This window comes from Pseudovibrio sp. Ad13 (assembly GCF_001623225.1).
GTDB lineage: Bacteria > Pseudomonadota > Alphaproteobacteria > Rhizobiales > Stappiaceae > Pseudovibrio.
In genome coordinates this window covers 230,687-285,908 of record NZ_LMCC01000006.1, presented here as the reverse complement: position 1 = coordinate 285,908, position 55,222 = coordinate 230,687, and the positions used below count along the sequence as shown (strand labels likewise).

General features: G+C 52.3%; 60 protein-coding genes (2 of these 60 cut by a window edge). 35 read left to right on the top strand and 25 right to left on the bottom strand.

Annotated features, from left to right (window positions below):
- A protein-coding gene (locus PsAD13_RS10630) for a hypothetical protein (protein WP_063292988.1) crosses the window boundary here: on the top strand, positions 1–329 show its 3' portion. 118 nt of this gene lie to the left of the window's left edge; 329 of the gene's 447 nt are visible here — the last part of the coding sequence; the start codon falls outside the window, past its left edge; the stop codon is at positions 327–329.
- A gap of 66 nt (positions 330–395) precedes the next feature.
- Here the strand turns inward: PsAD13_RS10630 and PsAD13_RS10625 are convergent, their stop codons facing one another.
- Entirely contained in the window at positions 396–941 is a 546-nt protein-coding gene (locus tag PsAD13_RS10625; protein ID WP_063292989.1) for a hypothetical protein, read from the bottom strand.
- A gap of 157 nt (positions 942–1,098) precedes the next feature.
- Between PsAD13_RS10625 and PsAD13_RS10620 the strand changes: the two genes are divergently transcribed.
- The 3 genes from PsAD13_RS10620 (at position 1,099) to PsAD13_RS10610 (ending at position 2,906) form a co-directional block, all read left to right on the top strand.
- Positions 1,099–1,476 (top strand): GFA family protein, encoded by a 378-nt coding sequence (locus PsAD13_RS10620; protein WP_063292990.1) that lies wholly within the window; start codon positions 1,099–1,101, stop codon positions 1,474–1,476.
- Positions 1,477–1,666: 190 nt separating this feature from the next.
- A complete protein-coding gene (locus PsAD13_RS10615) occupies positions 1,667–2,227 on the top strand; it encodes a hypothetical protein (RefSeq protein WP_063292991.1) in 561 nt (186 codons plus the stop codon).
- Between the two features lie 289 nt (positions 2,228–2,516).
- Complete coding sequence (locus PsAD13_RS10610; protein ID WP_063295888.1) at positions 2,517–2,906, top strand: MerR family transcriptional regulator; 390 nt, start codon at positions 2,517–2,519, stop codon at positions 2,904–2,906.
- Positions 2,907–3,016: 110 nt separating this feature from the next.
- On the opposite strand, the gene PsAD13_RS10605 is transcribed toward PsAD13_RS10610, so the two are convergent.
- Positions 3,017–3,652: a TetR/AcrR family transcriptional regulator gene (locus PsAD13_RS10605; protein WP_063318121.1), complete on the bottom strand. Its 636-nt coding sequence runs from the start codon at positions 3,650–3,652 to the stop codon at positions 3,017–3,019.
- A 254-nt stretch (positions 3,653–3,906) separates the two neighbouring features.
- Here PsAD13_RS10605 and PsAD13_RS10595 point away from each other — a divergent pair, with 254 nt between their 5' ends.
- From PsAD13_RS10595 to PsAD13_RS10560, 8 genes are all read left to right on the top strand, one after another.
- A complete protein-coding gene (locus PsAD13_RS10595) occupies positions 3,907–4,605 on the top strand; it encodes a putative metalloprotease CJM1_0395 family protein (protein WP_063318120.1) in 699 nt (232 codons plus the stop codon).
- A gap of 233 nt (positions 4,606–4,838) precedes the next feature.
- Positions 4,839–5,201, top strand: coding sequence for a DUF2946 family protein (locus PsAD13_RS10590; RefSeq protein WP_063295921.1), 363 nt, complete (start codon positions 4,839–4,841; stop codon positions 5,199–5,201).
- Positions 5,202–5,461: 260 nt separating this feature from the next.
- Positions 5,462–5,833, top strand: coding sequence for a DUF2946 family protein (locus PsAD13_RS10585; protein WP_153040872.1), 372 nt, complete (start codon positions 5,462–5,464; stop codon positions 5,831–5,833).
- 35 nt (positions 5,834–5,868) lie between these two features.
- Positions 5,869–7,425, top strand: coding sequence for an ABC transporter substrate-binding protein (locus tag PsAD13_RS10580; protein WP_063318186.1), 1,557 nt, complete (start codon positions 5,869–5,871; stop codon positions 7,423–7,425).
- Between the two features lie 65 nt (positions 7,426–7,490).
- On the top strand, positions 7,491–8,435 hold the full coding sequence (locus PsAD13_RS10575; protein WP_063318118.1) for an ABC transporter permease: 945 nt from the start codon (positions 7,491–7,493) through the stop codon (positions 8,433–8,435).
- Positions 8,422–9,291, top strand: a complete 870-nt coding sequence (locus tag PsAD13_RS10570; RefSeq protein WP_063318117.1) for an ABC transporter permease subunit — start codon at positions 8,422–8,424, stop codon at positions 9,289–9,291. The genes PsAD13_RS10575 and PsAD13_RS10570 overlap by 14 nt, the downstream gene beginning before the upstream one ends.
- Positions 9,285–10,070, top strand: a complete 786-nt coding sequence (locus tag PsAD13_RS10565) for an ABC transporter ATP-binding protein (protein ID WP_063318116.1) — start codon at positions 9,285–9,287, stop codon at positions 10,068–10,070. The genes PsAD13_RS10570 and PsAD13_RS10565 overlap by 7 nt, the downstream gene beginning before the upstream one ends.
- Positions 10,067–10,822 carry a dipeptide/oligopeptide/nickel ABC transporter ATP-binding protein gene (locus PsAD13_RS10560; RefSeq protein WP_063318115.1) on the top strand — a complete coding sequence of 252 codons (756 nt, stop codon included), beginning with the start codon at positions 10,067–10,069 and terminating at the stop codon, positions 10,820–10,822. The genes PsAD13_RS10565 and PsAD13_RS10560 overlap by 4 nt, the downstream gene beginning before the upstream one ends.
- A gap of 70 nt (positions 10,823–10,892) precedes the next feature.
- Here PsAD13_RS10560 and PsAD13_RS10555 read toward each other — a convergent pair whose 3' ends face one another.
- From PsAD13_RS10555 to PsAD13_RS10535, 5 genes are all read right to left on the bottom strand, one after another.
- Complete coding sequence (locus PsAD13_RS10555) at positions 10,893–11,318, bottom strand: GFA family protein (RefSeq protein ID WP_208986525.1); 426 nt, start codon at positions 11,316–11,318, stop codon at positions 10,893–10,895.
- A gap of 5 nt (positions 11,319–11,323) precedes the next feature.
- Positions 11,324–12,361, bottom strand: a complete 1,038-nt coding sequence (locus PsAD13_RS10550) for a phosphotransferase (protein WP_063318114.1) — start codon at positions 12,359–12,361, stop codon at positions 11,324–11,326.
- Positions 12,362–12,445: 84 nt separating this feature from the next.
- Positions 12,446–13,357, bottom strand: coding sequence for an SDR family NAD(P)-dependent oxidoreductase (locus PsAD13_RS10545; protein ID WP_063287846.1), 912 nt, complete (start codon positions 13,355–13,357; stop codon positions 12,446–12,448).
- Positions 13,354–13,824 carry a MaoC family dehydratase gene (locus tag PsAD13_RS10540; protein ID WP_057462147.1) on the bottom strand — a complete coding sequence of 157 codons (471 nt, stop codon included), beginning with the start codon at positions 13,822–13,824 and terminating at the stop codon, positions 13,354–13,356. Before PsAD13_RS10540 ends, PsAD13_RS10545 begins: the two co-directional genes overlap by 4 nt.
- Positions 13,825–13,831: 7 nt before the next feature.
- On the bottom strand, positions 13,832–14,665 hold the full coding sequence (locus PsAD13_RS10535; RefSeq protein ID WP_063293001.1) for an SDR family oxidoreductase: 834 nt from the start codon (positions 14,663–14,665) through the stop codon (positions 13,832–13,834).
- 347 nt (positions 14,666–15,012) lie between these two features.
- Between PsAD13_RS10535 and PsAD13_RS10530 the strand changes: the two genes are divergently transcribed.
- The 3 genes from PsAD13_RS10530 (at position 15,013) to PsAD13_RS10520 (ending at position 18,654) form a co-directional block, all read left to right on the top strand.
- Positions 15,013–16,272 (top strand): acyl-CoA dehydrogenase family protein, encoded by a 1,260-nt coding sequence (locus tag PsAD13_RS10530; protein WP_244275144.1) that lies wholly within the window; start codon positions 15,013–15,015, stop codon positions 16,270–16,272.
- A gap of 64 nt (positions 16,273–16,336) precedes the next feature.
- Positions 16,337–17,527, top strand: a complete 1,191-nt coding sequence (locus PsAD13_RS10525; RefSeq protein ID WP_063318112.1) for an acyl-CoA dehydrogenase family protein — start codon at positions 16,337–16,339, stop codon at positions 17,525–17,527.
- Positions 17,528–17,538: 11 nt separating this feature from the next.
- Complete coding sequence (locus PsAD13_RS10520; protein WP_063318111.1) at positions 17,539–18,654, top strand: acyl-CoA dehydrogenase family protein; 1,116 nt, start codon at positions 17,539–17,541, stop codon at positions 18,652–18,654.
- A 156-nt stretch (positions 18,655–18,810) separates the two neighbouring features.
- On the opposite strand, the gene PsAD13_RS10515 is transcribed toward PsAD13_RS10520, so the two are convergent.
- The gene (locus PsAD13_RS10515) at positions 18,811–19,602 is read right to left on the bottom strand and encodes an SDR family oxidoreductase (RefSeq protein WP_063318110.1); all 792 of its coding nucleotides are present in this window, start codon (positions 19,600–19,602) and stop codon (positions 18,811–18,813) included.
- 2 nt (positions 19,603–19,604) lie between these two features.
- On the bottom strand, positions 19,605–20,591 hold the full coding sequence (locus PsAD13_RS10510; protein WP_063318109.1) for an NADPH:quinone oxidoreductase family protein: 987 nt from the start codon (positions 20,589–20,591) through the stop codon (positions 19,605–19,607).
- A 233-nt stretch (positions 20,592–20,824) separates the two neighbouring features.
- On the opposite strand from PsAD13_RS10510, the gene PsAD13_RS10505 reads away from it, so the two are divergent.
- Positions 20,825–23,218: a plasma-membrane proton-efflux P-type ATPase gene (locus PsAD13_RS10505; protein ID WP_063318108.1), complete on the top strand. Its 2,394-nt coding sequence runs from the start codon at positions 20,825–20,827 to the stop codon at positions 23,216–23,218.
- Between the two features lie 78 nt (positions 23,219–23,296).
- Complete coding sequence (locus PsAD13_RS10500) at positions 23,297–24,340, top strand: AraC family transcriptional regulator (protein ID WP_063318185.1); 1,044 nt, start codon at positions 23,297–23,299, stop codon at positions 24,338–24,340.
- Here PsAD13_RS10500 and PsAD13_RS10495 read toward each other — a convergent pair.
- The 3 genes from PsAD13_RS10495 to PsAD13_RS10485 form a co-directional block, all read right to left on the bottom strand.
- Positions 24,337–24,945 carry a hypothetical protein gene (locus PsAD13_RS10495; RefSeq protein ID WP_063318107.1) on the bottom strand — a complete coding sequence of 203 codons (609 nt, stop codon included), beginning with the start codon at positions 24,943–24,945 and terminating at the stop codon, positions 24,337–24,339. The genes PsAD13_RS10500 and PsAD13_RS10495 overlap by 4 nt on opposite strands.
- A gap of 109 nt (positions 24,946–25,054) precedes the next feature.
- Complete coding sequence (locus tag PsAD13_RS10490) at positions 25,055–25,471, bottom strand: thioesterase family protein (RefSeq protein WP_063318106.1); 417 nt, start codon at positions 25,469–25,471, stop codon at positions 25,055–25,057.
- Positions 25,472–25,502: 31 nt separating this feature from the next.
- The gene (locus tag PsAD13_RS10485; RefSeq protein ID WP_057462154.1) at positions 25,503–25,868 is read right to left on the bottom strand and encodes an STAS/SEC14 domain-containing protein; all 366 of its coding nucleotides are present in this window, start codon (positions 25,866–25,868) and stop codon (positions 25,503–25,505) included.
- Between the two features lie 252 nt (positions 25,869–26,120).
- Between PsAD13_RS10485 and PsAD13_RS10480 the strand changes: the two genes are divergently transcribed.
- The 8 genes from PsAD13_RS10480 (at position 26,121) to PsAD13_RS10445 (ending at position 31,866) form a co-directional block, all read left to right on the top strand.
- On the top strand, positions 26,121–26,381 hold the full coding sequence (locus tag PsAD13_RS10480; protein ID WP_063306742.1) for an SHOCT domain-containing protein: 261 nt from the start codon (positions 26,121–26,123) through the stop codon (positions 26,379–26,381).
- A gap of 673 nt (positions 26,382–27,054) precedes the next feature.
- Positions 27,055–27,663, top strand: coding sequence for a ferric reductase-like transmembrane domain-containing protein (locus tag PsAD13_RS10475; protein WP_063306741.1), 609 nt, complete (start codon positions 27,055–27,057; stop codon positions 27,661–27,663).
- Positions 27,664–27,789: 126 nt separating this feature from the next.
- A complete protein-coding gene (locus tag PsAD13_RS10470; RefSeq protein WP_063293011.1) occupies positions 27,790–28,392 on the top strand; it encodes a peroxidase-related enzyme in 603 nt (200 codons plus the stop codon).
- 131 nt (positions 28,393–28,523) lie between these two features.
- The gene (locus tag PsAD13_RS10465; protein WP_063306740.1) at positions 28,524–28,850 is read left to right on the top strand and encodes a metalloregulator ArsR/SmtB family transcription factor; all 327 of its coding nucleotides are present in this window, start codon (positions 28,524–28,526) and stop codon (positions 28,848–28,850) included.
- Positions 28,851–28,895: 45 nt separating this feature from the next.
- A complete protein-coding gene (arsB, locus tag PsAD13_RS10460; RefSeq protein WP_063318104.1) occupies positions 28,896–29,945 on the top strand; it encodes an ACR3 family arsenite efflux transporter in 1,050 nt (349 codons plus the stop codon).
- A 105-nt stretch (positions 29,946–30,050) separates the two neighbouring features.
- Positions 30,051–30,560, top strand: a complete 510-nt coding sequence (locus PsAD13_RS10455) for an NUDIX domain-containing protein (RefSeq protein ID WP_063304618.1) — start codon at positions 30,051–30,053, stop codon at positions 30,558–30,560.
- Between the two features lie 49 nt (positions 30,561–30,609).
- The gene (locus PsAD13_RS10450) at positions 30,610–31,227 is read left to right on the top strand and encodes a histidine phosphatase family protein (RefSeq protein ID WP_063318103.1); all 618 of its coding nucleotides are present in this window, start codon (positions 30,610–30,612) and stop codon (positions 31,225–31,227) included.
- 126 nt (positions 31,228–31,353) lie between these two features.
- The gene (locus tag PsAD13_RS10445; RefSeq protein ID WP_063318102.1) at positions 31,354–31,866 is read left to right on the top strand and encodes an NUDIX domain-containing protein; all 513 of its coding nucleotides are present in this window, start codon (positions 31,354–31,356) and stop codon (positions 31,864–31,866) included.
- Here the strand turns inward: PsAD13_RS10445 and repC are convergent.
- The 3 genes from repC to repA form a co-directional block, all read right to left on the bottom strand.
- Positions 31,845–33,146 carry a plasmid replication protein RepC gene (repC, locus tag PsAD13_RS10440; RefSeq protein WP_063318101.1) on the bottom strand — a complete coding sequence of 434 codons (1,302 nt, stop codon included), beginning with the start codon at positions 33,144–33,146 and terminating at the stop codon, positions 31,845–31,847. The genes PsAD13_RS10445 and repC overlap by 22 nt on opposite strands.
- A 254-nt stretch (positions 33,147–33,400) precedes the next feature.
- Complete coding sequence (repB, locus tag PsAD13_RS10435; RefSeq protein WP_057462164.1) at positions 33,401–34,474, bottom strand: plasmid partitioning protein RepB; 1,074 nt, start codon at positions 34,472–34,474, stop codon at positions 33,401–33,403.
- A complete protein-coding gene (gene repA / locus PsAD13_RS10430; protein ID WP_063287827.1) occupies positions 34,471–35,691 on the bottom strand; it encodes a plasmid partitioning protein RepA in 1,221 nt (406 codons plus the stop codon). Before repA ends, repB begins: the two co-directional genes overlap by 4 nt.
- Before the next feature lie 845 nt (positions 35,692–36,536).
- Here repA and PsAD13_RS10425 point away from each other — a divergent pair.
- On the top strand, positions 36,537–37,244 hold the full coding sequence (locus PsAD13_RS10425; protein WP_208989126.1) for a GntR family transcriptional regulator: 708 nt from the start codon (positions 36,537–36,539) through the stop codon (positions 37,242–37,244).
- Between the two features lie 120 nt (positions 37,245–37,364).
- Here PsAD13_RS10425 and PsAD13_RS10420 read toward each other — a convergent pair whose 3' ends face one another.
- Together PsAD13_RS10420 and gshA are read right to left on the bottom strand one after the other, a co-directional pair.
- Complete coding sequence (locus tag PsAD13_RS10420) at positions 37,365–37,895, bottom strand: GNAT family N-acetyltransferase (protein WP_084404695.1); 531 nt, start codon at positions 37,893–37,895, stop codon at positions 37,365–37,367.
- On the bottom strand, positions 37,877–39,481 hold the full coding sequence (gshA, locus tag PsAD13_RS10415) for a glutamate--cysteine ligase (protein WP_063318099.1): 1,605 nt from the start codon (positions 39,479–39,481) through the stop codon (positions 37,877–37,879). Before gshA ends, PsAD13_RS10420 begins: the two co-directional genes overlap by 19 nt.
- A gap of 786 nt (positions 39,482–40,267) precedes the next feature.
- Between gshA and PsAD13_RS10410 the strand changes: the two genes are divergently transcribed.
- Positions 40,268–40,744 carry a hypothetical protein gene (locus PsAD13_RS10410; protein ID WP_153040871.1) on the top strand — a complete coding sequence of 159 codons (477 nt, stop codon included), beginning with the start codon at positions 40,268–40,270 and terminating at the stop codon, positions 40,742–40,744.
- On the opposite strand, the gene PsAD13_RS10405 is transcribed toward PsAD13_RS10410, so the two are convergent.
- Positions 40,741–41,640 carry a LysR family transcriptional regulator gene (locus PsAD13_RS10405; RefSeq protein ID WP_063318098.1) on the bottom strand — a complete coding sequence of 300 codons (900 nt, stop codon included), beginning with the start codon at positions 41,638–41,640 and terminating at the stop codon, positions 40,741–40,743. The two genes, PsAD13_RS10410 and PsAD13_RS10405, sit on opposite strands and share 4 nt — an antisense overlap.
- Positions 41,641–41,761: 121 nt before the next feature.
- On the opposite strand from PsAD13_RS10405, the gene PsAD13_RS10400 reads away from it, so the two are divergent.
- Positions 41,762–42,484, top strand: coding sequence for an SDR family oxidoreductase (locus tag PsAD13_RS10400; RefSeq protein WP_063318097.1), 723 nt, complete (start codon positions 41,762–41,764; stop codon positions 42,482–42,484).
- A gap of 88 nt (positions 42,485–42,572) precedes the next feature.
- Here the strand turns inward: PsAD13_RS10400 and PsAD13_RS10395 are convergent, their stop codons facing one another.
- Positions 42,573–43,811 (bottom strand): serine hydrolase, encoded by a 1,239-nt coding sequence (locus PsAD13_RS10395; RefSeq protein ID WP_063287822.1) that lies wholly within the window; start codon positions 43,809–43,811, stop codon positions 42,573–42,575.
- 214 nt (positions 43,812–44,025) lie between these two features.
- Between PsAD13_RS10395 and PsAD13_RS10390 the strand changes: the two genes are divergently transcribed.
- Positions 44,026–44,379 (top strand): hypothetical protein, encoded by a 354-nt coding sequence (locus PsAD13_RS10390; RefSeq protein ID WP_063318096.1) that lies wholly within the window; start codon positions 44,026–44,028, stop codon positions 44,377–44,379.
- A 29-nt stretch (positions 44,380–44,408) separates the two neighbouring features.
- Here the strand turns inward: PsAD13_RS10390 and PsAD13_RS10385 are convergent, their stop codons facing one another.
- On the bottom strand, positions 44,409–45,260 hold the full coding sequence (locus tag PsAD13_RS10385) for an AraC family transcriptional regulator (protein ID WP_063318095.1): 852 nt from the start codon (positions 45,258–45,260) through the stop codon (positions 44,409–44,411).
- 369 nt (positions 45,261–45,629) lie between these two features.
- Between PsAD13_RS10385 and PsAD13_RS10380 the strand changes: the two genes are divergently transcribed.
- Positions 45,630–46,466, top strand: coding sequence for a ferredoxin--NADP reductase (locus PsAD13_RS10380; protein ID WP_084404694.1), 837 nt, complete (start codon positions 45,630–45,632; stop codon positions 46,464–46,466).
- Between the two features lie 74 nt (positions 46,467–46,540).
- On the opposite strand, the gene PsAD13_RS10375 is transcribed toward PsAD13_RS10380, so the two are convergent.
- On the bottom strand, positions 46,541–47,701 hold the full coding sequence (locus PsAD13_RS10375; RefSeq protein WP_063318094.1) for an SRPBCC family protein: 1,161 nt from the start codon (positions 47,699–47,701) through the stop codon (positions 46,541–46,543).
- Between the two features lie 92 nt (positions 47,702–47,793).
- Here PsAD13_RS10375 and PsAD13_RS10370 point away from each other — a divergent pair, with 92 nt between their 5' ends.
- Complete coding sequence (locus PsAD13_RS10370; protein ID WP_063318093.1) at positions 47,794–48,387, top strand: TetR/AcrR family transcriptional regulator; 594 nt, start codon at positions 47,794–47,796, stop codon at positions 48,385–48,387.
- Here PsAD13_RS10370 and PsAD13_RS10365 read toward each other — a convergent pair.
- Positions 48,384–50,165, bottom strand: a complete 1,782-nt coding sequence (locus PsAD13_RS10365; protein ID WP_063318092.1) for an ABC-F family ATP-binding cassette domain-containing protein — start codon at positions 50,163–50,165, stop codon at positions 48,384–48,386. The genes PsAD13_RS10370 and PsAD13_RS10365 overlap by 4 nt on opposite strands.
- A 290-nt stretch (positions 50,166–50,455) precedes the next feature.
- Between PsAD13_RS10365 and PsAD13_RS10360 the strand changes: the two genes are divergently transcribed.
- Complete coding sequence (locus PsAD13_RS10360; RefSeq protein ID WP_063318091.1) at positions 50,456–50,689, top strand: hypothetical protein; 234 nt, start codon at positions 50,456–50,458, stop codon at positions 50,687–50,689.
- 8 nt (positions 50,690–50,697) lie between these two features.
- Here PsAD13_RS10360 and PsAD13_RS10355 read toward each other — a convergent pair whose 3' ends face one another.
- On the bottom strand, positions 50,698–51,264 hold the full coding sequence (locus tag PsAD13_RS10355; RefSeq protein WP_063318090.1) for an invasion associated locus B family protein: 567 nt from the start codon (positions 51,262–51,264) through the stop codon (positions 50,698–50,700).
- Positions 51,265–51,394: 130 nt separating this feature from the next.
- On the opposite strand from PsAD13_RS10355, the gene PsAD13_RS10350 reads away from it, so the two are divergent.
- Positions 51,395–51,748 carry a VOC family protein gene (locus PsAD13_RS10350; protein ID WP_063318089.1) on the top strand — a complete coding sequence of 118 codons (354 nt, stop codon included), beginning with the start codon at positions 51,395–51,397 and terminating at the stop codon, positions 51,746–51,748.
- A 112-nt stretch (positions 51,749–51,860) separates the two neighbouring features.
- Positions 51,861–52,247 (top strand): hypothetical protein, encoded by a 387-nt coding sequence (locus PsAD13_RS10345; RefSeq protein ID WP_063318088.1) that lies wholly within the window; start codon positions 51,861–51,863, stop codon positions 52,245–52,247.
- A gap of 29 nt (positions 52,248–52,276) precedes the next feature.
- Here the strand turns inward: PsAD13_RS10345 and PsAD13_RS10340 are convergent, their stop codons facing one another.
- Entirely contained in the window at positions 52,277–53,539 is a 1,263-nt protein-coding gene (locus tag PsAD13_RS10340) for a multidrug effflux MFS transporter (protein WP_063318087.1), read from the bottom strand.
- 303 nt (positions 53,540–53,842) lie between these two features.
- Here PsAD13_RS10340 and PsAD13_RS10335 point away from each other — a divergent pair, with 303 nt between their 5' ends.
- The gene (locus PsAD13_RS10335) at positions 53,843–55,084 is read left to right on the top strand and encodes a hypothetical protein (RefSeq protein WP_063318086.1); all 1,242 of its coding nucleotides are present in this window, start codon (positions 53,843–53,845) and stop codon (positions 55,082–55,084) included.
- Positions 55,085–55,092: 8 nt separating this feature from the next.
- On the opposite strand, the gene PsAD13_RS10330 is transcribed toward PsAD13_RS10335, so the two are convergent.
- Positions 55,093–55,222 carry the end of a GtrA family protein gene (locus PsAD13_RS10330; RefSeq protein WP_063310210.1) on the bottom strand. It continues 320 nt past the right edge of the window, so 130 of the gene's 450 nt are visible here — the last part of the coding sequence; its start codon lies beyond the right edge, outside the window; it ends in the stop codon at positions 55,093–55,095.

Below are 55,222 nucleotides of genomic sequence, written 5' to 3'. Positions count from 1 at the left end.
TGCGCAGCTCACTTCCGCAAATTCAGGACGTAGCCCCCATGAACCTGCCGGTGTTTATGATCTGGGGCGTGTGGGACACAGTGCTGGTGCTCGCAGCAACCGGCCTCAGCTGGGTGCTGCTGGAACGGTTCGGCCCAACCATCCGCAACGCGCTTTACGCAGGCAGCGTAATCTGGGCAACAATCTTCGTCATCCTCTGGCTTGGCCTTTGGAACATGAACCTGGCCACCACCCAAGTCGTCCTGACCACCTTGCCGCTGGCCTGGCTGGAAATGATCGTATCCGCCCTTATCGTGAGATGGATGATGGTGCGGGGCTGTTTGGATTGAGCCACTTCAAGGATGCTGGCAAAACTCTCGCCAACATCCAAAAGCAATTCCAATCGGGCACAAAGCCTAGTTTTTCATCTTGTCTGTCTGATGCAATACGACTTGCGCCAAGCCACCTGATTGCGAGCCAGAGACTTCAACCTCAACGCCTTTTTTGACATAGCGATATCTATACTTGCTGTCGCTTTTTACTTTTTTCCAACCACGCTTAACCAGCTCACTTCTTATCCAGCCGGCCAGCATATACACGCCACCACCAACACCGTTGCTGGTCACCATGCAACGGTCAATCCAAGAGTGGAAGACAAAGGTCACCCCCCTTGAACCCGGGAATCTGCTGCCTCCTTCGTCCTTCGGACGGAAGTAGGCAGGAAAGCCCAGACCAAAGGTTGGCTTGTATCCATACTTTGCAAACTTCGCTTTATCTGGTGCTTTGTTACTCGCCGCAAAATCGATACATTGGTCGATAGCTCCGCCGATTGAAGCAGAGAATGTTTTGTTGCTGCGATCAACAATCTCTTCAACGGTTGGGCGAGGGCCTTGTTGCGCGGTTGTGGTACAACCTGCAGCTAACAAAGATAAAGCCAGTACGGCACAAACATGTTTTTTCATTTTCTCACAAAGGGCTAGAGAATATTTTTATGCTAAATGCATATTTATACTCTGCGCTTGCCCCAACCTTATTAGTGTAAAGCGCTGCTCTAAACTTCCTTGCCCTCAATACATGTCACGCAGTACCCTGCCCGACGGATAACGGGGGAGTGTTGAGATGAAGCAAATCACGGGTGGGTGTTTGTGCGGGGCGGTTCGGCTTGTGGCATCTGGGGAGCCGGACAGGGTTGGCGTTTGCCATTGCATGGATTGCCGTAAACATCACGGCGCCGTTTTCCATGCCTCGGCGGTCTATCCTGAGGAGAAGGTCAGTATTGAGGGTAAAGTGAACGCCTATCAGGGCCGCTTCTTCTGCCCAAAATGCGGATCTTCCGTCTATTCAACCAGTGAAGGCGAAGTCGAGGTCCACTTGGGCGCTCTGGACGAACCCAACCAGATGACCCCAACCTATGAGCTCTGGACCACCCGCCGCGAAACCTGGCTACCAGAGTTCCCGGTTGCAAAAACCTATGAGAAGGATCGTGTTGAAGAGTGAAAAGGTTGCAGTCACGCTTCAGCAAGAGCGCTGTACCCCTCTAATCATTTCTTTCTATAAATCCCTCAAAAAACATCTAATCACGACCTTTAAGCCTAACAGAAATCAATCTCTTGATCGTGCTTCAAAACCCAATGACTATAGCCTTGAGCGTTTCACTTGAGGAATGTCTATAAAGAGGTTGCCGAGGATGCCAACTGCAATAAAAGCACCTGAACTCCCCAAGAAGTGGTCGAGTAGCAGTATTCCAAGCGAACATGAAGCAAAGCAAAGTATCAAGATCCTTCAGGCTCGCGCGAAACTGGCCGGAGATTCACAAGCCCGCAAGCTGGCTGATCTAACGCTGCAGAAACTTGGAAATTTTTTGTTATTTGAAGCGAAAAAAGGGGATCAGAACAAGCAAAAGCAAGCGGATGAAATCAAGCCAATGGTCATGAAGCTCTTTGAAAAGGCGCATGAACTAAGTGCTCGTTTAAAGTTGCCATCCGGGTCTTTTGTTGTGCGGGTTGCCAAGCAATCCAAGCCAAAATTTTATCACAACGCCTCAAGTGCCGGAAAAAAGGCCGTTTGGACTTTTAGATACGAAGATGTGGGATTACCATCAGTGAATGGGACATTCGATATCACCATGGACCGCAGCTATGCATCCTTAAAAGGGGATGAGAACAAACAGGCCAAGAAGATTGGTGATGAAGCTGTTGCTGAAACAAAGAAGATTACAAAATCAAGAGACGTAAAGCTGGTGAAGTAAAGCGCTCAGCTTGTAGCAGAGCCCCATTCATGAAGCATATCTTCAATGGCAGTCTGGTTTCGGCAATGCCAAATGCACTGGTTTGTGGCGCTTTCCAAACAGGTCCTGATATTGCGGCGAAGTCTTGAACCATTTTTGAGACTGCGAACTGCGAAGCGGTATTGCTGAAGCGGCCAGTCCGAGTTTCCTGCAGGCAGTTCCCGGCGTGTCTTGCCGATGTTGCGCCACGGACGCGCTATCAGGCGCCATGTCCTGACCAGCTCAAGTGGATCAAGGTAGGAGTGATCACATGTTCGCGATTGGCGAAGCGTCTAAGCGCAGTGGCGTTGCTATTGAAACGATCCGTTATTACGAGCGCGAAGGCATAGTTATCAAACCTGCCCGCGGGGATAACGGACGTCGTGCCTACTCCGAAAAGGAGATCGGGCAGTTACGCTTCATCAAACGCTGCCGGGATCTGGGGTTCACCATCAAAGATGCACAAGCGCTTCTCAGCCTCGGTGAGCAGCAAGACGAGAACTGCAAAATCGCCCATGACATGAGCAAGGCGCATTTGGAGTCTGTTCGGGAAAAAATCGAAAGCCTTCGACAGTTGGAAAAAGCGCTCGAAGAGCTCATGGGAAACTGCGCCAGCGGCAATCTGCAATGCCCTTTGCTGGATCGCCTGCACGCAGACTGAAACGCCTAACCGGCCCAACCAGCAAAAACATAACAACGCAGAAAAACGCTAAATCGCGCTAAGCAACGCAAATTCCAACGCAAACGAGATATTCCCTCTGTAAGCGGGGATTAAGTCTCTTCCAGCAGCGCTGGATCAGCCACCACGGCGCGCAGTACCAGATCAGAAACGCTGCGGGCGATTTCTTCCAGATCCTTGTCGGTTTGCTCGGCGCGCGGTGAGTACCAGAAGCATGGGCCGTTCATCAGGATGATGATGGAGTGCAGGGTGATGGAGACCGATTGCTTTGCAAACACGCCAGCCTCAATGCCTTCCGTCAGCACACCGCGATACAGATTCTCATAGGCACGGCGCATTTCGATGATTTGCTCGATCATCTGTGTTTCATGAGGCTTGGCCGCACCACGAAAAAACATGCGGGTGTCTTCGCTGACAACACGGTGATAGCTCAGGAACTTGAGGATGCGCAGCACATGGGCAATGGACATGGCGCGCAGCTTCTCGACGGGGGGGATGTCTTGCTCTGCAATGGGGCTAACCCGTTCCATAAGCAGGGAAACAGAGCGCAGGCGGACGGCATAAAGCAGCTCACCCTTGGAGCGAAAATGGTGGTAAACACGCCCCTTTGTAGACCCAAGCAGACCGGCAATATCATCAATGGAAGCCACATCCGGCCCCATCCTCATGAAGCACTCCGCAGCAGCGTCCAATATCTCCTGCTGAGACCGGCTCAAATCTTCGATCATTCCCGTATTCCCCTAAAGGCTCCCGCTGCCTTCCCTTTAACGCAGTTTACTTGCAATCTGAATCCGACAAACTGCTTTAAAGCATCTTTCTTGCGCCCAGTCCTACCCGAATACCAACAGGCACATTTCAGGAATGCGCTGTAAATACACAGGTTTACAGCCTCCATCTGAGCCAAAACCCTAGCATACCTAACGAAATTGTGTATCAGAAATTCCTTTACCTGAAGCACCAGTCCCTAGTATAAGTTCAACCTATGATAGATGGAATTGGATCCTCATTTACCGGACTGGCTCGCTCAGCGTCTTACAACGCAGTTCAGCCCGCCCGCATAAACCAGCACGAGTCCACGTCTTTTTCCGTTGAACATGCGGTTCCAAAAGACTCCGTCACCATCAGAAGCGACCTTTCTGCCAACCCGGTAGCGGCCTCCTCTTCCTCTGAAAAGTCCAAGAATGAAAACGGACAGCTTTCTGATGGAGAACAGGAGCAGGTTCAAGAACTTAAGACACGTGATACGGAAGTTCGCGCGCACGAGCAAGCGCATGCAGCAACAGGTGGTGCTTATACTGGAGCGCCGAGTTATACTGAGTCTCGCGGCCCGGATGGTCACAGCTATGCCATTGGCGGCGAAGTCTCAATCGACTCCGCCCCCATTTCCGGTGATCCGGAAGCCAGCATTGCCAAGCTAAACACGGTGATCGCAGCAGCCCTCGCGCCCGCTCAGCCATCCGGTCAGGATCAGGCTGTTGCAGCGCAAGCCCAGACGAATCTGGCACAGGCTTATACCGAGCTGCGCGAGAAGAACCTTGGTAGCAGCGAGGACGAGCAGGAAACCAGCGAAATCAGTGGCTTGCAGTCCCTGTTGCAGGTTCAGGAATACCCTGAAACCGCCTCTGATCCATCTGCACTGCTGCTCAATGCAACTCAGGCTTATCAAGCCGCAGCAGTTTAACGCTCACCTGAGCATTCTTCATCCAGCAGCAATCCTCAGCACCCCACAAGCGTGTACCAACACCATGAAATCATGATGTTTTTCGGAACTTCCAAGTAACTCTACGAGCCAATTACCTGACAGAACTTGCTAAAAAATTTTCATAGAGTCGCGGTGCATATAAGTAAAAATCATTGACTTGGTTTTTGTAGTGGCCTAAGGCGGAAATGTACTTAGCGTCACTCGAGTTTGCTGTGAAACTGACAAAAGCCAAAGCGACTGTATTTGCTGCACTGTTTGTGTTGATGCAGCTTGTTGCGCCTCCCGGCATGATGGTGTCCGGCGGTGAGGACGGCTTTGAGATTGTCATCTGCACCGCGCAAGGTATGCGAACAGTCCTTCTTGACGAGCAAGGCAACGAACTCCCGCAAGCTGAAGAACAGGAAGCCTACGACAACTGCGCATTTGGCAGTGTTGTTGCAAAGGCCCTCAGCACGTCTCCTCACACAGAGTTTGGCGGGTCACCCCTTCCTATCGATGTAGTTTCACTGCCAACAAGCGTTGCGCTTGCTGAAACAACAGTGCGCATCGCTGCACCCAGAGCACCTCCCGTCTGAGCATAAATTGGTTTGTCCCAGCCTTTCTTATTGTGGCTAATTTGCTGACATAAAAGGGCTATTTTCTCAAAGGACATTCCTGTTCCGTCATGCAAACCCATGGCAATTTCAGGTTTTCTGCAAGCTGCTTGCCAGAAAACCCACGCCACATTTGCATGCAACGGACCCCGCAGGGCACAGCCTCGCGTAAAGCTCATCCCTCAATCTCGGCAATGTCTGAGGTTGGCTCTGATTGCTCATCAAGTGCAAGGTGCATTCACTTGGCTTTGAAACCATCAACCGTACTGGCCTGCTGGCTCGCAACCTGGTTTGTGATCCTACAGCTTGTTGCGCCTCCCGGCATGATGCCGCGTGCGGGCGCGGATGGTTTTGAGATCACCATTTGCACCTCGCAGGGCTTACAGCAGATCTTCATAGAAACCTCTGATGAAGACGACGAGCAAAAGGACGTACAGAACAACGCGTTCTGCCTTTTCTCCCTTGCCATGCTGAAGTCACCAGCCCCTGCCTCCTTGGGCAGCTTCGCTATTGAAACCTCAAGACCACAGCATACCTTCGCCCTCAACGAGGTGGGGCATTACGCAATTCCGCGGCGAAGCCATGCTCCGCGGGCACCTCCTGTCTTTATCTGATTTTCGCTCGATTACAGATAATGATTGGAATTGAAATGAATAAATTCAAACAACTACTTGGCGTCAGCGGTGTGCTCGCAGCGTCTCTTCCTGCTCTGATTTCCGGCGTGCCAGCGGCACAGGCGGAAGACATTCAACAGCTGCGCATTGCGGTGAAAAAAGACCGCTACAGCGTAGACCCGAAGAAGTTCAACTTCACCACCCGCCGACCAGCCGGACAGATCGTTGAAACGGCTGTTAAACCAGACGAAAACTTCATTCCGCAAGGCGTGTTGTTTGAGACTTGGGACTACAAAGACGGCATTTACAGCATCAAACTGCGCGAGGGCATCAAGTTCCACGACGGTCAGACATTTGACGCCAAAGCCGCAATCGACGCACTGAAGCTGTACGATCAGGGCCGCTCTGACTTCCTGCAGATTGATCAGGAAAGCTTTGATCAGACCGGGCCTTACACCTTCACGTTCAAGTCCGAAATCAATTCCTCCCTTGTCATTGAAAACATGACCCACCGTGGGGCATCGCTGTTCTCCATCAACGGTGAGCGTGCAGAAAACCCAATTGGTACAGGCCCTTACCTGCTGGACAGCTACAAGCCAAAACAATCCATCAGCATGAAACGTAATGCGGATTACTGGGGGGATGCACCGAAGGTTGAGAACATCACCTACCACTTCATCGCGGATGATCAGGTGCGTTTGCTGGCACTGCAGAACAAAGAGGTCGACATCGTTGCTGAAGTCACCCCACAGATGTTGCTAAGCTTGCCAAAAGACGGCTCTGTGGTGGTGCACGAATCCCGCCCAATCCGTTACGTAGCCCTGCTGACCAACCTGCACGGCAAAGCACCATACGACACGCTGAAGGACAAACGGGTGCGCGAGGCACTGGCTTATGCCATCAACCGCGAGCAGCTGGCGCAAGTTCTGTTCAACGGCAAAGGTGTTGTTGCAAAAGGCATTTTGCCAGACTGGATGTTTGGCCTTGGTGACAAGCACGTGGACGGCTTTGACTACAACACCCAGAAGGCAGAAGCCCTGCTGGATGAAGCTGGCTGGACCAAAGGCAGCGACGGCATGCGCAGCAAAGACGGCAAGCCGCTGAAGCTGCGCCTTGTTGCGGCTTATCCGAACGTTTCCAGCGTGCGCCCAATGCCAGAGCTGCTGGAGCAGATGTTCCGCGGTATCGGCATCGACATTGAGCTGGTTCAGGTTGATGATTCAGGCGTTTACGACGACACCTATCTGGCAACCGGCGAAGCGGATCTGTACATGGAGTTCGCCTCCAACAACAACGCAGACCCAACCTACCTGCTGTACAACCTGTTCCACTCCAAAAACCCGTGGGGCTACCAGTATACCGCACCGGGTGGCAAGCTGGACACCATCCTCGACAATGCCCGTCAGGCGCAGAGCCGCGAAGAAGTCATTGAACTTGTTCGCGAAGCACACCGCGAAATCGTGCAGACCAAACTGGCTGCTATTCCAATCCTGATGGTGCCAAACTTCAACCTGTCCCGTCCGGGCCTGAACATCCCGATGTTCGAGCACGCTGACTGGATCGATTACGGTCAGGTTACCCAAACCAAATAAGAGATGCGCAGCACAGATCATTGCAACACGACGGTCTGTGCTGCCTTTTCACGAAAGATCAGCACATGAAGCAGTTTGTTTTCAAGCGCACGCTTTCGGGAATTCCAACTCTGTTTGGCATGACCCTGATTGGTTTTTTAATCATCGGCCTCACCCCCGGCGATCCTATTGAGATGGAGCTGCGCCGTCTCGGCGTGTCGTTCACCGCTGAGCAGGTGGAAGCGCTGCGGGTGGAATATGGCTTGGATAAGCCACTGATCCAGCGCTACTTTATCTGGCTGCTGGACCTGTTCCGGCTGGATCTGGGCACCTCCATCGCCTCAGGCCGTCCTGTGTTGGAGCTGTTTAAAGAGCACCTGCCCATCACGGCAACGCTGTCCGTTCTGGCATTCGTCAGCTCGCTGGCCCTGTCGTTGATGCTTGGCACAGTAACCGCTGTATCACAGCGCACATCGGTCTCTACCAGCCTCTATGTGCTGACCATGTTTCTGGTCTCCGTGCCCTCCTTCTGGTTGGCACTGTTTCTGCTGGCGGTGTTCGCGTTGGGTCTGGGGTGGTTCAAACTGCTGCAATTCGGTAATGCGCAGGACCTGATCCTGCCGGTGATCACGTTGACCCTCGGCAACGCGGCAGTGATGAGCCGCCTTGTGAGGGAACGGATTATCGCTGTGATGAGCGAGGATTACATCCGCCTTGCGATCACTAAAGGCCTGTCACGGCGCACTATTCTGGGCCGCCACGTGCTGAAGTCCATTCTGCCGCCACTCATCACCAACTGGGCCATCTCTTTTGGTTCCCTGCTGGGTGGGTCTGTGATTATCGAGAATATCTTCAACCTGCCCGGTCTGGGACAGCTCGCCCTGCAAGCCATTGCGGAGCGGGACTTTGCGATCCTGCAGGCGTATCTGCTGTTTATGGGGCTGGTGTTCTTTCTGGCGAACTTTGCGGCGGACCTGACGAACCATTGGCTCATGCCTCACCTCAAGGAGGATGACCATGGCGTACGTTGATAGTGCAAAATCTATCCCCCTCTCGCGGGCAACACAGCTCCTCAGAGGCAGAACCACATTTTTGCTGGGTGGGCTCTTCCTGTGCTTCTTCATCACTCTGGCACTCGGCGGCGAAGCCTTCGCCCCCAACCCGCCCAACCAGATCGACCTGCTGCACCGCCTCAGCGCTCCCAGTCTGACTTACCCACTCGGAACGGACCATCTGGGCCGGTGTATCCTCTCTCGCCTGATGGCAGGAACCGCACTCTCCCTTGGCGCAGCACTGACAACAGCCGGACTTATCCTCGCCATCGCCCTGCCCGTGGGCCTGCTCTCCGCCCTCTGCAAAGGTTGGGTTGATGCGGTTTTGATGCGGATTGCGGATATCTTCCTCGCGTTTCCCATGCTGGTGTTCGCCCTTGCCATCATCGGTTATCTGGGCGCCTCCCTCACCTCCGCCGTCATCGGCGTCGCCCTAGCCTGGTGGCCAAGCCTCGCCCGTTTAGTCCGCACATTAACGCTGGAAGCCGCTTCCAAAGAATACGTTTTGGCCTCCCGCCAATGCGGACAAAAGCCGCTTAGCATCATCGGGCGGCACATCCTTCCGCAAATCTTACCCCCGCTGCTGGTGGTTCTTTCCCTTGAAATGGCAGGGCTTTTGCTGGTGTTATCCTCCCTCAGTTTCCTCGGCCTTGGCGCACAGCCACCCGCCGCAGAATGGGGTGCCATGCTCAACGAGGCACGGCCCTTCTTCGCAGAGCGCCCAAGCGTCGTTCTGGCACCCGGCATCGTCATCATCCTCGCCGTTCTCAGTTTCAATCTGGTGGGCGAGGGCATCCGCTTTCAGCTGGACAAGAGGAAACCCTACAGATGGTAGAAATCCCCCTTCTTCAGGTGCATAACCTCACCATTTCCAACAGTGCGCAGAACAACGAGCCGCTGGTTGAAGGCGTCAGTTTTGATCTTGCAACCAACCAGAAACTGGGCCTGATTGGCAAATCCGGCTGCGGTAAGTCATTGACCTGCCACGCGATTACAGGCGCGTTGCGTGCACCTCTGGAAGCTTCAAGTGGGTCCGTCCGGTTTCAAGGCAAAGACCTTCTGGCAATGCCTTTTGCTGAAAAGCAGCGGATCCGAGGCACCGGCATTTTCTGTATCTTCCAAAGCCCCGGCAGCGCCTTGCACCCCAGCCTGACCATTGAAACACAACTGCTTGAAACAGCTGGAAACGTCTCACTGCACGGTCAAGCTGCACACCATGCTCTCCTTCAGGCGCTCGAAGCGGTTTCACTGCCCAAGCTCTGTTTGAAGCAGTATCCCAACGCTTTGAGTGGTGGTATGAAGCAGCGGGTGATGATGGCTATGGCGTTGATTTTAAAGCCAACTATTCTGATAGCTGATGAGCCGACCACTGGCCTTGATGTCATCACAGAGCACGAAACGCTAGAAGCTCTCAACGTGGTGCAGCAGGAAACTGGCTCCGCTCTGCTGTTCGTCAGCCACGATCTGCGCATTGTCCGCCAAACCTGCACCTCTGTGCTGGTGATGGACGCTGGCCAACTCGTTGATGCCTGCGATCTGAACCAGCCAATCGCCCCGGATTGCCACCGTGCGACTGCGGAAATTACAGGCGCTATGGAAAGACTTCAGCTATGACCATGCAAGCAAGACACCTCTCCATCGCCTACGGCTCTAATCAGGTGCTTTCCAAAGTCAGCCTAACCCTGCATCCTTCCCGCACAACCGGCCTGGTAGGCCGCTCCGGCTGCGGAAAATCAACGCTTGCCAAGGCCATGACAGGCATCATCCCCGCACCGCAGGAGACGCTGTTTCACAACGACCAGATCTTCTTCCCCGACCTAAGCAAAACCGGAGATATCATCCACTACATGTGGCAGGACCCTCTGGCTGCTTTAAGCCCGTTTTTGAGTGCATTAGACCTGATCTGCGAACCGCTCAAAGCCATCCATAAGCTGCCCAAGGCTGAACGCCGACGACAGGCACGAGACCTGTTAGATAGGGTTGGGTTGGATGCAACCTGCGCAGCCAAACGACCACATCAGCTTTCTGGTGGGCAGTGCCAACGTGTTGCTCTGGCACGCGCTTTGGCCGTGAAACCGCGGTTTCTTGTGTTAGATGAGCCGCTCTCCGCGCTGGATCTGGTGACGCAGGAGCAGATAACCTCCCTGCTGCGCGAGGTGCAGGCAGAGATGAACATGGGTCTCCTGATCATCTCACACGACCTGCAAACACTGGCAAAACTGGCCGATGACATCGCGGTGATGGATGGCGGAAGGATTGTAGAACACAAGGAAACACAAGAGTTTTTCGCAGCCCCTGAGCATCCGTTGTCACGCCGTTTTGTCGAGATCTCGAAGTACTCAGCCCCTGCAGCTGCCCTTAACTGAACTTCGCTATCATGCCCGCCTAACCCGATTTAGGCGGGCATTGTTGTTTGTGGAGCACTTCTTTTAGGCTTCACGCCTTCTCAGGCTTCCAGTCTGGCTGGGTTTCGAAGATCGCCGCTGTTTCTGGCAGGGCATCCCAATGCGGTTTGTCGCGGTCAAAGATGACGACCTCAATTTCCAGATCATCCGCGTTGTCCATGGAACCGAGCGGCAACGTCATGTGGTCAGGCGCGTTGGTGTTGCGGCCATAGATCGGACTTCCGCAACCTGGGCAGAAGGCTTTGGTGACTTTTGAGCCGTTGGCAGAGGTGTAAAGATATTCCCCCAGCTCGCCGGAGATATTCACCTGATCAGCCCGGAACATGGCACCAACCGTATGGCCGGTCCCACTCACCCTGCGGCATTCCTCACAATGACATTGAGCCGTAACCACCGGGTCGCCCTCAATTTTGTAGGACACCGCCCCGCACATACAACGCCCGGATCGCTTGTTCACTCTCGTTACTCCACCAGTTCGCCAACCACCTCACAGGCCATGTCGGCGATGAGAGGGACAGCTTTTCGCATCATTTCTGCGGCTTGCGGATTGGACGCGTTGCCCGCTTCCGCACGGGCCACAACCCCTTGAAGAATAGCGGCTAATCGGAACATGGAAAACGCGAGATAGAACTCCCAGTTCTCAATCTCGCTGAACCCACGACGCATACAGTACTGGCGTACATACTCCTCTTCAAGCGGAATACCAAGCGCCACACGATCCAGCCCCGCCAACCCGCGCAGGCCTTTGAAAGACGGCAAACGCCACTGCATGCACTGATAGGCAAGGTCCGCTAGCGGATGGCCAAGCGTGGAAAGTTCCCAGTCCAGCACAGCCACAATCCGCGGTTCTGTGGGATGGAAGATCAGGTTGTCGAGCCGGTAATCCCCGTGCACAAGCGAGGATGTTCCGTCGTCCTCCACCATATTGGCTTCCAACCACTCCATCAGGCGGTTCATCGCTGGAATCACTGTGGTTTCAGAGGCTTTGTACTGCTTGATCCAGCGCCCGGTTTGCCTCTCAAAATAGTTGCCGGGCTTACCATAGTGCATCAGGTCAACGGCATTGGGAGAGACATCATGCAGTGCCGCCAACACGCGGTTCATCTCCGCAAAGATCGCCATGCGCTCTGTGTTAGAGCATTCCGGCAATGAAGGATCCCAAAAGATCCGCCCTTCAACATACTCCATCACAAAGAACATGGTGCCGATTGGAGAGCTGTCCTCGGACAAATGATAGGTTTTGGGCACTGGCACATCGCTACCCGCCAGAGCCGTCATCACCTGATACTCGCGATCCACCATATGGGCGGATTTCAGCAAATTTCCCGGGGGCTTAGCCCGCATGACGTAGGTCTTGTCAGAGGTCACCAGCTTGTAGGTCGGGTTGGATTGCCCACCCGGAAACTTCTCAATCTCCAGAAGCTCACCAAACTCCGGTATGTGCTGCTTCAGATAGGCCTGTAGCACTGGTTTCTCTAATGTATGCAAGGCGTTCGTCATGGGCTCCCCTCCTCCATGAAACATCCGGTTGCCTGACGGTTCTTCCGTCCCGTGAACAGTCAGGCTCCTTATCGGCTTTTAGGCTCAGGCGTTGGCCATTGCCTTTACCAGCTTGGCGACACCTTCCATGGCGCTGTTCACCGGCTCCGCATCCGTGCGGTCAGCAATACGGCCCCAATTGGCAGAAATTGCCTCTGGTGTACGGTTGCCCTCAGCCAGATGAATGCCTTGTGTTTCAACCATTTCGGCTAGTGTGTAAGTGCCGGCAGCGGCCACAAGCACCTTACGGGTTGGCGCAGCCTCAGAGCACAGGAACACCACTGCAGGCGTGATGTTCTCTGGCGCAAGCATCTTCAGCGTGCCAGCATCCATAATAGTTTCTGTCATGCGTGTGCCGGCAGAAGGTGCGATGCAGTTGATGTGAATGTTGCTTTTTGCCCCTTCAAGGCCAAGCGTATTCATCATGCCCCAAAGGCCCGCTTTCGCAGCGCCGTAGTTCGCCTGCCCAAAGTTGCCATAGATGCCGGATGGAGATGTAGTCATGATGATGCGGCCATAGCCCTGCTCTTTCATCACGTTCCAGACGGCCTTGGTGCAGAGCGCTGCGCCATTGAGGTGCACGTCTACCACTTTGTTCCAGTTGGACATTTCCATCTTGGCAAAGGATTTATCGCGCAAAATGCCAGCGTTGTTGATGAGAATATCAACGCGCCCGAATGCTGCAACAGTGTCCGCCACCATAGCGTTGACAGCAGTCTCATCCGTCACATCCGCAGCATTGGCGATTGCTTTACCGCCTGCTGCTTTGATCTCCTCAACAACCGTTTCAGCAGCGGTTGCGGACGAACCGGAGCCATCAACAGAACCGCCCAGATCATTCACCACCACCGCAGCGCCGCGCGCAGCAAGGTCCAGCGCGTAAAGACGACCAAGCCCACCGCCTGCGCCCGTAACAATCGCTACCTGACCGGCAAAATTTATCGTGTCCTGCGTCATGCAGCTACCTCCTCAAAAAACGTCATTGTCAGCCATTGTGCGACCAACGCGGGGCTTTCGACACCCTCAATCTCAATTGAAAGACCAAACTCCTGAAGGATCTGACCATCTCCCTTGCGGGTCAGATTATCCAGAGTGAAACGTCCCCGAATGCGCTTACCACTGGCGACAGGATGTAAAAAGCGGATTTTATTGAAACCATAGTTGATGCCCATGGTCCGCCCCTTCACATCCGGCAGGGTTTCTATGGCGAATTTGCTGGCGAGTGAGAGTGTGAGAAACCCATGGGCGATGGTACCGCCAAACGGGGTTTCAGCCGCGGCGCGCTCAGGATCCATATGGATAAACTGCTCATCAAAGGTCAGTTTGCCAAAGGTGGAGATCATATACTGATCCACCTCCACCCAGTCAGACAAGCCGATCTGCTGGCCAACCCGGGCCTCAAGTTCTTCTATGGTCAGTTCCATAAGCCCCTCACTGTCCAAACAAATTGGTGCCTGTGGCGATATGAATGCCACCATCCAGCGGGATCACTTCTCCCGTGACATAAGACCCGCCTTTGCCACAAAGGAAGAGCGTCGCGCCCGCGATGTCATCAGGGTGCCCGATCCGGCCAAGTGGCACGCCTTTCCCGACATGCGCTGCTTTTTCGTCCGTTCCCGTTGCAAACGCTGTCATGTTGGATTGGAACGGTCCTGGCGCGAAACCGTTGAATGTAATGTGTTCTTTCGCCAGTTCTTTTGCGAGGATACGCGTCAGCTGGTGCACTGCGGCCTTTGAGGCTGAGTAAGAGTAAGCGCCATCCCCAATCGGCGTGGAGCCCATGACCGAGCCCAGATTGATAACCCGGGCCGGATCTTCCGGTCGTCCACTGGCTTTCAGCTCTGGCAATAGCGTCTGCGTCAAATGGAACAGGCCTGCCACGTTGACATCCATCACCTTCTTCCACGCAAAATACGGGAAGGTGCCCAGTGGCTCACCCCAGGTGATGCCAGCATTGTTGACCAGAATATCGAGCTTTGGACTGCGCTCACGCACAGTTTCAGCAAGAGCCAACACGCCCTCTTCAGAGCCAACATCTCCCTGAAACGCTTCAACAGATCCGGCAGCCGCCGGATTGTTGGCTTTCAGGTTCGCATTGATCTCCTGTGCTGTCTTCTCAACCACGTCCAGCTTGCGCGAGCAGATGAAGACGCGGGCGCCACCTTCTGCCAGTGCAGTGGCAACCATGCGGCCAATGCCGGTTCCACCACCTGTTACCAGCGCTGTTTTGCCAGCGACACCAAACAGTTCCTCAAGATATCCCATGAAGACACCCTACCTCCCATAGTGTTCTTCGATCTGCCACCGCCTCTCACGCGACTTGATTCAGGCGTTTCTTCATTCAGATACCGCCACCCACGTTTTGGGGAGGCCACCTTAAACCAATGGTCAAGCGTGCTCATCTTCGCGCGCAGTTGACAACATACTCAGTAGTATGTTTCCGTATATCAACAGTTGTAAAGCAAAATTTTTAGCTCGTTTCTTTTGTCTCTCCGGCCTGGGATTTTGATTTTGTGTGGGAGCTCATGATCACTTATCCCTCTGATAATAAGTGGAATTTCCCCACGGGTCTGTAAAGATAAAAGAGCTCAGATGTCTTGGGAGGGTCAATCATGAGCGACACTTTATTAGCCGAACGTCCAGTTATGGACCTTGGGGTAAGCCAGCGTGTAGCGCCACTCATGGAACAAGTGCGCAGCATGGTTCGCGATGAAATCATGCCTCTCGAGGACGAATTTCATGATGAGATTCCGGTGGGAGACCGCTGGCAACATACTCCGCGGCAAACAGAAATTCTGGAAAGCCTCAAGGCAAGCGCACGCGCCAAAGGCCTTTGGAATTTTTGGCTGACAGACTCCAAGCGCGGCTACGGCCTCAGCACCGTTGAATACGCCTATCTGGCTGAAGAGATGGGCAAATCTCCGCTTGCACCAGAAGTATTCAACTGCAACGCCCCTGACACCGGCAACATGGAGGTGTTTGAGCGCTACGGCTCCGAGGCGATGAAAGAAACCTGGCTGAAGCGCATGCTGGACGGCGAGATCCGCTCAGCCTACCTGATGACTGAGCCAGATCATGGGTCTTCTGATGCAACCAATATTCGTATGTCCTGCGTGCGTGATGGTGACCATTATGTGTTGAACGGTGAGAAGTGGTGGTCTTCTGGCGCTGGCGACCCGCGCTGTGCGGTCTACATCACCATGGTTCACACGCCAACGGACGGCACCAAGCATCAGCAGCATTCCATGATCGTGGTGGACGCGAACACACCGGGCATCACCAAGTTACGCCCGATGCAGGTGTTTGGTCATGACCACGCCCCTCACGGACACTTGCACTTGCGGTTTGAGGATGTACGTGTCCCTGTCGAGAATCTGCTTCTGGAAGAAGGGCGCGGTTTTGAAGTGGCACAAGGCCGCCTTGGACCGGGTCGTATCCACCATTGCATGCGAGCAATTGGACAAGCGGAACAAGCGCTTGAGTTGATGTGCAAGCGCTCCATCAACCGCGAAGCCTTTGGTAAGCAGCTCTACAAACTAGGTGCGAACTTCGACATCATCGCCGAATGCCGCATGGAGATTGAGCAGGCCCGCCTTCTCTGCCTGAAAGCTGCATGGATGATGGACAATGCCTCCTCCCGCGAAGCAGCATTCTGGATCAGCCAGATCAAGGTTGTTGCGCCGCGCATGGCCCTCAAGGTGACGGATGAAGCCATGCAGATGTTTGGTGGTCAGGGCATCTCTCAGGATACCCCGCTGGCAACCAACTGGATGAACCTGCGCACCTTGCGCTTTGCGGATGGCCCGGACGCGGTACACCGCAACTTCATTGGTCGCTCCGAGTTGCGTAAACACACTCAGGAAAAGATCTGATAGGGCGGGAGAGCCACCGCTCTCCTTATCCTTTGCATCTGCACTCCAAAACAGGGAGAACGCAATGACATCACTTGATGATTTCCGCATGGAAACAAGGGCTTGGTTGGAAGAGAACTGCCCGCGAGACATGCGCAAGACAGTCACCACAGAGAGCGATATCTGCTGGGGCGGTCGCAACTGGACGTTCAAGTCCGAAGCACAACAGCAATGGCTGGAGCGCATGGCCGAGCGTGGCTGGACAGTGCCAAGCTGGCCGAAGGAATACGGCGGCGGCGGCATCAATGGTGACGAAGCTAAGATCCTAAAAGAGGAGATGACGCGCATCAACGCCATGTCTCCGCTGGAAAGCTTTGGTATCTGGATGCTTGGTCCCGCTCTGCTGAAATACGGCTCTCACGAGCAAAAGCTGCAGCACCTGCCCAAAATCGCACGCGGTGAAATTCGCTGGTGTCAGGGCTACTCAGAACCGGGTTCCGGCTCCGACCTGGCGTCCGTCCAAACCAAAGGCGTGGACATGGGCGATCATTTCCTCGTCTCCGGCCAGAAAATCTGGACATCCTACGCTGATCAAGCCGACTGGATCTTTGCTCTGGTGCGTACAGAGCCGGATGCAAAGAAACACAAGGGCATCTCGTTCCTGCTGTTTGATATGACCAGCGAAGGCGTCTCCACCAAGCCAATCCGCCTCATTTCCGGCAGTTCTCCGTTCTGCGAAACCTTCTTCGATGACGTGAAGGTGCCTATGGAGAATGTGGTTGATGAGCGCGGCAACGGCTGGACAATCGCCAAGTATCTGCTGACCCATGAACGCGAAATGGTCAGCAATCTGGATGCGATTTTTGGCGGTTCCGCTGGCCTTTATGAGACTGCGATCGACTCCATTGGGCTGGATGAGACAGGCCGATTGGATGACCCGCTCCTTCGTGCTGATATCGGGGAGTTCCTGATTGATGAAATGGCGCTGACCGCACATCTGGCAGCTGCAAAAGACTTCCACCGCGCAGGCAACCAGCTGGGCGCCCGTTCTGCAGAGCTGAAGTATCTTGGCACAGAACTGAACAAACGCCGCCAGAGCCTCGTTGTACAGGCTGGAGGGCTGGAAGCCTTGTCTGGGCCGGAAGAGAACAACGGCATCAGCAACCAGTCTGCCTCGTGGCTGCGTTCCAAGGGCAACAGCATTGAAGGTGGCACTTCGGAGATCATGCTCTCCATCATTTCAAAGGCAGTGCTGCGCCTGCCATCACTGGGTTAAGGAGAGAAAGCATGGAACTTTTCAGCTCTGAAGAAACCCTTCTGAAAGACTCAGCCTCTGGCTTTATGGCAGAAAATGCCTCAGTTCAGGCACTGCGTGATCTGCGCGACCAGAAAGAGGCGCTTGGCTTCAATCAGGAGCTTCACAAAACACTGACCGACATGGGCTGGTTTGGCATGTTGCTGCCGGAAGACGCGGGCGGATACGACTTTGGCCACCGCGCTGCGGGCCTTGTGGCTGAGGAAATGGGCCGCAACCTGACGGCCTCTCCGTTCCTCTCCACCGCTGTTTTGAGCGCAATTGCACTGCGTCAGTCTGGTGGTGAGCATTTAAGCGAGTGGGGACCAAAGATCGCGACTGGCGACGCAGTCATCGCACTGGCCATAGATGAGGGAGCAAAGCACAACCCCTCCCGCATCAAAGCCACGGCAGAACCGGACGGCAACGGCTTCATTCTCAACGCCAGAAAACGCGCGGTGTTTGATGGCTACAACGCCGACCGACTGATTGTTGTTGCAAAAACCGGCGAAGACACAGGGCTTTTTCTGGTAGACCCAAGCGCGGCGGAAGTTGCGGTAGAGCGCAACGCTATGCTGGACAGCCGCAATGCGGCAAACATTCAGATCACCAATTTGCATTTGGATGGCAAGGATCTGCTCTGCCCGCTTGATAAAGGCGCAGCCGTTCTGGAAGCCACACTCCGCTCCGGTCGTGCAATTGCAGCTTCAGAGCAACTTGGAGTTGCAAGAGAAGTTGCAGAGCGCACAACGAAATACCTGAATGAAAGAAAGCAATTTGGTGTACCAATCGGCATGTTTCAGGCACTTCAGCACAGAATGGCCGACCTTTACTGCCAGATTGAACAAACAGCTTCACTCATCTCCTCCGCGTTACGTGCGATAGATACAACCTCAGATAAGGCAGAGGCACTTTCGAGAGCAGCCAAAGCGAAGGTTGCTAAGGTTTCTCGCGTGGCAACAGAAGAAGCAGTGCAGATGCATGGTGGAATCGGTATGACAGACGAAGTTGATGTCGGATTGTTCATGAAACACGACCGGGTGTTAACAGAGATGCTGGGTGACAGTGCTCACCATATAGACTTTCTGCTAAAAATACGGGGTCTTTAACTGTATAATCCGTAATTCTACTTGTGATTATTTCTAAAGTAACTTCATAATTGAAGCTATCTGGTCCACCCCTTTGGATCAGCGAGAGCCAGTCCGCAACAGCATTGCCCGGTGTTGCAGACTGGCTCTTTCCTTTTTTGGCTAACCAAAACCATCTCAGATCTTCATACCCGGCATGTTGAGGGAGGATGTGTTTCCGCCATCCACGGCGAGGGCCTGTCCGGTGATGAAGCTGGCATCGCGGCTGGCAAGGAATGCGATTGTTGCTGCAACTTCAGCAGGATCTCCGTGACGACGCAGCTCTGCCCTTGAGCCGAGTTTGTCTTCTTTGCCCACATTGCGGGCATGATCAAACACAGGTTTTGTCATTCCGGTTTCAATAAGCCCCGGACAAACTGCATTCACACGCACGCCGTGCTCGCCAAAATCGCAGGCAGATGTCTTCGTAAAATTGATGAGCGCAGCTTTGGAAGCACTGTAGGCATTTCCCCCAGCACCGGCTCTGATTCCAGCAACGGATGCAGTATTCACAATAGAACCGCGGCCTGAAGCCTTGAGTTGCTCGCGGGTGTACTTGGTAAATAGCATTGCACCGAGTACATTCACCTCATAAACCTTGAGCCAGTCGCTAAAGTCCTCATGGCTGCCGCCCCAGGAACCTTCACAGATGACCCCGGCATTGTTGCAAAGAACGCTTATACCGCCAAAGGTGTTTTCAACCGCCTCCACGCAGCTCTCAACCGCTTCTTCATTCGCAACATCGACGACATAGACCCGTGCACGGCAACCTTCTGGCAACAGCCCTGCGGTTTCATCAAGGCCGTCCTCATTCAAGTCCACCAGAGCAATCGCGGCGCCTTCTTCTGCCAGACGGATTGCGGTTGCGCGACCTATGCCACTGCCTGCCCCTGTGATCAGGGCTGCCTGACCTGCAAATCTAGGTTGCATCTTCATTCCCTCCCGGTTTCCAGAACAACCTTCCCTACCACACGTCGTTCCATGAGGTCTCGAAGCGCCTGAGGGGCTTCTTCCAGTGAATAGCTCTTACTAACAACTGGGTTGATTTTGCCGTCCTCAAGCCATTTAAACAGCTCTGAGAAGTTCTTCTGGTCCTTATCCGGCTCCCTCATGCGGAACGCCCCCCAGAACACGCCCATAACGGCACAGCCCTTTAGCAGAGGCAGGTTGGTGGGGATTGATGGGATATCGCCAGCAGCAAAGCCTACAACCAATGCGCGACCATTCCAGGCTGTTGAGCGGAGTGCCTGTTCGAAAAGCTCTCCGCCAACCGGATCGTACACGACATCAACGCCAGCCTTGGCCGTGATCTCCTTAAGACGCTCTCTCAGATCCTGCGTGGAATAGTTGATCAACTCATCTGCACCCGCTTTCCGCGCAGCTTCCAACTTTTCAGCGGAACTGGCAGCGGCGATCACCTTGGCGCCCATGACCTTGCCCAGTTCAACAGCCGTGAGTCCGACACCACCGCCAGCGCCCAGCACCAGCAGTGTTTCGCCCGGTTGCAACTGCGCACGTTGCTTCAACGCATGCATGGACGTGCCGTAGGTCATCGTAAAGCCGGCGGCAACATGAGCAGCCATCGCTTCTGGCCGCTTCATGACAGCGGAGGCATCAACCACAACCTCCTCCGCGTATCCGCCTTGTTGCAGCAGAAGGGCCATCACGGGATCACCCGGTGCAAACTGAGTGACGCCTTCACCTACAGCCTCAATTCTGCCCGCAACTTCACCGCCTGGAACAAACGGCATTGGCGGCTTGATCTGATACTTACCCGCAATCACCAGCGTATCTGGAAAGTTGACGCCTGCAGCTGCCACCGCAATCCGCACTTGTCCTTTCCTCGGTTCCTTGCGTTCAACATCTTCCACACGCAGAGCTTCTGGTGGTCCGTATTCTGAGCAGACAACGGCACGCATGATTTCCCTCCCAAATCAAAACATACCAGTGAGTATGTTACGGAAACACAGTGAGCGCAACCACAACGCTAGGCGCAAGCCCTCTCCCCTCTCAGCAAACCTGAATAATTTGAGCAAGCCGCTTCGCAATCAGGAAACCACGGTTCATGGAAGCTCTCCTTGTTCTCATCATCCGTTTACATGCAACAGCGAAGATATTCCCGTGATGAGTGCTCAATCCATGGAAAGACCGGATGGCTGAACAGGATAAGCCCAGCTTAGCTGATGAATTCAAACGCCTTGAAAGCTCACCGGAAGGACTGACGGGATCAACCGCATCCAACCGGCTGAAGCAATATGGCCCCAATGCGCTGGAAGAAAAGAAGACCAGCAAACTGGCTCAGCTGCTTTTGACTTTCTGGGGGCCTATCCCGTGGCTCATCGAAATTGCGGCGATCCTGTCAGCCATCATCCAGCACTGGGCCGACTTCACGATCATCCTGTTTATGCTGATCCTCAACTCTGGCATCGAGTTTGTTCAAAGCAGCAAAGCAGCTGACGCGCTGGCGGAGCTGAAATCATCCATGGCGCTCAAAGCCCGTGTGAAACGAGACGGGAAGTGGGCTGACATTCCTGCTGAGGAAATCGTTCCCGGAGACATCATCAATCTGGAAAACGGAGACATCATCCCGGCTGACTGTATTTTGGAACGCGGACCGTACCTTGCCGTCGACCAGGCAGCCCTGACGGGCGAGTCGCTCCCGGTCGATAAGCAGATCGGTGATGTCGCGTATTCCGGCTCAATCATTAAACAGGGCACCATGCAGGCGCTTGTGACAGCGACGGGCGGCAACACATTCTTTGGCAACACAGCAAAGCTGGTTCAGTCTGCGGGCAACATTTCTCATTTCCAGAAAAGCGTTCTGGGCATTGGCAAGTTTCTCATTTTCGGCACGGTCTTGCTGGCGGCGCTCATCATCGTCAAACAGCTTTATCTGCAGCAGAGCATTCTGGGCATCATTGAACTGGTGCTTGTGCTGGTGATCGCCTCAATCCCGGTTGCGATGCCCGCAGTTCTATCTGTCACCATGGCTCTGGGTGCACTCACACTTTCTAGAAAGAAAGCCATCGTTTCGCACCTTCAGGCGATTGAAGAATTGGCAGGGGTGAATGTGCTGTGCTCCGACAAGACCGGAACGCTCACCAAAAACGAACTCACGCTTGGCGAGCCAATTCTGTTTGACGCGAAGAGTGAAAAAGAGCTCGTCGTCATGGCGGCCCTCGCATCCAGTACAATAGAAAAAGACGTCATTGATCACCTGATTGTCAGCAAGGCTGAACGAGGCGTTTTGGAGCTCTACAAGCAAAACACATTCACGCCGTTTGATCCCGTGAGCAAACGAACGGAAGCGGGCGTCTCTGGTCCAAGCGGGGCGTTCAAGGTCATCAAAGGTGCGCCGCAAGTCGTCATTGATCTTTGCACAAATACACCAGAGGAGAAAGCCGTCGCCAGCAAAGCCGTGCACGAGTTTGCCGTCAAAGGCTTGCGCGCACTCGGCATTGCCAAGACCAACGAGAACCACGAGTTACGCCTGCTTGGGATCCTCTCTCTTTTTGATCCGCCCCGCGTCGATTCCAAAGCTGTGATTGAAGAAACCCAGAATGCCGGAATCACCGTGAAGATGGTGACAGGTGATGATATTGCCATCGGCAGAGAGATTGCCGGACAGCTGGGACTGGGCACCTCGCTTGAAAGCGCCAGTCAGGTGTTCTCTGAGGCGAAGGACATGGACAACCTGCCAGTTAACATCCGCGAGGAGATCGTCAACGCAGATGGCTTCGCCCGCGTCTTTCCCGAGCACAAATACGGCATCGTCAAAGCGCTTCAACAGTCCGGAGATTACGTCGCCATGACAGGTGACGGCGTGAACGATGCCCCGGCATTGAAGCAGGCAGATGTGGGTATTGCCGTTTCAGGTGCAACAGACGCCGCCCGATCTGCCGCTGATCTGATCCTGACGTTGCCCGGTCTATCCGTCATCACGGATGCAGTGATAGAGGCTCGAAAAATCTTCGCGCGAATGATCAGCTACGTTGACTACCGCGTGGCCATGACGATCAACCTGATGGTGTTCGTCTCAGCCAGTGTGTTGCTGTTGGAAGAGGTGCCCCTGACCGCCATCATGATTGTGATGCTGGCATTGTTGGACGATATCCCAATCATCACCATCGCCTACGACAACACAGAGGCTGCACCAGCCCCAATGGAGTGGCAGCTTGGAAACATGCTGCGCACAGCAACGGTGCTTGGGCTCATTTCAGTTGTCGAGAACTTCGCCCTGATGATGGCAGCGTGGCATTGGCTGGATGTACCCGCTGCGGAGTTGCAGAGCGTCATGTTCCTGCAGCTGGTTGTCGCCGGGCATTTGCTGTTGTTTGTCTGCCGGCATGATCACTGGTTCTGGCAGGCGCCACACCCTTCGGCTAAATTGCTGATGGCAATTATCACCACACAATTGCTCGCAGTTGCCATCTGTCGATCCGGCTTCCTTGTTCCCGCTATCAGCTGGGACTTGATCGGCATCGTCTGGGCTCAAGCTATCCTCTGGATGTTCGTGCTGAATGTTGCCAGAAAGCTCTGCCGTTAAAAGAAGTGCAACACGCTCTTTTACTCGCCACGCAGACAGACTAGATATAGAGCATTGTCTGCAATTGGAGTTGGCGCGTTGCCGAGCTTACCCCTTCCCTTTTTTACTGCCCTGTTTTTGTGTTTCATCCTGTTGCGCCTCATGGTCGGGTATGGACGAAAAATACCGTCGCTGCTCGTAGCGACTATCAGCCTTTATGCAATTCAATCTGTCCTACTCGGTATCAAATGGGGGATGGGTGGGCTCCCCCTCTGGTCGCTCATAGGACTGGCGTTGTTATTGCCGCCCGCGACCTGGCTCTCATTCCTTCAACTCACTGATCGCCTTTCGAAGAAAGCTGTTGGCTGGACGATTGGCGCGACAGCTGCAACTCTTAGCTCTCTCTCTCTGGCACCCGGCTTCAACGCTCCGGTGCTGATTGATCTTACAAGTGTTGTTGTCTATCTCAGCTACGGCCTGTTGTTCTTCCGGTCTGCAACGACTAGGCAGTGGGAATGGGCCAGTCATCTGCCCATCGATCAAATGCTCCCGGCACGCCAGACACAGCTGATCGCAGGCGCTATTTTCTCAACCTCAGCACTTGTTGATCTCGTCGTAGCGGCGGACTTTGCCGTGAACAAAGGGACCAATGCAGCAACCATCGTTGGCACTGCAAACCTCTTCATGCTGCTTGCACTGGTCACAATCGCTGTTCTGTTTACTCGCAAACCAGCGGCTACACCGCAGTTGCCAGAACCTGAAACAACGACCGCATCAGCCTCTGAGGAACAGATTGTGCTGGTCGAAGCTCTCGATCAACTCATGCAGAACGAGCATCTGTACCGGGATGAAAACCTCTCCCTCGATAGGTTGGCTCGCAAACTCCGTGTCCCGGCGCGCCAAATTTCGACAGCTGTCAACACAGTGCGTGAGATCAACCTGCCGCAATACACCAATGGGTTCCGAGTGGCTGAAGCCTGTCTTCTGTTAGAGACAACGGACAAGCCCATCACCACGATCATTTACGATGTTGGCTTTACAACGAAGTCCAACTTCAATCGCGAGTTCCAACGTGTCACAGGCAAGAGCCCGAGTGTATGGCGGAAGGTGAGCCGTACTGTGCAGAGTGTGGAGTCGGCCTAAAAGATCTCTAGCAGGATGCTTGTGGCGTGCTTCCACCCCTTCGCCAAGTTGATGCTGGACACGAGCTTCTCAACATTGATGCGGATGTTTTCCTTTGGAACATCTGCATCAAATTTCAAATAGACCGCGGCCATCTCTCCAACCAAATCGAAGCGCGAAACAATCCCGTCGAAATAGATGACAGACTTCTCTGAGGTGATAGCGAAGTCCTTAAACTGCCCCACAAAGTCACCCGCTAATCTGTCCATCTTTACGCTGATGTTCATCGAATTCGGCAACCTGAGCGTCGCCGCCGGGTCGCACCAACCAAGTCTCCAGGACCCGCGTCTTTCAAATTTAATGGTCATAAGACCGTCTTCATTCTTGGATGTTGTAGCGGTTAGAGAGCAACCTCTTGCATCGCTTGTATCAAGCTTAATGTCGCTTGAACTGCTATTGCCTCCGACGATGCGCAGACCCAGATTGCTTCCTGAGATCTCGATTGAATGCACACCTTCAGGGCTGAGAGTCTCAGAGGTTTCCATGCCTGTTGAGAATGTAACGTAAGCCGCAATCGCTATTACGCCAATCGCGATAAGGGCTTTGGTGCTGTGCTTTGTTGCCATTTGATAACTCCATGATTTGCCTGTTGGAACCATGGGAGTTTGGCGGATTGCCTGCGACCTAGAACGCGATATAGGACCAGAATAGCCTTCCTGAAACGCGATGGAGGACTTAGTTACCCTCTATGAGAAGTGCTTTTGCCGCCGCCCGCACGTCTGGCGGAAACGGGCACGCATGGCGGGCTTCTCTATCCAGATGCGCGCATATCAGTTCAGTGGTCGCGATCAATTTCTGCGTTTCAGTATTATGCATTTCATGGAGGATATAGAGCGTCTTTTCATGAATGTCCGTCACCCCTGATCGACACAGAAGCAGGTCTCCCGCCAGCGCTTCGGCATGGTATTTCGTGGTTTGCTGAACGGCAGCCATACCCCTGTTGTACTCTCGAAAATAGGTCGCGCTTAGCCCGGCTTGTGAGAACAGATGCCAGTTGGCCTCATCGAATTTCTCGGTGTACCACTGAACATTCATGTGTCCCATATGGTCCAACTGATAGGGGTAAACTACACCGCGATAGGTCTCTATCAACGCTCTATCCTCACCGCCCGATGGGCCTAATTTACTCTCTGACCCATTCCCAGGCCTTGTCGAGATTTGCCATATCGAAGTGCTTTTCACCTATTCCAAGCATGGCTGCAAACGGACTATCAATCGCGACGAGCCACTCCCAAATCTTCCGGTCAGAGACGATTGCGATGCGATGAAAACTCTTGATATGTGTCATCGCCCACTTCAAATCTTCGTAGCCAGCCTCGATGCCCCACTTCGCTTGATCATTCAAAATCACCAGCACACTGACATTTGCATGTTTGTCGAGGACGTTCTCAACCTGCGAAATCAGCTCCATTTCTTCGTTAAGATCGACCTTTCCATCCACCTCGAAACCGAGGATGTTCTCCGAACTTTCTGGGAGTTTTTTGATCATTCTGGCACCTCTTTTTCCTGTCAGTATGCTACCTGAACCACGCCTTCCATCCTGTTTCATTCCACGGATAGTTTCGACGTAAATTCGAAATCTCTTGCCAATTCGAAAAGTTGACAGCTGTCCACTTTTATAAAAGTGTAACCGTTATCCGCAGGTGAAGCGGTTGAGACAGTTGATTACAAATGTAATTTGAAAGCTGTGCCGGTACTCCCCATTCTAGTGATGTCTAATAAATATCCCAAGGAGATCACTATGTTTCATCAAGCAGGAATGCACGGATTTCACTTTTTCCCATTCCCAATCACGCTTATTCTCTTGCTCGTCATCGGCTTTTTAATCGCTCGGTCCTACGGCTATTTCGGAGGTTCCAACACTGCTCGCAAGGTTGAACCTGAAGAGCTAAAGTCCCAAACCTCAGAAGCTCTGGACATACTGAGCAGACGTTTTGCGACTGGTGAAATCGATGAGGAAGAGTTCCAGAAACGTTCTCAGGTTCTGCGTTTGAACCTGTAACATCCTCCAACATCGGCACTCAATTCGGGCAACCTGAGTGCCGATATCCCTTCCAGAGCAATGTTGTCAGTTGGCAACTCACACGTATTCAGCTCTGATGACCCGTCCGTTTGGTAGGTCAAAAACCTGCACATCTCGCGCAAAGCCGATAAAACCGAGTATCAATCCGATGCTTTGAGGCCCAGTTTTCCTCTCATTCTATCCAAGCCAACATTCGCAGCACACAACTCACTCAACAGTCTATCGCAGATTTGCGGCGGGTTTCTTTTCAGAGGCCCTCAGCTGTTACTGCTGTTTGCAACCACGTTTGCATCAAAAACAACGCAACTCTTGTTAAAGTGTAATAGAGGAAGCCTTTCGCTAAACACATGCAGAAAGGACAGTTTGCGGGCCATTGTCGGAGCTTCTTAAATTATCTAATGCCTCCAATATGTTGGGCCATAACTTAACCGACACCACGAAGCAGCTAGATCTCTAACCCAACCAAGTTCCACGACATTTTGTTACATCTGATTTCTTGCGGAAAAGACAGAGCTGATCCAGTGTTTAGACAAGGTTGAACGCGAACTCCGCAGTCGCAATCGGCCGCACACTGCTGACTTCCCACGTACCCCAACACCGCGAAATCAGCAGTGTGCACCTTACAACTCAGTGCAAACTCATCCGGGCGACCATGTCTTACCTTCGAGCAATTTGGAACTCACCATTTACCTTCTGGTCTATCCTTGCACTCCCGGGGCTTGCTATCATCGGAGAGCTTCTCCGTGAAAGCGACAAGTTGGAGCACCTTCTCCTTCCAACTGGAGAGTTTGCCGCTCGTTTTCTCATCATAAGCCTCATGATCACGCCGCTGATGTTCCTGACAAACGGTCAACGATGGGTGCGTTGGCTGATGGCACGGCGGCGGTATATTGGCGTAGCTGCAGCTTGCTATTCAGCTCTGCATGTCGCTATCTACCTGCTGGATAAGGGATCTCTTGGCCCTATCCTGCAAGATCTCGTCAAAATCGGGATCTGGACTGGATGGCTGGCTTCTCTCATTTTCATTCCGCTCACAGTCACCAGCAATGATTGGTTCATCGCCCAGCTCGGATCCAGATGGAAGAACCTTCAGAAACTTGCTTACGCAGCAGCAGTCCTCGTGTTCGCCCATTGGGTCCTGGTCGACTACAAATTTGGGCCAGCACTGGTGCATTTCACACCGCTTCTACTCTTAGAGCTCTACAGATATGTGCACGTCACCAATAAACGAAAAGAGCGTAAGCTCTCCGCCCACGCTTAAATCCCAAGCAAGCCTCCAACTAAGCCCGCCTCTTCCCAAAGGCGGGCTTTTCTTTGCTCTCCTTTTGTAGTGAGGACAGTTCCTTCAATCACAGTTAAGCTGCTGCAATGGAGGAGAGACCATATAATGACTACAACCGATTTTCAGAAAATAGAGAGCGCAAGCCTTACGCATCCGACTGCCTTGAAGCTTAGCCTGCCGGATCCATTACCTGATGATATTCAGGAGCTTTTTGGGAAATGTCAGAGCAAACTCGGGTTGATCCCGAACGTGCTGATTGCCTTCGCACATCGACCAGAAAAGCTCAGGGCGTTTTCTCAGATGTATAATGAGCTCATGCTTGGAGACTCTGGCATTTCCAAACTGGAACGAGAGATGATTGCTGTCACCGTTTCGTCGATCAATTCCTGCTGGTATTGTCAGGTCGCCCATGGCGCTGCTGTTCGGGAGTATTCCAACAAGCCGGAACTGGGTGAAGCTATGGTGATGAACTATCGCTATGCTGATCTGACTGACAAGCAGCGTGTGATGCTCGACTTTTCTACAAAGATTGCGAAGACGTCCTCTGAGATTGTTGAGGGTGACCGGCAAGGCCTTCGGGATATTGGGTTTTCGGAAGAAGACATCTGGGACATTTGCGAAGTCGCGGCCTTTTTCTCCATGTCCAACCGCATGGCCTCTGCAACAGGCATGCAGCCCAACCCAGAGTATCACTCCGCAGCACGATAGAAGTGAGCAGGGGAGGGGAGTTTCAGCTGTCAACTCGGCTTCAAAAAAGTTGACAGCTGTCAACACAGAAAGGCCTTGCCAGTGGGTGAGGAGAGGAGTATATCGTGTATCGACGATATACGGAATCAACGATGACAGAAAACACCTGCGTTACGGAATTCGCACCTGCCTCTTTGAATGAGGTAGAAGAAGAAAAGCTCGCAGTCCAGGCCAAAGCCCTGGCGCATCCTGCGCGTGTTCGCTTGCTGAAGATTATGGCGGCTCAACCCGGCTGCGTCGGTGGAGATCTCGTGAACTCTATCGGTCTGGCGCAATCCACTGTGTCCGAGCATCTTCGGATCTTAAAGGATGCAGGGTTCATACTGGCGGAAGTTCAGCGCCCGCGCATTTGTTATTCAGTCAATCGGTCTGAGTTGAAGAACTTCAACTTCCTCTTTGAGAGCAGCTTCAAGCTCTAAAATTTGTCGAAATTCATCGTCTATCGACGATAGGCAGGAGAAATCATGGGTACTTTTGAACGCTACCTCTCAGTCTGGGTAGGTCTTGCAATGGCTCTGGGGGTAGGGGCCGGCCTCCTTCAACCTGGCCTTTTTCAGATAATCGGTGACTTGCAGGTCGGCGGGATCAATCTGGTCATCGCGGTTCTGATCTGGCTTATGATCTATCCAATGATGGTGCAGGTCGAGTTCACCGAGGTTCGCAATTGCTTTGTGAAACCTAAGGGACTCATCGTAACACTAGCTATGAACTGGCTGGTGAAACCCTTCACCATGGCAGCTCTGGCCGTGCTGTTCATGCGCCATATCTTTGCGCCGTTCATTCCAGCAGATCTGGCGGATCAATACATCGCAGGCATGATCTTGCTTGGCGTTGCTCCATGTACTGCAATGGTGTTTGTCTGGTCTTATCTAACAAAGGGCAATGCAAGTTATACGGTGGCACAGGTTGCAACCAATGACTTGATTATGATCTTCGCTTTCGCGCCAATCGCGGCGTTTTTGCTGGATGTCTCAAACATCATTGTCCCATGGGATGTACTGCTGGTTTCAACCGCACTATTTGTTGCGTTGCCATTGGGGGCAGGGTGGTTGACCCGGCTCGGCCTCAAAGACAAAGAGCACCTTTCTTCATTCAGTGCAGGGATGAAACCATTCTCGATTGCAGGTCTGGTGGGCACCGTGTTCTTGCTGTTTGGTCTTCAGGCTGACAACATTATTTCATCACCAGCAGACATCGTTCTCATCGCGATTCCGCTTCTGATCCAAACTGTCCTGATTTTCTTCGTCACGTACTTCTGGATGCGGAAGTGGCGCCAGCCGCACAATGTTGCAGCGCCCGGCGCAATGATTGGTGCGTCGAACTTCTTTGAATTGGCCGTCGCTGTGGCAATCAGCTTGTTCGGCGTCACCTCCGGAGCTGCCCTGGCAACCATCGTTGGTGTACTGGTTGAAGTGCCGGTGATGTTGGTGCTGGTTTCTTATGCCAACCGGACTCGCGGTCAGTTCTCTAAAGACGATCAGGTCCCTGCATCAACAGCCCATTCCAAAACTTAAGCGTGAGGGCAGGGGAGTGATCTCCTGCCCTTCGTCTCTCTTGGTTTTTCGTTTATCTCTGAGTATGCTCATGGTCTATTGCACCAGTTATTTTATGAGCAACTTATGACCCCCAACAATATTCCCGTTCTCAGCAACGGCGTTTCCATTTTCCTTCTCGACCTGAATGCAGAGGAGCCGCAGGTCTTGCTTATGCGCCGCGCTGATACTTTGCTCGGCGCCTGGTGTCAGGTCGCAGGCAAGGTTGAACCAAATGAGACCGGCTGGGAAGCAGCATTACGAGAGGTGAAAGAGGAAACCGGTTTGGTCCTCACCGAACTCTGGTCTGCTGATCTGTGTGAAGAATTTTATGTTCCGGAAAAGAACATCATCCAAAAACTGCCAGTGTTCGTGAGTTTTGTCTCCAGCGAAACGCCAATCACCATCAACGAAGAACACGATGCCTATCAATGGTTTTCATTTGATGATGCCATGGAGCTCTTCAGTTTCCCCGGCCAGCGCCGCGTTCTTGAATATCTCCATGCCGAGTTCGTAACACGCAAAGCAAGCCCACATCTTCGGATCGAGTTACCGACACAGCAGAATGAGGACGCTAGCGAAGTTTTGAGCTCCTGACACTCCACATTCTCTCTTCATGGAAGTGCCGGAACTCTGGTGGTATTCAATGCTGAACGAACTCATTCTTCTGAGACACGGTGAAAGTGAGCACATGCTGAAAGGTGTTGTGGGAGGTTGGACAAATTCGATACTTACAGCTCACGGCATCACTCAAGCGAAGCAAACTGCCGATTACTTGGCAAAATCTGTTCCAACTCCTGCCTTTCAAATTTTTACCAGCGATCTGACACGCGCAGTGCAAACTGCGGAATGGATAACTCAGAAAACCGGAAATGCGCTCACTAAAGCCGGGCAGTTGCGTGAGTTGAACAACGGCGTGGCAAAAGACCTCTCAAAAGCAGAAGCCCAGAAAATCTGGAGCTCACCAACCGAACCAGTTCTTGATTGGATTCCTTACGATCAGGGTGAAAGCTGGCGGATGTTGTATTCTCGAATTGCGACCTACATGGAATTCTTAGCGAGTGCCAACATGGAGAGGCTCATAATCATTAGCCACGCAAACTCCATCATCTGTATCATCAACTGGTGGCTTGGCCTTTCAAGAGATATTCACCTACAGAACATTATGTACGACATCAGACCCTGCAGTCTCACGCATTTGAAACGAGAGAAGCATGGTTCTTCTAGAGTGGCAAAATTAAACGATGTAAGCCATCTGATGTGATGACCAAAGATCTCGGTTCAACCTAGCGATGTTAAGGAGGAGGCGGGTAATTGACCACCAGGATAAGAGATAAATCTGCTTCTCTTGGCTTAATCTGAATCCTTTACCATTTTCAATGAGACCATTATGTCCCAAGTCCCTGTTTTTTGCGACGCCGCAACCGTATTTCTCATCGACAAGAACACTCAAGAGCCACAGGTTCTCCTGCTTCACCGCCTCAAACCACCAGTTCATACCTGGAGTCAGATTGTTGGGGGTATCGAAGCAGGAGAGACAGCCTGGCAAGCAATGCTACGCGAAGTGAGAGAAGAGACTGGCATAGTGCTCGACAACCTTTGGTCCGCAGATGCTGATATTCGTTTCTACATCCCAGAAAAGAACAGCTTCGTAATTCTGCCAGTGTTTGTTGCAGATGTTCCTCACGATACCTCAATTACGATCAATGAAGAGCACGATACCTATCAATGGTTTTCCTTTGCGGATGCAAAGGCGTTGATGAGTTTTCGGGAACAACGCAATATGCTTGACCTTATCGAAGACGAGTTCATCACCCGCACACCAACACCTCACTTGCGGATCCATCTACCCCATCCGCAAGAAACCGGCATTGCAGATCCTTATCCCAGAGCCAGCCCATAAAGCGACTTGTGCAGGGCGAGTTTTCCGTCCTTGGCGCGGTCAACACAGGCGCGGAAGTAACCCGCCGGTCGAGAAATGCCTTCAGGATCGCGCAGGGTTTTTTCAACCGTCACCACCAGAACCGCCGCAGCCATTTTTTCGCCCAGTGTCACAACCGCTTGTTTCCAGCCATCTTCGGAAAGGCCAATCGCCAAACGAAGCTGCTCGCCAGACTGCGCAAGTTCGAACCAGCTTGAAAACTGCATGCCCAGCATTTCCTGGGTTTCCGTTGTTGCACTATCAATCAAACCAATGGAAATAGCAGATAAATGCTCACTTAAACCGTTATCTAACTGACCAGATTGCCGAGATTGCAATTGAGCTGGAGCGTTGGATTTGGCAGAGAATTTGCTTGATTGGTCTTTTTCAAGAGCAATCTTCGAAGCTTCGTTAGAAGCGGAATTGTTATTTGAGTAGCCATCGTTAGATGGCTGCCGTGTTTTACTATTTATATGAGCTTGATGGGTTGTAATATTATAAGGGGTGACATCAATGTCATGGTCGCATGACATTTTGGCATATTCATTGAAATCTGAGGCAGCTTGCTCGTCTTCGGTTTTCTCTTCTGCGAGCTCTTCCACAACCAGTTCATAGAGTTTTGAGACCTTGTCTGCCCGCTCAAGAAGCAGCATTGGCGTTTCCATAATGGCAGAGAGTTCTTCCAGGAACACGGTACAATCCACGCCTTCGCTTTGGCCGGTCCGGCAAGCATCAACGATTGCGCGAGACAACCGATTAACAGTCCGCTTTGCTTCCTGCTCTGCCCGCACCCGTGCCTGAAACTCTTCCCCAATCCGTTTGATCTCATCAATCCGCTGGCGTGCTGGCGAAAAGTCAAAACCATATCCACGGTCAATCTCACCACTTGCACCATTGCGGTAGATAAAACGACGGCCTGTTGAACTGTCGCGGTATGCTAATATGCCCACCTCAACCAGTCGCTTAAGTGCACGGATCACTGTGCGCGTGGAGCGGCACACGTATTCAGCCAACTTGTCATTGGAGATCGCGACCAGCGGACGGCGGTCCTGTTTCCAGTCATCTGCCCGTGTCAGGCCGATCAGAATATCGAGAATATGGTAGGCGGTACCATCAATCCCCAGAGCAGGGGCCGCCTTTTTTAACGTGATCGCCACCTCGGCTTTTGTTGTTTTGACGATATCATTCGCCATTGCCAGTCGCTGGCTTTCCAACATGCCGGGTGTCATTTTGCGAAAGGACGCAACACCGGTGCTTTGCATAGCTAACCCATTCACCGAGGGAATACCCAAGGTGTTATCCAAGTAAGATTGGGGATTGAGCGCCCGAAAAAGCAAAAATGCGCCACAAAGGGTTTCAAGAAAGCATTGCTGACTTGATTCGCACCGCGCGTTCGTCGTAGGATGATCGTGCTAAAGATGGTCCTCGACGAGTGCTCTTCACTCTCTTGGGCGACGATTTTGGGGCCTTGCTGATTGCCGTCAGCAGGGCCTTTCGTCATTCAGGGGTTACACCATCAGGCATCCTCCCCCTTCGTGTCTTCAAATTTGGCAATCAGGCCGGGCAGCTCTTTCAGCAGGAAGGAGCCAAAGTCACTCTGCGTTTTGCTATCAACGGAGAAGACGGTCGCTTTGCCAGTGTGCTTGACGAGCACATGCTTGTTTCCAAGCCATTCAGAAGATTTCGCGGCACGGGTATGAGCTGCAACAGCAATCTCACCAGAAGAGGACGCAGAACCTGCCTCCATCTCGCTTGGCGTTTCTTGCAGCAGCTGCAACACTTCGCTAAACCGCTCATCGCTGTGCAGCTCTGTGAATGAATCCAGCGCAAACAGCGAGGCAATCGCTTTTTCGTGGTTCGGCGCCAGCTGGCCCTCGTGGAAGAAACTTGCCATCTCTTCCCAACGTGGCCGCCCGATTTTTGGGGCAGGCCCAATCACACGCAAAAACTCCTCAGGCATGGTTGCCGCCAGCTTGCGGAGTTTGGAAACGAGAGACTTGTCTTTGCCAATGGCTTTGACAATAAGCGTCTGCGGGTAATCTTGCGCAAGGCGGAAAACGAACAGGCAGGTTTCAATGAAACTCAGGTCTTTCCGTTCATGGTTTTCCTGGCCTTGAGCAACCAGCAATTCTTCATCAGAGAGCGGTTTTATGACACCGCGGACGGGCTTGCCCAAAGCGCGGCAGGCTTTCCAACGACGGTGGCCATAGGCAATCTGGTAGATGCCGTCTTCATCCGGCGCAGGACGCACCAGAATTGGCACTTGCTGTCCGGTCTCGGCAATAGACTCTTTGAGCGCCTCAAATGCCGGATCAAACGCAACTTCCATACGGTCCGCAACAAAGGAGGGTTGAACCTGTTCCGGGTTCAGTTCCACCACATTGTCAGAGGTCGCCATTTGCGTGTTCAGCGTTTTCAACTCTTCACGCAGTTTGTCACGTTCGTCCTTGATCAGGTTGATCTCGGCTGCGCCAATAGCACCGGACGACAAGCGGGGGCGCGGCGCTGTTGCATCCGCAACCATACCTGCCATACCGCCGCCTGAAAACAGCGTGTCTAATGCGTTTTTCCGATCCTTAGCTTTGTTCATAGTGTTCGACCCCAAGAGCTGCGGAGAAGATCTTCAATTTCACGGTTTACCGAATCCATGGATTCAAGCGCACGCTTAAGCGTTTCACGGCCAATGGCGCCCGGTTCCAGTTCGTAAAGCGATTTCTTTTCAAGGCCCGCATTGGCAACCGCGGTGGATTCCAAAGCTGGCGATGTCAGCACATCCTCACCAAAGAGGGCACGCAACAAGCCAACCACACGGGTTTGCGGGCTGTCATTTGGATTGTGACGGGTCACGAGGAACCGCATCCAATCCAGATTCATTTCGCCGCCATTGTTCTCAATCACGGCCATCAGGTCAGAACTCATGCCGAGAAACTGGTTACAGCTTGCAAGGTCCAGCATCTGCGGGTGCAGCGTGATAAGCAATCCGGTGGATGCGAACAGCGCGCCCAGAGTGAGGAAGCCAAGCTGTGGCGGACAATCGATCACAACAACATCGTAGCGATCATCAACTTCGTTCAGAACGTTGCGGATGCGGCGGAAGAAGATGTTTTCGCCGGTAGACGCACCAGAAGCGATCGCTGTTGGAACGATGTGTTCGAACTCGGCCAGCTCAAGGTTGGCCGGAACCAGATCCAGATTGTCAAAATAGGTCGGGCGGATCACATCACCCAGTGTCCGGCGGCCTTCATCATAACGCAGAGCACCAAACAAGGTGCAGTTTGGCTCAACATCAAACTCAGGCTGCACACCAAACATCGCAGAAAGCGAGGCTTGCGGATCAAGATCAATCGCGAGCACACGATAGCCGCGCAAAGCCAGATAATGGGCAAGATGGGTGCTGGTGGTGGTCTTTGCGGAGCCACCTTTAAAGTTGGCGCACGCAATCACCTGCAGCTTTTCACCGTCGCGACGGCGCGGCAGGATATTAACGGCTTCATCGCCCTTTTTACGGGCGGCAAGCACTTCACGGATGGCGTTGATCTGCTGCAGCGTGTAACTGCGGCGGCCATTGGCAAGGCGGGTTGGCGTCGGGCCTTCTCCGTCCAGATCCAGCTGGCGAATGGTGCTTTCAGAAACACCGATAAGACGGGCAACATCGACAGAAGAGAACGAGCGCAGCAATTTATGCGCTTCAGGCGGATAAAGTTCTTGTCTTAACCGGTGCAGCTGGCCAGAAAGGAGCTGCGAATAACGGGAGATCTTCTCAGACGGAGTTTCCTCACGCAAAAGAGTGTTGTTGCCGTATTCCACTTCGCTTAGCCCTCAAACGGTTCTAGTCATCTACAAACGGAAAGTGCGCCCATATGGCCCGTGTTTGCGTCGAAAGGGTAACCAACCTGTAGTTCAGTTCAATCCCTTTTTGGTTAATCCTCATTAACACTTATGATCATCGCCTCCTTGAGAGGCATAATATCTATTATTTTCAAATAGTTATGCTGTTTCAAAAACTCGAAAACGAGGCGTGCATAAAATCGACAAAACAACCGATCCATTTCTCCAGAAACATATTCATGCGTCAGCTCGCTCCGACTCAATCATCCAGCTCCTGATTCTCACGCCTCCTCACTGAGCAATAACACTGCGTGGAGTAGGGGGGATAAGTTTTCTGAAACACCAGAGATAAGCTGAGCAATTCATCGCGTATTGGGGGGAGATATTTTGCGTTCTATAAGTGATTTCCACTTAGAGCGTTGCTAATAGTTTCTGCCGTTTATACGCGAAGAAGTGAGCCGGCAGAGTATAGTTGAGATTATTTTATTAAAATAGCGAATAAACTCTATTTCTGCTCATCGAACTCTAAGTAAGTCTGATTCATATGCTCAATGAATAAGACCGTAGTTACACATTTTTTTAAAAATAATCGATAATTCGACGTTATTTTCCATAAAACACTCTCGTTTTATTGGAAAGTTATGTCATTCCGACGCAATTTCATTGCTTTTATAGTTCAGATATTGTTTTACAATTGATGTAATAAGAAGGCCAATTCATATTTGCAATTTAACTTGGCCGGATAACAAAACAAATGACCTAGTTTCCATACCGACGAAAAGAAACGCCAAATTGCATAGATAATAATTGTAAGGCAGATAACTTTGAAAATAGAGGATACCTTAGAAAGAGCCGTAACATCGGTCACTGCACAAAACGTCCCGTCATCCGCCTCTCTCATTGACAGGGCCTACGCGCACCTGCGGGCGGCAATTTTGTCTGGCCAGCTTGAGCCGGGCAGTAAATTGCGCATTCGCGAGATGTGCAGCACATTTGATGTTGGGCCTACACCTGTACGCGAAGCACTTTCCCGTCTGGTGTCTCAAGGACTGGTTGCCACGCAATCTCATAAGGGATTTTATATTCCAGAACTTTCGCAAAAAGAGTTTCAGGATATTATTGATCAGCGCCGCCTTCTTGAAAGCGCAACGGTGAGAACCGCCGTTGAAAAGGGCGACGCTCAGTGGCGCGAAAGCGTGCTGGATGCCTACCATGCACTGCAGGAAATTGAGCGGACATGGCAAGCTTCACGGCGTGATTTCTGGAATGAATGGGAAGAAGCCAACCGCGTGTTTCATATGACGTTGGTTGAGGGAGCAGGCTCCAGTTGGGCAAGCCGGTTCCTGCATATGCTTCATGACCAGTGCACCCGCTACCGCGCTGCAATGCGCCGTGCCGGGTTTATTTCAGAAGGCGTTCAGGATGATCACACTCAGCTGATCAATGCTGTGCGCACTGGGGACGGTGAACTGGCCGAGCAAACGATCAAAGCACATGTTGATCGTTTACCTGCTCTTTGCATGCCATCTTAGAGCGCGTTCCGTTTGATTGGTTTCAATCAAACGACAAGAATTCGCTCCACCAAAGATATTAGAGCGCGATGCGTGAATGTTAATGAACGCGACGTGCTCTAATGGCTTGATATATTGAACTTATTGTCGGTGAGAGACTTGTTCTCCCACCGCAATAGCCGGTGAGTGATCCAGAATTGTCTCTGGAGAGCGCAAACGCTGCCAGGTTTGATGAGCATCAGCCTGTGCAGTGATATCTTCGTATCCAAGCGCGCTGTAAAACTTCAACGCAGGCTGATTGATGCGGTGCACTTTCAACTCGTGCCTGCAGCCATAATTTTCCAGCAAAAACTGAAGTGCCTGTCGCCCGAACCCGCGTTTGTGGTGGGCGTAGTCTATGTACAGCGAATGCAGGAAGTGTTCTGGTGTGAAGTAGCCGATGAAGCCGATACGGTCCCCCGCCTGCTTCAAGACCCAGACATCCTCCCCCTCAACAAGGCTTTGAAACTGGCTGGCATCTACGAGGCTGGTGTAGTCATAGGCAAACGTACGGCTCGCCACGCTCTCATAGAGCGCAGCGAGCACGTCGTGGTCGTCAGATGTGTAGGGCAGGATTTGAAGCAAGCCTTGCCTTCCGTGTTCAGGGTCAGGCTTTACTGGCCGTCCAGACATTCTGGCGGCAAAACTTCCGTTTTGTTTTGCGAATCCAGGAAATGATCGAAGCTGTGGTTACTCGCCTGCGTTTCAACCTGCTCATAAGCGGCGCGGGACTGAGAAACCATCGCGTCCTGGAACTTCAGACGCTCACCAGACAGCGGCATCGCTTTCAGGTGATCAGACTGGTTCTTGGAAAGATCAGCGATGAAGCCGGTGTAAGAGCCCTTCTGCTTCACGCCTTTCAAAATTTGAGCGGATGGTGTGAGCTCCGGATTGTCCAGCTTGGCCGCTTGCGCGTTCACAGCGTCTGTGTGGCCTGTACCGCCGTACACTTCATCCATAATCTGAGCTGTCAGACGCATATCATCAAGCACCTGATGGCCAGCTTCACGCAGTTCCATACCACCATCGCCATAGGCTGGTAGCATCAGGTTTGGCAGACGACCCTGCCAGGCAACCATGCGCTGCTGATCGTTGAGCGCCTGCTGCTCTCCAGAGGAGATACATGGAGATGGAGCAAGGGTCATGTGGGTCAGGAAGGCATTGAGGAAGTGCGCCTGCTGCTCACAAATCCCGATCGGATTGAGCGGATTGATGTCGAGAGAGCGCAATTCGATGTACTCAACACCACGGCGACACAGCGCGGCAATCGGGCGCTCGCCTTCCTTGGTGTTTCGCTTAGGCCGCGCAGAGCCGTACAGCTCGTTTTCAAGCTGCAGCTGGTGCGTGTTGATCTGCTTGTAATCGCCTTCTTCCGCCACACCAATTTGCTCGTACTGGCGCACAGACGTTGCAAGAGCGCCGCGCAGGCCTTCAATGTAATCGCAAAGAGAGTTGTAGTGAATGTCCAGCTCACTCTGCACGACGCTGGTGTAACCCAGATCGCTCATGCGCAGAGACGTTGCATACTCGCCAAAATAAGTGTCATCACCCAGCATGGACAGGGTTGGATGCGGGGAGGCCAGATAGCTTTTGTCGACGGCAGGAGAAGCTCCAAACAGGTAAAGCACCAGCCAGCCATGACGCTGCAGGTTACGGATCAGGCCGAGATACCCTGCACTGCGGAAGTCCTGAAGGCTTCCGCCGGAGGTACACTGCTCATGAAACTCGTGCCAAAGGCCATCGGAGATGGAGAAGTTGTAGTGGATTCCGGAGATCGTCTGCATACGCTTACCATAGCGATGCGCCAGTCCCTTGCGGTAGAGCGTTTTGATCTGCGCCGCATTCGAGTTTCCATACTCCGCGATGCGGATCGTCTCATCGCCGGCGATTTCCGGCGGCATGGACGCATTCCACAAATACTCGCCATCATCCGTCTTACGCGCTGCAAAAGCCTGCAGTTCTTTCAGAAAATCCAGGCTCTCTGCAACAGAATGCACAGCAGGTGTGATGAACTCCACCTGAGCCTCAGAAAAGTCTGTCGTGATAAATTTGTGCGTTAGCGTTTTACCCAGAGATTCCGGGTGATCACGCAATGACATAAAGCCATCTCTGCCAACACGCAGAGCTTCTTTTTCGATCCCCACGCGGAGTTCAGCAAGACCTTTTCGTACTGTGCTACTTTCCAACAGCTTCAGCGTGGCTTCACCTAATTTTGTCATTCTCGTTCCGTTAATCTGCGCAAAACGGCTATATGGGCTCAAAGTATCCTTGTGCACCTTTCGGTTCACTCTCTCATAGATACTTCCTAATTTCGTGGATGCAAGAGTACAAAACCTGTCGAATTTTCCTTAGTGTTTTATGCGCAACTTCCATCATTAATGCGTGAACCAAGTTCAATTCGAGAATAAAATTAAACTGAGAAAATGAAGAAATTACCCGTCTGACTATCAACATGCCAACAAGATGTATTCCTTAACCCGCTTCAATAATCAAAAAAAATATACTTCGGCAAAGCACCGCCTATCCACGACCTAAACTACTGATTTCACCATGAAAGATCCAGATTATCTTCACCCACAAAGACATAGAACAGGAAACAGCACACTTGCATGCACCGAAATACAATCCTCTCGTTCATAAAAAAACCGAGCATTCCTAAACTGCCTTACAAAGTTCGTGTGCATTTTGAACACTCTATCTGATATTTCGAACGCCGTGCATCATGCTGCACAGCCAGAAACTTCCATGCAAACCTTACTCGGCATCTAAACTTTGCTTGCTTTAAGCTGAAGCATTCTCAGGAAAGTCACAGTCGCTCATCCCGCATAAAACAGTCTGGTCCTTGCGAGTATTATCGAGAGTTACGGCGGGTCTGCTTGCAAAATCCTCAGTGGATCCAGAGTTGGATAACTCCTTGTCTTTCGGTGTGGCCCCCACCACTCCTCACCATTTTTGAGGCTATCAGCAAAACAACCTCAGCAATTCTTATGGGTGTCATCCTTTTCATGTGCCCGTTACCTTTTGCAGATCGTCCTGAAGAGGCCCACGACTTGCAAATCAAGCTCCCTTTAAGCACTCTCGCAATCACTCTTCCCCTATTGGCAGGGTGCGTTTCTGATGAAGAACGCCTGCCACAAGCTTATTCGCCCTCCATCGAGATTCCACCGGGGGCAACGCTGATTACGGTCAATACCACGCCTGATGGTGCCTTCTGTTTTCTGGAAGGGTATCGCTCATCCATCTTTGTAAAGCACACGCCCGGCCCGATGGTTGTTCCTGCCGGATTTGAGAGCAGAAATCTCATTTGCGAGTTGAAAGGCTACAAAACCACACAAGGCGCCGTGCTCCCCGGCCCACCGCCGCCAGATGGTGACAAGATCATCATCCAGCGCGTCTTCATTCCGGTTGGCGTGAATGTTCCCAACTCCAGCCCCGCAGGCGCTGTTGTGCCAGATGGCTTTGTTGGCACCTACCGCCGCTAACCCAGCACCGCCTCATAGCGGGTTTTGAAGTTGGCTGTGAGGTAATTCATCAATTCCCGCACCCGGTGCAGCTGGTGGCGTGTTGGCGGGCTCACCAGCCAAAGCGGTGTTGTTTGCTTCCATCCAGACAGCATTTCCGTCAACTCGCCGCGTTTGACGAGTGCATCGGTGTAAACATCCGCAAGGCGCGCAACACCCAAGCCCGCAGCGGCTGCCTGGCACATGACGCGGCCATTGGAGATCTGGAATCCTTTTTCCGCCTGCACCACAATGCGCTCTTGTCCACGAGTGAAAATCCATTCCTGCACACTGCCGGAAATGAAAGGAAGACCTTTCAGATCAGAAGGATGGCGGATTTTGGAATGAGCCGCCACAAAGGACGGGGACGCCACATAGCGGGTTGTGATGGTGTGCAACTTGCGGGCAATCAGGGTGCTGTCTTCTAAATCTCCCATCCGCAACACAAGATCGTAGTCGGTCTCCAGCAAGTCTTCCCGGATGCTGGAAAAATCCAGTTTCACCTCAATCCCCGGATTGGCGTGCTGATACTCAATCACCAGCGGTGCAATCAGCTCCTCGCCAATCAAACCGCCTACAGCGTTCATACGAATAGGGCCAGTCAGACTGTCCGTCGCCTGCGATGCCAAATCAGATGCATCTTCAATCTGCTTCACGCCGGTGCGGCACATTTCATAGTAACGCTCACCAATTTCAGTCAGTCGCAGTTTGCGGGTGGTTCTAAACAGCAGCTGCACATCCAGCTGCTCCTCCAACTGGCTCACCTGTTGGCTTAAGCTTGCTTTTGAAAGACCCGTTTCATCAGAGGCTAAGGTAAAACTGCCATGTTCTGCCACAGCCAGAAACGAGCGAAGGCCATTCCAGTAGATATTGTTCATCTCAGCCTAACAATTATTTCAGATTACCCATATTTATCAGCGTGATCATTTTTGTACAATCGCCTCAACACAACGCAAGTTCATCTTGCTCAAGAAAAAGCTAACTAGGCAGGAAAACAAAATGACAAAGCCACTTATCATTATCACTGGCGCAAGTTCCGGCATTGGTGCAGCGATTGCGAAGTCTTTCAGCGCAGCTGGCCATCCACTTCTTCTGCTTGCACGCCGGGTTGAGCAGATGGAAGCTCTGGGTCTTCCAAACACACTGTGCCGCGGCGTTGACGTCACCAGCCGTGAGCAGCTGATTGCAGCAGTAAAGGAAGCGGAAGAGAAATTCGGCCCTGCAGACGCACTCGTCAACAACGCTGGCTGCATGCTGCTGGGTGATCTGTCCGTTCAGGATCCAACTGAATGGGACCGCATGATCGACCTGAATGTGAAGGGTGTTCTCAATGGCATCCACGCAGTTCTGCCAGGTATGAAAGCGCGCAAGGGCGGCTCCATCATCAACGTCAGCTCCATTGCAGGCCGCAAAACATTCCCGGCACACGCAGCTTATTGCGGCACCAAGTTTGCCGTTCACGCCATCAGCGAAAACCTGCGTGAAGAAGTGGCAGCAGACAACGTGCGCGTCATGACCATTGCTCCGGGCGCTGTGCAGACTGAATTGCTGTCTCACACCACCTCTCAGGAAATCATCGACGGTTACGAGCAGTGGAAGAAAGAAATGGGCGGCGTACTGGACCCACAGAACGTAGCTGACACTGTGATGTTCGTTTACCAGCAGCCACAGAACGTCAACATCCGCGAAGTTCTGCTTGCAGCAACTGGCCAGCCTGCATAACGCAGAGCAACCAAGATTTTATAAAAGCCGGCTCTTTCCCAGAGCCGGCTTTTTCTATGGAGCGAATTCTTATCAATCAGAACGCGTTTTAAGAGTTTGGCACGTCGCTCAAATGACGGGCGATGGCCTGAAACAGCGCGATCGACTTCATCTTCACCATCTCCTTATCGCGTTGATAAGAGGGATAGGTCGAGGTCTTAGCGATCACCACATTCCGAGCCGGGTTGATATAGAGGAACTGGCCGTGAATACCGATCGCGGTGAAGTCACCCTGATCAGAGTCCAGCGGCAGCCACCACTGGTATTTGTAGCCAAGCGGTGAGGGGCTCTGCGGATTGTTGTAACCGGGCATCAAGCGTGGCTCGTCCGGCGTGACCGATGTGTTGATCCACTCTTCCGACACGATGCGCTCGCCTTTGTGGTTCAAACCACCACGCTCCAGCACCATTCCCACACGCAGCATATCACGCAGGCGAATGTTCACCCCGCCAAAGACAACCGGTTCACCTTCCTGATCCACCATGATTTCAGCGGAGGATTCAGCACCGATCTTGGACCATAGCTTTTCGTTGAACCACTCTTTGTAAGGTTTGCCAGTCGCTCCACGCAGCACCCAGCCCACAACATGCGTATCAATGGAGGAATAGCGATTGTAAGTGCCCGGCTCCAGCTCACGCGGCACATCCTTGGTGAACTCATCCTGAGAACCCAGCAGGATTGCGACGACAGACTGGACGATGTCTGAATTCAGATCAGCGTAGTTCTCGTTCCAGCGGACACCCGACGACATTTCCAGCACGTCTTTCAGACGAACACCGTCATAAGCCGTACCCTTGAGCTCCGGCACATACTTGACGACCTGATCTTCCACACTCTCGATATGCCCTTCATCCAGCGCCACCCCAACAAGGATGGAGGCCATGGATTTGGAGACAGACATCTGAATGGCATGAGTCTCAGCGGTGTTGCCGCGATCATAATACTCATGGATCAACTTACCATTGTGCATGATGGCAAGGCCGGTGGTGTGAGAATCCAGAATGTAATCTGCTGTAGAGGCTGCCTCGCCCTTATACATAAAGGTCGCTGGCATCGGTGATGCCTGATGCGCCCGCGGCAACTCATAGGTCTCATCTGGCGCTTTCACCGAGGTACTGGAATACTCTTTGTAAAGCGACCTGAATTTCTGATCGATGTTCTCAGGTTTGAATGCATCCGCATAAGCCATCACGGCACGGATCTCGGCAATATCTTGCCGGAAGTAAAAAGCACCCGCTGCCAGCAGCAGCACAACGGCCAGAACACCCCAGCCAATCTTCTTCAACATGACGTCCCCCCATTCGCGGTGAAAGGTCAAAACCTCCAGAGCGAACCCAAACCTTACGCATAGGTTAATCGCTTGTAAAGCGAGCCGCTGGCTACATAAGAGCGGTGTATTACTCAATTAAACGCAATTAAAACATAAGCGCTCACACAACCTTTGCGGGTTTCCTGTTTAATGGTGGCGACCTTCTTTTCTCCGAGTGGTGGGAGCAACTGGTATGCAGACAAAAGCAAAAACAACCCTTCTTGCACTGAGTTTCTTCGTTTTTTCAGCAGGTTACGGCCTCGCGCAGATCAACAACTTTGCGGATGACCCTGTCGCGAACGAAAACGCCAATCCCTTAAAGTCTGAATATCCCGATATCGTAAGTCCGGTCTCTGATTGTCCCGACATTGCAGAAAAATACCGCACCGGCGGCGCTGGCGCTGATCCACTGGGCTATCCGCCGAATTTTGGTTTCACCAGCATGTCCGCCGCTGATCAGGAGGCTTGCATCAAGGAAATCAACAAGGATGGCAACATCAATGAGAAGCAGGAAACCCAGGAAGAGAACAACATCCTGCAGAATTAAAGGCAGGCTTGTGCTTCTCTAAGAGATTGTTATTGCAGCGGTAAATAGATCTCGACAATGAGATCTTCAGGAGCTGTGTTGGTTGGACTGTTCCAAAACACCTCATAACACGGATGGTCCGCGGCCTCTTCACCTGAGTTCGGCAGCCACACACCATAAAGGTAACAGAAGGCCGCCTGTAAACCTGCATACGGCCCCTGATGGCGCAGCACGGCACAACGTCCAGCTGGAATGCTATGTGCTTCAAGTCCCTCAGTATTTTCAAACTGCGGCGGAACAACAGCACCTACACGAGAGCGTAATTCATTTGGTGGGACGATTGAAGGATCGTCATAATAAATGCCAACAAACGGCCCACATTTACGGATCACACCACGAGAAGACAGCATCGCAGCTAACTTACTGAAAACTATACCCATATCAGAGTAGGGACCGCGATGATAAAGGACCTGCAATGTCTTTTCAGGCACATCTCTGATTTCCACCGGATGCATTGAAAAGATACCGCTTTTTTCCGAGGCAACCGCAGGAGCAACGCTTTTATCCTCCCGGAACTGACCGGGCGCAACACCATACTCTCCCTTAAACGCACGAGAAAAACTCTGTGCGCTCGGGTAGCCATATCTCTCCGCAATCTCGGTAACAGCTTGTTTTGTCTGGATAAGATCTAACGCGGCTCTATTCAACCGGATGCGGCGGATTGAGCTCGCCAGCGTTTCACCGCGCATGCTCTGGAAAACACGATGCCAGTGAAAGCGCGACATGCATGCAACATCAGCCAATGCATCAAGGCTAAGATCACCATCCAGATTTTCATAGATATATTCAAGAACACGCAGCATTCGTTTCTCATAGGCTGCCTTGTTCTGCTCCGCCTTCACGCCCTGCTTCCTCTGTCTGTTGTCATTTCCACCCTTACAACACAGGTGGAGTGAACATATCTTGCTATTTTGACCTTGAAGCAGGCGAGTTGAGGTGTTTCATGAGCAAACCGAAGCAATCATTACTGGCGGCTTGCTTTGAGTAGTTCCACCTATTGCTGCATTCACTTACCAACTCACCTTACACGCTTTCTTTCAGAAACTGACAGTTCTTTGAGCTTCGACGGTGACTTAGTCACTTTCACGAGCAAATTTCTGAAATTTTACTTATAAAACGGTTGCTTTTCGGACCTTGGCTCGGATAAAGCGGAGGCAACAACTGGCCAAGTATCGGGCTATGGCCTAATCAAAACAATCTAAGGATTGCAAATGACCGACGCAGCGTTGGCCCCAGCTCCTGTGCTTGATCAGGAAGCCAAGACCGAATTTCCTATTCCAGCAAACGTATTTGCTGAAAAAGTAGTGTCCGTTAAACACTACACTGACCACCTGTTTAAATTCCGCATCACGCGCCCAAGCTCTTTCCGTTTCCGCTCTGGCGAGTTTGTCATGATCGGCCTGCCAAATGCTGAGAAGCCGGTTTTCCGCGCATACTCCATTGCAAGCCCATCCTGGGATGAAGAGCTGGAGTTCTTCTCCATTAAAGTTCAGGACGGTCCGCTGACTGAACATCTGCAGAAGATTCAGCCAGGCGATACCGTTCTTATGCGTAAGAAGCCGACCGGTACACTCGTAAATGACGCTCTGATCCCAGGCCGTCGTCTTTACATGTTCTCTACCGGCACAGGCGTTGCGCCGTTCGCATCCTTGATCCGTGATCCAGAAACCTATGAGAAGTTTGAAGAAGTTATTCTGACCCAGACTTGCCGCGAAGTGAATGAACTCACCTACGCGAAGGAACTGGTTGAGGAAGTGAAGAACGATCCACTGGTTGGTGAGTTCGCAGCTGGCAAACTACGCCTGCACACAGCAGCGACCCGCGAGCCATATCCTTGTCAGGAACGCATCACCAATCTGATCGAAAACGGCAAGCTTTTTGAAGACCTTGGCGTGCCAAAGCTTGATCCTGCCATTGACCGCGGCATGATCTGTGGCTCCATGGAAATGATCAACGACACCAAGGCGATCCTTGAAAAGCATGGCCTTGAAGAAGGTTCCAACGCTGCCCCATCCACATTCGTGGTTGAGCGCGCATTCGTTGGCTAAGCCTTTCGCCTATGATTTTTGCGAGAAGCCCGCTGAGCATTCAGCGGGCTTTTCTTTTGCCTGCCCGTCTCAGGTCATGCCTCTTCTGTTACTTTCAACGCATCTTCAAGGACTTGGTTAAACCGATCAAGCGCCCCTTCAAAGCGACCGAAAGTCAGATGCGTGTTGGCACCGGATGCAAACCCTTGCTGAATCTCTTCGCCCAACTCAAAGTCTTCCTTCAAGGTCGTTGAGGTGATCGCTTGATTGCGGACCCAGTGCTTCTGCATTTCGTCAGTTTGTGGCATGGAGTTCGGGACCAGCGTCGCTAGTCGGACCCGTGTGCGGTTAACGGCAAGCGGCTCACAATGCACCCAGACAACATGATCTTGCTGAACAAGCAGCTGCGTTCCAGGCAAAACTGAATAGATGATATTGGCGTGCTCACGAATACTCCACTCGTCCTGAGGTTTATCTCTCAGTTCAAACAGAGTGATGCGCGGCAACACGGACCGCATGTTCCCTCCCAGCATCTGATAACTGGAGAGGTTATCCGGAAAGTAGGGGCCAATCGTTTTGCGGTGGGCCACGCGGAAATGATAGGCCTCGATCCCGCCTTCAAGCAGCGTCTTCCAATTAGCCGCAATTTCAAAGGTTTCTTCCACCGCGATCCGATGATCAGCAAGTCCCAGCCATGACAAGTCGTCATAAAGTGGAGCAAGGCATTGCTGGATTTCCTCTGCATTCCGAACCTCTGGATCAGCAATGACCCAAATAAAGCCGTGGGCTTCCAGAACTGGAAGTTCCCTCAAGCCATATTGAGAGCGATCCAGATCCGGAAAGCCTTGTTGCTCCTGTGGCACCGCTACCAAGTCGCCCTGGTTGGACCATGTCCATGCATGATACGGGCAGGAAAACCTTTGTTTACAGCCACTTTCCTCACTCACCAGCTTAGCACCACGGTGGCGACACACATTGAGGAACGCATGAGCTTCTCCCTCAGTATTTCTGGTCAACAGCACAGGAAGCCCGGAAACCGATCGGCTTAGGAAAGCGTTTGCCTTGGACAGTTCTGTAGATTGCGCAGCAGCAACAGGCTTGCCGCGAAACAAAGCCGTCATTTCTTGAGCAAAGCGATCAGGACAACTGTACCGTTCCACTGGGGAATGCGTGACTTTCTCATCCAAGAACTTCTCGTTCTTCGCATCCAACCCAAGCAGTTCAGCAATCAAACCAATTTCTTCATCCCGTATCATGGCAAACCCTCCACTTACCGACCGGTAAGTATAAACTTACCACTTGGTAAGTTGTCAAGTTTATCCTATACAGAACGCAAAGGGAGCAGGATTTGGATCAGCACGCAGACAGCCCCAGAACGCGTTACATCACAGCGGCGAGCGCGGTCTTTGCCCACAAGGGGTATCACGCCGCAAGCCTCGCAGGCATTGCAGACCAACTTGGGGTGACCAAACAGGCACTGCTTCATTTCTTCGGCTCAAAGGTCGTGCTTTATGAGGAGGTGCTCAGCGCGCTTTCTGATCGGTTGTTGTCTTCAATCGAAAACGTCGAAGGGACGACGCCAGAAGCCAAGCTGCGCACGTTCTTTCTTCGCCTCTCACAGGATGCACTTTGCAATGTGGAGGACACGCAGTTGGTCGCCAGAGCCCTGCTGGATGCCCAGACAACCTCCGAAAACTGGCCGATGAAGCCCTTTCTGGATGCACTGGGCGCACTGGCCCACAAGACGAAACGCTGGTCAAAAGCCTCAGATGCTGAGTTATTTTGTTGGATTTACCAGCATATCGGCTCAATCCAGCATTTCGCTATTTCGCAGACCACACTCCGAGGCATGTATGGAGCAGAAGCTTTCGACGTGCTGAAGGAGACGCACCAAGCACAGCTCCGCGCAACTCTTGCTGATCTGGAGAACGACCCGGTTTAGCCGTTCAACTCAAGCCGCTCGTGGATCTGAGTAATCTCGTCTTTCCATTGCACCTGCAGGTGAGGGGATTGTCTGTTAGGCCGCCGCGCCAGATCCGCTTCCATCAGCGTTTCCAACTCAATCAACCGTTCAAGCAATTCATCTTCACCCGAGTGATCCGGTTCAGGAACACTTTCCCCAACCGTAGTGTCGACAACTGATTGTGAAGCAGCATCCGCTTTGACAGCTTTCACCTGAACTTCAGCGATCAACGCATAAGCCGCATCCGCGTCATTAACTTCCTGCAGACGTCCATTTTGCACGACCCAGAACCGGTTGCACGTCGCTTCCACCAGATGCCTGTCATGCGAAACCAACAAGAATGAACCGTTAAACGACTGAAGTTGGTTTGACAGCTCATTACGACCGTATAGGTCCAGATGGTTGGTCGGCTCATCAAGCATCATCAGGTTGGCTTGCACCTGAGACAGAGAGACAAGCAACAGACGCGCGCGCTCACCGCCACTCAGTTGAGAGACTTTCTGCGACAGCTGATTGTATTTGAAGCCGGCTGCAATAATGGTCTTTTCGCAGTCAGGAACCCGCAGATCGACACCAAGAGCTTCTCCAACAGACACCATACCCTCAACCAGATTTGCTTCCCCCGGAAGTTGTTGAAGCGTCTGATCATAAAAAGCAATCCGACATCGAGGATGGACCCGGACGTCGCCCGCCTCGCTCGTTCGTTTTTCCCAACAGCAGCGCAACAGGCTGGACTTACCTGTTCCGTTCGCTCCCATAACCGCAATCCGGTCACCGGGCCGCACAGCAATGTCATCGACATTGTATAGGAACACATCCGCCACAGGTGGTGTCACGGTCAGGTCCTTCAACTGAACCAGTCGGTCGGCCTGAATTTGCTCTCCGGCAATGGAAAGGTTCCACGGATAAGTCTCGACGGCGTCAGTCTGGTCGTCCTTCATGCGGTCGACCATCTTTTCCATGGACTTGGCTTTGCGTGACAGGTCCTCGTTGTCGTACGTCCGTCCCCAATCCGCGAGGCGTTTGGCACTGGCCTCAACGCGCTTGATCTCTTTTTCCTCGGAGTCACGCCGGGCGATACGTGCTCGCGTCAAAACTTCATGCTCTGCCAAGGCCTTCGTGCAGGGCAGATCGAAGGCATGCAGTTTGCGATCCTGAAGGATCCAAGTGCGGTTGGTGACAGAATCGAGCAGGGTCGCGTCATGAGAGATCATCAGAAAACTGCCCTTCCATGATTTCAGGAAGCTTTCGAGCCACATGATTGTTGGCAGGTCCAAATGGTTGCTTGGCTCATCCAGCAACAACAGGTTCGGCTCTGTCATCAAAGCACGTGCCAGCATGAGCCGTGTCATCTGGCCACCACTGAGGTCTTTACAAAGCACAGCGGACTGGTGAGGTTCAAACCCCATTTCTGGCAGCATCACATCTACCTTCCAGTCCGTCCAATCACGCTTGTCCTTCGGCAGCGCATCACGAACAGCCTCAGCCAGCGTCAGTTCCATCAACTGCTTGGGAAGATGCTGCTCAACGCAGGAAACGACAGCAGCGCGAGAAACCGAGATGCTGCCCTCACTTGGTTCATTACGACCAGCAAGGATGTTGAGAAACGTCGACTTACCGCACCCGTTGTGGCCCACGAGCCCAATCCGGTCGCCTGCATTGAGCCCGAAGGAGAGGTTTTCAAACAACACACGCTCAGGCGACTGCTGCCACAGACCACTGCCGGTTATCAATGGATTGCTACTGGACTTCGCCACGGGACCGTGCCTCCCAACACATAAAACATTAAGAAAACGGATTAGAGAAAAATTGCGAAACTTCCAAGAGGGCGAGAGGTGTAATGCAGCAAGGGCACTTCAACTTAAGGGAGAACAGAGGATTTCACGTCACACATAATCGCAAAAAACAGTGTAAATCCCTTGAATAACCGCCGCAAACTAGGGGATCTTGCTCACATGCGGTTTGCAGAGTTGTTCTACATTGCAGAAAAGACTGACGGCAGTGTCACTTCCATAAAATCCTGGATTTGAAAGAACAGAAACCTCACATGACGACCTCTATGCGCCCCCCATCAAAACCAAAACAGACTATTGGAGTGGTGTTCTCCGTTGCCGCATCCGCGCTTGCTCTTACAGCTGCAATTGGTCTTGCCTATCTTGCAAATCCGAACCCAGCTTCAAAGCTGCATCTTGCCAACACTGAAGTCTCACATTGCACCGTTGCGGGCGCTACAGCTGTTTTGGGTCTTCGTGGTGAATGGAACTGCATTGCTGCGCAGTGATCAGCAGCTTACTTTGAGTTCTGCGCTCGCATCTCGTTGTAGGCTTTTGTAAAACCGGTGGCTGAAAAGTTGATACCAACCTTTTTGCCTGCTCTTGACATCATCACAAACCGTCCTTGATCTTTTGCAGCTTTCATCGCATTGATGAAGGCCTCTTCGGTTTTGCCTTCAATCACACAGCCTTGCGACATACAGCGATTGACCCGTGCAACCGCCTGAAAATCACCGATGTTCACGCCAACACCCGGAGCCAAAAGAAAGTCGAGCGGCAATACATATTGCACCATATCGCTCTTTTCTTTCGGACTGTAGGTGAGTGTCATCAGCAGAATATTCTGACCACTTTCATTATGAACCACACGCTGCTTAATCTGGCAGCTCATGCCATTCACGGCGGGGTCATAGCACTCCAGCATCCAGTCTCCGTGTTGCTGCGTGGTGACCTTGGGACTGCTGGCAACAGCCGCATCGCCTTTAGGGGCTGATTGAGCAAAGCCCGGCGTAGCACCAAGAAAAGCAACAGCTCCCAGAGCAAGAGCTGCAATTGTACGAAGGGGAAAACCAAAAATCTTCATTTGAATATCTTGCTTGCAACTATAACGATAGGACTGAGTTATCTATCTCACCAATCTAGTTTTGTTGCAATATTGGAGATTTGCGGGAGGTCTTTGGGAAAGAGCCCCCTGTTTTCCTTAGGGATTTGAAATTATGAAATCTGGAAAAATCAATTACATCGAGTTGCCAGCTGCTGATCTGGAAGCCGTAAAGACATTTTACAGCGATGCACTCGGTTGGACTTTCGAGGACTACGGCCCTGACTACGCTGCCTTCAATGATGGTGACTTCAATGGCGGCTTCTTCAAGGCAGACCTGTCGTCCTCCACCGCAAGCGGTGCGGCGCTTGTTGTGCTTTATGCCGAAGATTTGGAAGCACTGCAGGACACACTGATGAAGAACGACGCAAAAATCTGCCGAGAGATCTTCACCTTCCCGGGTGGGCGCCGGTTCCATTTTCTTGACCCGAACAACAACGAGCTTGCTGTGTGGTCAGACAAATAACAGGCGAAGGCATCGCTGACCTGCAATATTAGTGGGGGTGAATTGAGGGATTCACCCTTCTCTATGAATAGGCGTAGCTTCCAAGCGAAATCCAGTTTCTCAGGAGATTCGCGTGCGGTTCGCCAAAGCATCAGACGCCGGTCAGTTCAGCCCCCTCAGTTTTAAAGGGGCTTCCCTCGGAGCTATCATTGCATCTGCAGTGCTCCTCACCGGATGCCAATCCAATGTATTTGGACCCGATCCGTCGAACCCTCCTCCTGATGCTTATGTTGTTTCTATCGAAACCAAGCCATCTGGCGCGCAATGCATCTTGGATGGGTTTGCTGAAAACCTGCACGTGGAAAGCCCCGGCCAACTCGTCATTCCAAAGGAATACAAAGACGCGCAAATCGTGTGCACAAAGGAAGGCCACGAGGAAGTTCGCGATGACTGGTACCCCGGTGCGGGCGTAGAAATGCCGACAGTCTCCTGGGTCAGGACACTTCCGAAGAAACAGTAGTCCCTGTCATTTGAACATATTAGCAGCGCTTAGGCGCTGGCTTCAGCTGAGGTCGTGTTTGACAACGCGATCTTTTCTGCTTTCTGCACCCTTGCGCCAATAACCACCAGCACAAGTGCAATTCCGCCAAAAACGCAGAACGCAAAGGACAAGGGCAGCAAGGTCTGATCGTAGAAACGGCCAACAATCACAGAGAGGATGAGCGCAATAAACGTGGTGGTCGCGCCAACCAATGTTGCAGCCAAGCCAGCGATATGCCCGAGTGGTTCCATGGACATGGCGTTCAGATTTCCGTTCAACATCGGCTGACAAAAGAACGCCAGCGAAAGATAGGTCATGAACAACCACAGATCAGGCGTGGTATCAATGAGGAGCAGATACATCGCAAAGCTGAGGCTGGTGACAATCTGAATTGTCAGCGCAGCACGGCACATGTTCTGCAAGCCGATACGTCTGACAATACGGCCATTGACGATGGACGCCATGCCAAACACGACGGCAATTCCGGAGAAATAGAGCGGGAATGTTTCGTGGACGTTGAAAATGTCTGCAAACATCGGCTGAGCAGTGCTCAGATATGTCATCATCGTACCAAAAACAAAGCCTGAAGCCGCTGTATAGTACAGCGTCGCTTTATGGCTTACGACTTCTTCAAGACCTTCCCAAAGCACTCTGGGCGTGATTACCCGGCGATTTTCCGGTTTCAGTGTTTCCGGCTGACGCATTGCCAGCCAGATGCAGCCAACAGACGCCATAACCAACATGATGACAAAAATTGCCCGCCACCCAGCGGCAAATAGAATGCCCTGACCAATCAACGGCGCTAATGTGGGCACAATAATAAACACTGCTGTTACAAACGATAGGATACGCGCCATTTCCGCGCCGACATATTTGTCGCGAACAATCGCCATAACAACCGTCCGGTGAGCACTGGCTCCGACACCTTGAAGCAGACGCCCGAAAATCATCATTGGCAGTGATGTCGCCGTGGCTGCGAGCACGGCACCAATTGCGAAAACAACAGACCCCGCATAAACCGCAGGCTTTCTGCCAAAGCGATCAGAGACGGGGCCAAAAACAAACTGACCCAAGCTTAATCCAAGAAATAACGCAGAAATGATGAGCTGGACGTTGTTGGAATTTCCGACATTTAAATCTTTGCCGATGACTGAAAATGCCGGCAGCACGGCGTCAATCGAAAGCGCAGTCAAGCTGGTCAGCGTAGCCATGAGGGCAACAAATTCAACCGTTCCCAGGCTTGCACCTGCGGTTTTCGGAGAGTCCGACATCTGGATATTCCTGTTTCAATCCTGGCATAACTGCGGGTTTATTTTTAAAAACCCAACACCATGGATCTACCGCGATTGCGGCATAGTCTGTGGGAGCAACATCTTTCACCTATCAGGCAACAAACGTGAAATCAAGAAATGAGATGAATTGTAATCAATGACGTTCTTTGAGGAGTTAGCACTGAGAATGTATTTAGTGCGGTTACTTTTGCGAGAACTGCGCGCCAATTTTGGTCCTCTTGCACACCTTTAAGAAGACACTAGGATTCTTGATGTTATTACTCTCCCATATTTGGGGGCATTATGATTTCGATTGACCGTTTTAGAGGCGCACTCCTCACAACAATTCTTGCTGGTTTGGTTTCCATTCTTCTGGCAGTCATTGTTTTCCGCATGATTGGGGAGCAGGCAGAAAGTAATTCTTACGCCTTGCTTGCGGAGGCTTTTTTGCAAGGCCGCTTTGAGGCTTCGCGCTGCTTTGATCTGGACTGTGCGCTTTTCGAAGACAAGATCTTTGTCATATTCCCCCCCGTACCAGCCTTGATCGCTCTGCCATTTGTGGCCGTATTGGGTGTAGGGTTTCATCATTTTATTGCTCTGGGACTGATTTGCTTTTTCATTACCGGTTTGGTGTGGTGGCAAATTACGCGCAACTACCAGACGGACTACCGACTGGCTCTATTGCTTGTCGCAGCTTTTCTTTTTGCGACACCGCTGCAATACACTGTGCTCCGCGCCGATGGTGTCTGGTTCTTTGCGCAAGCCGTCGCTGCGATGTTGACGTCACTGGCACTCTGGTCAGCGCTCATCAAGAGAAATGCTTGGCTTGTGGGATTGTTTATCGGTCTCGCATTCCTCACCCGGCAGATGAGCATTCTTTACATGCCGTTCTTTTTTGTTCTGATGACGCCACCGGACAGGTCCATCTTTGCAATCAATGCTGAGAGTATTGGGCGCCTGCTCAAACTCGCAGTCTTTCCTGCAATCGCAATAGGCATCTACTTTGCTTACAATTACGCCCGCTTCGGCGATCCTATGCAAACTGGGTATGCGTACATCTTCCCGCCAGAATGGGATGCTCTGGGTGATCCATCTGCGTCATGGATTGAGGATCGTGTTCAAGAGCTGGGCTTGTTCCATCGGGATTATCTGCTCTTCAACCTGATCCACTTCTTCGTGCAAGGGCCGGATGTAGAGTTTTCAGGCAAATACCTGACGCAGATGAGCGGCTTTGGCGACAAGGGTATAGCGCTCTTCATCGGCGCTCCGTTCTTGCTTTACTTCTTCCTCGCCAAATGGAACCGGGAATACCTTTTTGCAGGGCTGACAATCGCTCTCATCGCCGGAGTGACACTCTTCTACCATTCCAACGGCTTTTCTCAATATTCCGTGCAGCGCTACGTGCTGGACTGGCTCCCGCTCATGATGCTCTTCGTTGTGCGCACCGTGCGACAAGACAACATGGGGATCTTCGCTATGTTTGTGGCGCAAGCTTTGTTTCTCAACGTCGCCATGCAAGCGCTTGCTTTTGCGGCAAACGGTTGAGTTCCGCTCTATCGGGTTTGGCGGAAAGTGATCACCTTGTGGCCAAGATAGTTCGTCACCGCTCCAACAGCGATGGCGACACCATGTGCAAGTGCCTGTGCGATAAAGAGTGGTAGGGTAGTCATGAGCATTGCGTTT

What these genes read in the sequence shown, in the direction of transcription:
- PsAD13_RS10625 (WP_063292989.1), bottom strand. Translation starts at nt 941, where the DNA reads ATGAAAAAACATGTTTGTGCCGTACTGGCTTTATCTTTGTTAGCTGCA.
- PsAD13_RS10620 (WP_063292990.1), top strand. Translation starts at nt 1,099, where the DNA reads ATGAAGCAAATCACGGGTGGGTGTTTGTGCGGGGCGGTTCGGCTTGTG.
- PsAD13_RS10615 (WP_063292991.1), top strand. Translation starts at nt 1,667, where the DNA reads ATGCCAACTGCAATAAAAGCACCTGAACTCCCCAAGAAGTGGTCGAGT.
- PsAD13_RS10610 (WP_063295888.1), top strand. Translation starts at nt 2,517, where the DNA reads ATGTTCGCGATTGGCGAAGCGTCTAAGCGCAGTGGCGTTGCTATTGAA.
- PsAD13_RS10605 (WP_063318121.1), bottom strand. Translation starts at nt 3,652, where the DNA reads ATGATCGAAGATTTGAGCCGGTCTCAGCAGGAGATATTGGACGCTGCT.
- PsAD13_RS10595 (WP_063318120.1), top strand. Translation starts at nt 3,907, where the DNA reads ATGATAGATGGAATTGGATCCTCATTTACCGGACTGGCTCGCTCAGCG.
- PsAD13_RS10580 (WP_063318186.1), top strand. Translation starts at nt 5,869, where the DNA reads ATGAATAAATTCAAACAACTACTTGGCGTCAGCGGTGTGCTCGCAGCG.
- PsAD13_RS10575 (WP_063318118.1), top strand. Translation starts at nt 7,491, where the DNA reads ATGAAGCAGTTTGTTTTCAAGCGCACGCTTTCGGGAATTCCAACTCTG.
- PsAD13_RS10570 (WP_063318117.1), top strand. Translation starts at nt 8,422, where the DNA reads ATGGCGTACGTTGATAGTGCAAAATCTATCCCCCTCTCGCGGGCAACA.
- PsAD13_RS10565 (WP_063318116.1), top strand. Translation starts at nt 9,285, where the DNA reads ATGGTAGAAATCCCCCTTCTTCAGGTGCATAACCTCACCATTTCCAAC.
- PsAD13_RS10560 (WP_063318115.1), top strand. Translation starts at nt 10,067, where the DNA reads ATGACCATGCAAGCAAGACACCTCTCCATCGCCTACGGCTCTAATCAG.
- PsAD13_RS10550 (WP_063318114.1), bottom strand. Translation starts at nt 12,361, where the DNA reads ATGACGAACGCCTTGCATACATTAGAGAAACCAGTGCTACAGGCCTAT.
- PsAD13_RS10545 (WP_063287846.1), bottom strand. Translation starts at nt 13,357, where the DNA reads ATGACGCAGGACACGATAAATTTTGCCGGTCAGGTAGCGATTGTTACG.
- PsAD13_RS10540 (WP_057462147.1), bottom strand. Translation starts at nt 13,824, where the DNA reads ATGGAACTGACCATAGAAGAACTTGAGGCCCGGGTTGGCCAGCAGATC.
- PsAD13_RS10535 (WP_063293001.1), bottom strand. Translation starts at nt 14,665, where the DNA reads ATGGGATATCTTGAGGAACTGTTTGGTGTCGCTGGCAAAACAGCGCTG.
- PsAD13_RS10530 (WP_244275144.1), top strand. Translation starts at nt 15,013, where the DNA reads ATGAGCGACACTTTATTAGCCGAACGTCCAGTTATGGACCTTGGGGTA.
- PsAD13_RS10525 (WP_063318112.1), top strand. Translation starts at nt 16,337, where the DNA reads ATGACATCACTTGATGATTTCCGCATGGAAACAAGGGCTTGGTTGGAA.
- PsAD13_RS10520 (WP_063318111.1), top strand. Translation starts at nt 17,539, where the DNA reads ATGGAACTTTTCAGCTCTGAAGAAACCCTTCTGAAAGACTCAGCCTCT.
- PsAD13_RS10515 (WP_063318110.1), bottom strand. Translation starts at nt 19,602, where the DNA reads ATGCAACCTAGATTTGCAGGTCAGGCAGCCCTGATCACAGGGGCAGGC.
- PsAD13_RS10510 (WP_063318109.1), bottom strand. Translation starts at nt 20,591, where the DNA reads ATGCGTGCCGTTGTCTGCTCAGAATACGGACCACCAGAAGCTCTGCGT.
- PsAD13_RS10505 (WP_063318108.1), top strand. Translation starts at nt 20,825, where the DNA reads ATGGCTGAACAGGATAAGCCCAGCTTAGCTGATGAATTCAAACGCCTT.
- PsAD13_RS10495 (WP_063318107.1), bottom strand. Translation starts at nt 24,945, where the DNA reads ATGGCAACAAAGCACAGCACCAAAGCCCTTATCGCGATTGGCGTAATA.
- PsAD13_RS10485 (WP_057462154.1), bottom strand. Translation starts at nt 25,868, where the DNA reads ATGATCAAAAAACTCCCAGAAAGTTCGGAGAACATCCTCGGTTTCGAG.
- PsAD13_RS10480 (WP_063306742.1), top strand. Translation starts at nt 26,121, where the DNA reads ATGTTTCATCAAGCAGGAATGCACGGATTTCACTTTTTCCCATTCCCA.
- PsAD13_RS10475 (WP_063306741.1), top strand. Translation starts at nt 27,055, where the DNA reads ATGTCTTACCTTCGAGCAATTTGGAACTCACCATTTACCTTCTGGTCT.
- PsAD13_RS10470 (WP_063293011.1), top strand. Translation starts at nt 27,790, where the DNA reads ATGACTACAACCGATTTTCAGAAAATAGAGAGCGCAAGCCTTACGCAT.
- PsAD13_RS10465 (WP_063306740.1), top strand. Translation starts at nt 28,524, where the DNA reads ATGACAGAAAACACCTGCGTTACGGAATTCGCACCTGCCTCTTTGAAT.
- arsB (WP_063318104.1), top strand. Translation starts at nt 28,896, where the DNA reads ATGGGTACTTTTGAACGCTACCTCTCAGTCTGGGTAGGTCTTGCAATG.
- PsAD13_RS10455 (WP_063304618.1), top strand. Translation starts at nt 30,051, where the DNA reads ATGACCCCCAACAATATTCCCGTTCTCAGCAACGGCGTTTCCATTTTC.
- PsAD13_RS10450 (WP_063318103.1), top strand. Translation starts at nt 30,610, where the DNA reads ATGCTGAACGAACTCATTCTTCTGAGACACGGTGAAAGTGAGCACATG.
- PsAD13_RS10445 (WP_063318102.1), top strand. Translation starts at nt 31,354, where the DNA reads ATGTCCCAAGTCCCTGTTTTTTGCGACGCCGCAACCGTATTTCTCATC.
- repC (WP_063318101.1), bottom strand. Translation starts at nt 33,146, where the DNA reads ATGCAAAGCACCGGTGTTGCGTCCTTTCGCAAAATGACACCCGGCATG.
- repB (WP_057462164.1), bottom strand. Translation starts at nt 34,474, where the DNA reads ATGAACAAAGCTAAGGATCGGAAAAACGCATTAGACACGCTGTTTTCA.
- PsAD13_RS10420 (WP_084404695.1), bottom strand. Translation starts at nt 37,895, where the DNA reads ATGTCTGGACGGCCAGTAAAGCCTGACCCTGAACACGGAAGGCAAGGC.
- gshA (WP_063318099.1), bottom strand. Translation starts at nt 39,481, where the DNA reads ATGACAAAATTAGGTGAAGCCACGCTGAAGCTGTTGGAAAGTAGCACA.
- PsAD13_RS10410 (WP_153040871.1), top strand. Translation starts at nt 40,268, where the DNA reads ATGTGCCCGTTACCTTTTGCAGATCGTCCTGAAGAGGCCCACGACTTG.
- PsAD13_RS10405 (WP_063318098.1), bottom strand. Translation starts at nt 41,640, where the DNA reads ATGAACAATATCTACTGGAATGGCCTTCGCTCGTTTCTGGCTGTGGCA.
- PsAD13_RS10400 (WP_063318097.1), top strand. Translation starts at nt 41,762, where the DNA reads ATGACAAAGCCACTTATCATTATCACTGGCGCAAGTTCCGGCATTGGT.
- PsAD13_RS10395 (WP_063287822.1), bottom strand. Translation starts at nt 43,811, where the DNA reads ATGTTGAAGAAGATTGGCTGGGGTGTTCTGGCCGTTGTGCTGCTGCTG.
- PsAD13_RS10390 (WP_063318096.1), top strand. Translation starts at nt 44,026, where the DNA reads ATGCAGACAAAAGCAAAAACAACCCTTCTTGCACTGAGTTTCTTCGTT.
- PsAD13_RS10380 (WP_084404694.1), top strand. Translation starts at nt 45,630, where the DNA reads ATGACCGACGCAGCGTTGGCCCCAGCTCCTGTGCTTGATCAGGAAGCC.
- PsAD13_RS10375 (WP_063318094.1), bottom strand. Translation starts at nt 47,701, where the DNA reads ATGATACGGGATGAAGAAATTGGTTTGATTGCTGAACTGCTTGGGTTG.
- PsAD13_RS10360 (WP_063318091.1), top strand. Translation starts at nt 50,456, where the DNA reads ATGACGACCTCTATGCGCCCCCCATCAAAACCAAAACAGACTATTGGA.
- PsAD13_RS10355 (WP_063318090.1), bottom strand. Translation starts at nt 51,264, where the DNA reads ATGAAGATTTTTGGTTTTCCCCTTCGTACAATTGCAGCTCTTGCTCTG.
- PsAD13_RS10340 (WP_063318087.1), bottom strand. Translation starts at nt 53,539, where the DNA reads ATGTCGGACTCTCCGAAAACCGCAGGTGCAAGCCTGGGAACGGTTGAA.
- PsAD13_RS10335 (WP_063318086.1), top strand. Translation starts at nt 53,843, where the DNA reads ATGATTTCGATTGACCGTTTTAGAGGCGCACTCCTCACAACAATTCTT.